General features: G+C 66.4%; 53 protein-coding genes. 22 read left to right on the top strand and 31 right to left on the bottom strand.

The genetic code is table 11. The features are described from left to right. Window positions 1-107: 107 nt before the first annotated feature. Window positions 108-656 (top strand): LabA-like NYN domain-containing protein, encoded by a 549-nt coding sequence (locus GO986_RS10570; protein WP_157459263.1) that lies wholly within the window; start codon window positions 108-110, stop codon window positions 654-656. 5 nt (window positions 657-661) lie between these two features. Then, window positions 662-1,717: a tRNA preQ1(34) S-adenosylmethionine ribosyltransferase-isomerase QueA gene (queA, locus tag GO986_RS10565; RefSeq protein WP_369409303.1), complete on the top strand. Its 1,056-nt coding sequence runs from the start codon at window positions 662-664 to the stop codon at window positions 1,715-1,717. 60 nt (window positions 1,718-1,777) lie between these two features. Here the strand turns inward: queA and GO986_RS10560 are convergent, their stop codons facing one another. Continuing rightward, the gene (locus tag GO986_RS10560; RefSeq protein ID WP_157459262.1) at window positions 1,778-2,740 is read right to left on the bottom strand and encodes an N-acetyltransferase; all 963 of its coding nucleotides are present in this window, start codon (window positions 2,738-2,740) and stop codon (window positions 1,778-1,780) included. A 324-nt stretch (window positions 2,741-3,064) separates the two neighbouring features. On the opposite strand from GO986_RS10560, the gene GO986_RS10555 reads away from it, so the two are divergent. The 3 genes from GO986_RS10555 to GO986_RS10545 all read left to right on the top strand — a co-directional run bounded on the left by GO986_RS10555 (window position 3,065) and on the right by GO986_RS10545 (window position 6,891). After that, window positions 3,065-5,128: a M3 family metallopeptidase gene (locus GO986_RS10555; protein ID WP_232337736.1), complete on the top strand. Its 2,064-nt coding sequence runs from the start codon at window positions 3,065-3,067 to the stop codon at window positions 5,126-5,128. Between the two features lie 107 nt (window positions 5,129-5,235). Further along, complete coding sequence (locus tag GO986_RS10550) at window positions 5,236-5,733, top strand: CAP domain-containing protein (protein ID WP_157459261.1); 498 nt, start codon at window positions 5,236-5,238, stop codon at window positions 5,731-5,733. 459 nt (window positions 5,734-6,192) lie between these two features. Continuing rightward, window positions 6,193-6,891 carry a CoA transferase subunit A gene (locus GO986_RS10545; protein ID WP_157459260.1) on the top strand — a complete coding sequence of 233 codons (699 nt, stop codon included), beginning with the start codon at window positions 6,193-6,195 and terminating at the stop codon, window positions 6,889-6,891. A 221-nt stretch (window positions 6,892-7,112) separates the two neighbouring features. Here GO986_RS10545 and GO986_RS10540 read toward each other — a convergent pair whose 3' ends face one another. From GO986_RS10540 to GO986_RS10510, 7 genes are all read right to left on the bottom strand, one after another. Further along, window positions 7,113-7,829, bottom strand: a complete 717-nt coding sequence (locus tag GO986_RS10540) for a hypothetical protein (RefSeq protein ID WP_157459259.1) — start codon at window positions 7,827-7,829, stop codon at window positions 7,113-7,115. Window positions 7,830-7,924: 95 nt separating this feature from the next. Further along, window positions 7,925-9,961 (bottom strand): peptidoglycan D,D-transpeptidase FtsI family protein, encoded by a 2,037-nt coding sequence (locus tag GO986_RS10535; protein ID WP_157459258.1) that lies wholly within the window; start codon window positions 9,959-9,961, stop codon window positions 7,925-7,927. Beyond that, the gene (locus GO986_RS10530; RefSeq protein WP_369409302.1) at window positions 9,958-10,500 is read right to left on the bottom strand and encodes a rod shape-determining protein MreD; all 543 of its coding nucleotides are present in this window, start codon (window positions 10,498-10,500) and stop codon (window positions 9,958-9,960) included. Before GO986_RS10530 ends, GO986_RS10535 begins: the two co-directional genes overlap by 4 nt. A gap of 10 nt (window positions 10,501-10,510) precedes the next feature. Then, entirely contained in the window at window positions 10,511-11,290 is a 780-nt protein-coding gene (locus tag GO986_RS10525; protein WP_157459257.1) for a rod shape-determining protein MreC, read from the bottom strand. Further along, on the bottom strand, window positions 11,287-11,940 hold the full coding sequence (locus tag GO986_RS10520; RefSeq protein ID WP_369409301.1) for a Maf family nucleotide pyrophosphatase: 654 nt from the start codon (window positions 11,938-11,940) through the stop codon (window positions 11,287-11,289). The genes GO986_RS10525 and GO986_RS10520 overlap by 4 nt, the downstream gene beginning before the upstream one ends. Before the next feature lies 1 nt (window position 11,941). Next, window positions 11,942-12,604, bottom strand: coding sequence for a deoxyribose-phosphate aldolase (gene deoC, locus GO986_RS10515; protein ID WP_369409300.1), 663 nt, complete (start codon window positions 12,602-12,604; stop codon window positions 11,942-11,944). 123 nt (window positions 12,605-12,727) lie between these two features. Next, window positions 12,728-13,282, bottom strand: a complete 555-nt coding sequence (locus GO986_RS10510) for a dihydrofolate reductase family protein (protein ID WP_157459254.1) — start codon at window positions 13,280-13,282, stop codon at window positions 12,728-12,730. A gap of 362 nt (window positions 13,283-13,644) precedes the next feature. Here GO986_RS10510 and prxQ point away from each other — a divergent pair, with 362 nt between their 5' ends. The 3 genes from prxQ to GO986_RS10495 are packed head-to-tail and all read left to right on the top strand — an operon-like array spanning window position 13,645 to window position 15,498. Further along, a complete protein-coding gene (gene prxQ / locus GO986_RS10505) occupies window positions 13,645-14,160 on the top strand; it encodes a thioredoxin-dependent peroxiredoxin PrxQ (RefSeq protein ID WP_157459253.1) in 516 nt (171 codons plus the stop codon). Then, window positions 14,157-14,849 (top strand): ribose 5-phosphate isomerase A, encoded by a 693-nt coding sequence (gene rpiA / locus GO986_RS10500; RefSeq protein ID WP_157459252.1) that lies wholly within the window; start codon window positions 14,157-14,159, stop codon window positions 14,847-14,849. Before prxQ ends, rpiA begins: the two co-directional genes overlap by 4 nt. Before the next feature lie 7 nt (window positions 14,850-14,856). Beyond that, on the top strand, window positions 14,857-15,498 hold the full coding sequence (locus tag GO986_RS10495) for a GNAT family N-acetyltransferase (RefSeq protein WP_369409299.1): 642 nt from the start codon (window positions 14,857-14,859) through the stop codon (window positions 15,496-15,498). Between the two features lie 138 nt (window positions 15,499-15,636). Here the strand turns inward: GO986_RS10495 and GO986_RS10490 are convergent, their stop codons facing one another. Continuing rightward, window positions 15,637-17,679 carry a thioredoxin domain-containing protein gene (locus GO986_RS10490; RefSeq protein ID WP_157459251.1) on the bottom strand — a complete coding sequence of 681 codons (2,043 nt, stop codon included), beginning with the start codon at window positions 17,677-17,679 and terminating at the stop codon, window positions 15,637-15,639. Window positions 17,680-17,778: 99 nt separating this feature from the next. Here GO986_RS10490 and GO986_RS10485 point away from each other — a divergent pair, with 99 nt between their 5' ends. Beyond that, window positions 17,779-18,693, top strand: coding sequence for a transglutaminase-like domain-containing protein (locus GO986_RS10485; protein ID WP_157459250.1), 915 nt, complete (start codon window positions 17,779-17,781; stop codon window positions 18,691-18,693). 236 nt (window positions 18,694-18,929) lie between these two features. Here GO986_RS10485 and GO986_RS10480 read toward each other — a convergent pair whose 3' ends face one another. Then, window positions 18,930-20,231: a hypothetical protein gene (locus GO986_RS10480; protein WP_157459249.1), complete on the bottom strand. Its 1,302-nt coding sequence runs from the start codon at window positions 20,229-20,231 to the stop codon at window positions 18,930-18,932. A 354-nt stretch (window positions 20,232-20,585) separates the two neighbouring features. Between GO986_RS10480 and GO986_RS10475 the strand changes: the two genes are divergently transcribed. After that, window positions 20,586-22,415: an arginine--tRNA ligase gene (locus tag GO986_RS10475; protein WP_157459248.1), complete on the top strand. Its 1,830-nt coding sequence runs from the start codon at window positions 20,586-20,588 to the stop codon at window positions 22,413-22,415. A 53-nt stretch (window positions 22,416-22,468) separates the two neighbouring features. Here the strand turns inward: GO986_RS10475 and GO986_RS10470 are convergent, their stop codons facing one another. The 6 genes from GO986_RS10470 to GO986_RS10445 all read right to left on the bottom strand — a co-directional run bounded on the left by GO986_RS10470 (window position 22,469) and on the right by GO986_RS10445 (window position 27,539). Further along, window positions 22,469-23,185: a polysaccharide deacetylase family protein gene (locus tag GO986_RS10470; RefSeq protein WP_157459247.1), complete on the bottom strand. Its 717-nt coding sequence runs from the start codon at window positions 23,183-23,185 to the stop codon at window positions 22,469-22,471. Next, entirely contained in the window at window positions 23,182-24,303 is a 1,122-nt protein-coding gene (locus GO986_RS10465; RefSeq protein WP_369409298.1) for an MGDG synthase family glycosyltransferase, read from the bottom strand. Before GO986_RS10465 ends, GO986_RS10470 begins: the two co-directional genes overlap by 4 nt. Further along, a complete protein-coding gene (locus GO986_RS10460) occupies window positions 24,300-25,445 on the bottom strand; it encodes an LptF/LptG family permease (RefSeq protein ID WP_157459246.1) in 1,146 nt (381 codons plus the stop codon). The genes GO986_RS10465 and GO986_RS10460 overlap by 4 nt, the downstream gene beginning before the upstream one ends. Window positions 25,446-25,583: 138 nt before the next feature. After that, window positions 25,584-26,012: a 3-hydroxyacyl-ACP dehydratase FabZ gene (fabZ, locus tag GO986_RS10455; protein WP_157459245.1), complete on the bottom strand. Its 429-nt coding sequence runs from the start codon at window positions 26,010-26,012 to the stop codon at window positions 25,584-25,586. A 103-nt stretch (window positions 26,013-26,115) separates the two neighbouring features. Continuing rightward, a complete protein-coding gene (locus GO986_RS10450) occupies window positions 26,116-27,156 on the bottom strand; it encodes a rod shape-determining protein (RefSeq protein WP_369409297.1) in 1,041 nt (346 codons plus the stop codon). Between the two features lie 116 nt (window positions 27,157-27,272). Beyond that, window positions 27,273-27,539, bottom strand: coding sequence for a hypothetical protein (locus GO986_RS10445; RefSeq protein WP_369409296.1), 267 nt, complete (start codon window positions 27,537-27,539; stop codon window positions 27,273-27,275). A gap of 102 nt (window positions 27,540-27,641) precedes the next feature. On the opposite strand from GO986_RS10445, the gene GO986_RS10440 reads away from it, so the two are divergent. Further along, on the top strand, window positions 27,642-27,896 hold the full coding sequence (locus GO986_RS10440) for a hypothetical protein (protein WP_369409295.1): 255 nt from the start codon (window positions 27,642-27,644) through the stop codon (window positions 27,894-27,896). Window positions 27,897-28,050: 154 nt separating this feature from the next. On the opposite strand, the gene GO986_RS10435 is transcribed toward GO986_RS10440, so the two are convergent. Beyond that, entirely contained in the window at window positions 28,051-28,884 is an 834-nt protein-coding gene (locus GO986_RS10435) for a hypothetical protein (RefSeq protein WP_157459243.1), read from the bottom strand. Window positions 28,885-28,993: 109 nt separating this feature from the next. Between GO986_RS10435 and GO986_RS10430 the strand changes: the two genes are divergently transcribed. The 3 genes from GO986_RS10430 (at window position 28,994) to GO986_RS10420 (ending at window position 31,723) form a co-directional block, all read left to right on the top strand. Next, the gene (locus GO986_RS10430; RefSeq protein ID WP_157459242.1) at window positions 28,994-30,166 is read left to right on the top strand and encodes an acyl-CoA dehydrogenase; all 1,173 of its coding nucleotides are present in this window, start codon (window positions 28,994-28,996) and stop codon (window positions 30,164-30,166) included. A 55-nt stretch (window positions 30,167-30,221) separates the two neighbouring features. Next, the gene (locus GO986_RS10425; RefSeq protein ID WP_157459241.1) at window positions 30,222-30,656 is read left to right on the top strand and encodes a DUF4174 domain-containing protein; all 435 of its coding nucleotides are present in this window, start codon (window positions 30,222-30,224) and stop codon (window positions 30,654-30,656) included. 62 nt (window positions 30,657-30,718) lie between these two features. Continuing rightward, complete coding sequence (locus GO986_RS10420) at window positions 30,719-31,723, top strand: potassium channel family protein (protein WP_232337735.1); 1,005 nt, start codon at window positions 30,719-30,721, stop codon at window positions 31,721-31,723. A gap of 257 nt (window positions 31,724-31,980) precedes the next feature. Here the strand turns inward: GO986_RS10420 and GO986_RS10415 are convergent, their stop codons facing one another. Next, on the bottom strand, window positions 31,981-33,165 hold the full coding sequence (locus tag GO986_RS10415) for a YkoP family protein (protein WP_157459239.1): 1,185 nt from the start codon (window positions 33,163-33,165) through the stop codon (window positions 31,981-31,983). Window positions 33,166-33,183: 18 nt separating this feature from the next. Then, window positions 33,184-34,641, bottom strand: a complete 1,458-nt coding sequence (locus GO986_RS10410; RefSeq protein ID WP_198170587.1) for a carboxylesterase/lipase family protein — start codon at window positions 34,639-34,641, stop codon at window positions 33,184-33,186. Window positions 34,642-34,731: 90 nt separating this feature from the next. On the opposite strand from GO986_RS10410, the gene GO986_RS10405 reads away from it, so the two are divergent. Beyond that, the gene (locus tag GO986_RS10405; protein ID WP_157459237.1) at window positions 34,732-35,268 is read left to right on the top strand and encodes a DinB family protein; all 537 of its coding nucleotides are present in this window, start codon (window positions 34,732-34,734) and stop codon (window positions 35,266-35,268) included. Between the two features lie 46 nt (window positions 35,269-35,314). Here the strand turns inward: GO986_RS10405 and ilvD are convergent, their stop codons facing one another. Then, entirely contained in the window at window positions 35,315-37,009 is a 1,695-nt protein-coding gene (ilvD, locus tag GO986_RS10400; protein ID WP_157459236.1) for a dihydroxy-acid dehydratase, read from the bottom strand. 65 nt (window positions 37,010-37,074) lie between these two features. Between ilvD and GO986_RS10395 the strand changes: the two genes are divergently transcribed. Then, window positions 37,075-37,401 carry a hypothetical protein gene (locus GO986_RS10395; protein WP_232337734.1) on the top strand — a complete coding sequence of 109 codons (327 nt, stop codon included), beginning with the start codon at window positions 37,075-37,077 and terminating at the stop codon, window positions 37,399-37,401. 50 nt (window positions 37,402-37,451) lie between these two features. On the opposite strand, the gene GO986_RS10390 is transcribed toward GO986_RS10395, so the two are convergent. Beyond that, window positions 37,452-38,297: an intradiol ring-cleavage dioxygenase gene (locus GO986_RS10390; RefSeq protein WP_157459235.1), complete on the bottom strand. Its 846-nt coding sequence runs from the start codon at window positions 38,295-38,297 to the stop codon at window positions 37,452-37,454. A 218-nt stretch (window positions 38,298-38,515) separates the two neighbouring features. Next, window positions 38,516-39,529, bottom strand: coding sequence for a peptidylprolyl isomerase (locus GO986_RS10385; protein ID WP_157459234.1), 1,014 nt, complete (start codon window positions 39,527-39,529; stop codon window positions 38,516-38,518). A gap of 83 nt (window positions 39,530-39,612) precedes the next feature. Here GO986_RS10385 and GO986_RS10380 point away from each other — a divergent pair, with 83 nt between their 5' ends. After that, window positions 39,613-40,677, top strand: coding sequence for a lipid II:glycine glycyltransferase FemX (locus GO986_RS10380; protein ID WP_369409311.1), 1,065 nt, complete (start codon window positions 39,613-39,615; stop codon window positions 40,675-40,677). 243 nt (window positions 40,678-40,920) lie between these two features. Here GO986_RS10380 and GO986_RS10375 read toward each other — a convergent pair whose 3' ends face one another. Next, window positions 40,921-42,336 carry an MDR family MFS transporter gene (locus tag GO986_RS10375; RefSeq protein ID WP_157459233.1) on the bottom strand — a complete coding sequence of 472 codons (1,416 nt, stop codon included), beginning with the start codon at window positions 42,334-42,336 and terminating at the stop codon, window positions 40,921-40,923. 39 nt (window positions 42,337-42,375) lie between these two features. Between GO986_RS10375 and GO986_RS10370 the strand changes: the two genes are divergently transcribed. The 3 genes from GO986_RS10370 (at window position 42,376) to GO986_RS10360 (ending at window position 45,356) form a co-directional block, all read left to right on the top strand. Beyond that, window positions 42,376-43,359 (top strand): aldo/keto reductase, encoded by a 984-nt coding sequence (locus tag GO986_RS10370; protein WP_232337733.1) that lies wholly within the window; start codon window positions 42,376-42,378, stop codon window positions 43,357-43,359. A gap of 211 nt (window positions 43,360-43,570) precedes the next feature. Next, window positions 43,571-44,434, top strand: a complete 864-nt coding sequence (locus GO986_RS10365) for an ABC transporter ATP-binding protein (RefSeq protein WP_157459232.1) — start codon at window positions 43,571-43,573, stop codon at window positions 44,432-44,434. 40 nt (window positions 44,435-44,474) lie between these two features. Then, window positions 44,475-45,356: an ABC transporter permease gene (locus GO986_RS10360; protein ID WP_198170585.1), complete on the top strand. Its 882-nt coding sequence runs from the start codon at window positions 44,475-44,477 to the stop codon at window positions 45,354-45,356. A 625-nt stretch (window positions 45,357-45,981) separates the two neighbouring features. On the opposite strand, the gene GO986_RS10355 is transcribed toward GO986_RS10360, so the two are convergent. The 4 genes from GO986_RS10355 to GO986_RS10340 all read right to left on the bottom strand — a co-directional run bounded on the left by GO986_RS10355 (window position 45,982) and on the right by GO986_RS10340 (window position 49,254). Beyond that, window positions 45,982-46,455: a MaoC family dehydratase gene (locus tag GO986_RS10355; RefSeq protein ID WP_157459231.1), complete on the bottom strand. Its 474-nt coding sequence runs from the start codon at window positions 46,453-46,455 to the stop codon at window positions 45,982-45,984. A gap of 68 nt (window positions 46,456-46,523) precedes the next feature. Next, window positions 46,524-47,414 (bottom strand): HpcH/HpaI aldolase/citrate lyase family protein, encoded by an 891-nt coding sequence (locus GO986_RS10350; RefSeq protein ID WP_157459230.1) that lies wholly within the window; start codon window positions 47,412-47,414, stop codon window positions 46,524-46,526. A 50-nt stretch (window positions 47,415-47,464) separates the two neighbouring features. Next, window positions 47,465-48,715, bottom strand: coding sequence for an MFS transporter (locus tag GO986_RS10345; RefSeq protein WP_157459229.1), 1,251 nt, complete (start codon window positions 48,713-48,715; stop codon window positions 47,465-47,467). Continuing rightward, complete coding sequence (locus GO986_RS10340) at window positions 48,703-49,254, bottom strand: TetR/AcrR family transcriptional regulator (RefSeq protein ID WP_157459228.1); 552 nt, start codon at window positions 49,252-49,254, stop codon at window positions 48,703-48,705. Before GO986_RS10340 ends, GO986_RS10345 begins: the two co-directional genes overlap by 13 nt. Before the next feature lie 223 nt (window positions 49,255-49,477). Here GO986_RS10340 and aspS point away from each other — a divergent pair, with 223 nt between their 5' ends. Both aspS and GO986_RS10330 read left to right on the top strand, forming a co-directional pair. Next, window positions 49,478-50,803, top strand: a complete 1,326-nt coding sequence (gene aspS, locus GO986_RS10335) for an aspartate--tRNA(Asn) ligase (RefSeq protein WP_157459227.1) — start codon at window positions 49,478-49,480, stop codon at window positions 50,801-50,803. Window positions 50,804-51,105: 302 nt separating this feature from the next. After that, on the top strand, window positions 51,106-51,846 hold the full coding sequence (locus tag GO986_RS10330) for an alpha/beta hydrolase family protein (RefSeq protein ID WP_157459226.1): 741 nt from the start codon (window positions 51,106-51,108) through the stop codon (window positions 51,844-51,846). Window positions 51,847-52,209: 363 nt separating this feature from the next. On the opposite strand, the gene GO986_RS10325 is transcribed toward GO986_RS10330, so the two are convergent. The 4 genes from GO986_RS10325 to GO986_RS10310 all read right to left on the bottom strand — a co-directional run bounded on the left by GO986_RS10325 (window position 52,210) and on the right by GO986_RS10310 (window position 54,881). Continuing rightward, window positions 52,210-52,569 carry a nuclear transport factor 2 family protein gene (locus tag GO986_RS10325; RefSeq protein WP_157459225.1) on the bottom strand — a complete coding sequence of 120 codons (360 nt, stop codon included), beginning with the start codon at window positions 52,567-52,569 and terminating at the stop codon, window positions 52,210-52,212. A 54-nt stretch (window positions 52,570-52,623) separates the two neighbouring features. Then, window positions 52,624-53,694: an EAL domain-containing protein gene (locus GO986_RS10320; protein WP_157459224.1), complete on the bottom strand. Its 1,071-nt coding sequence runs from the start codon at window positions 53,692-53,694 to the stop codon at window positions 52,624-52,626. A gap of 69 nt (window positions 53,695-53,763) precedes the next feature. Then, a complete protein-coding gene (locus GO986_RS10315) occupies window positions 53,764-54,282 on the bottom strand; it encodes a chromate transporter (protein ID WP_157459223.1) in 519 nt (172 codons plus the stop codon). After that, a complete protein-coding gene (locus GO986_RS10310; protein WP_157459222.1) occupies window positions 54,279-54,881 on the bottom strand; it encodes a chromate transporter in 603 nt (200 codons plus the stop codon). The genes GO986_RS10315 and GO986_RS10310 overlap by 4 nt, the downstream gene beginning before the upstream one ends. Window positions 54,882-55,286 lie beyond the last annotated feature (405 nt).

The following is a 55,286-nucleotide window of genomic DNA, read 5'->3' as shown; positions in this document are numbered from 1 at the left end:
CTCACCGGGTGTTACACTTCGGCGGGCCGCAGCGCCCTTTTTGGCTTTTGGCCCCTTTCACGTTGTCCCTTTTGCCCCTCCGCATCACCCCAACAGGAGACTGACCAATGCAGTACGTCGTTCACCGCCCCCGCGTGGGGGTCTTTATTGACACGCAAAACATCTACCACTCGGCGCGCGACCTGCTGGAGCGCACCGTCAATTTCGAGACCATCCTCAAATGCGCCACCGAAGGCCGCGAACTGGTCCACGCCATCAGCTACACCGTCGAGCGCGAGAATGAGGCCACCGCCCGGCCCTTTATCTACAAGCTCTCGGCGCTGGGTTACAAGGTGCGGCGCATGAACCTGACTCTGCACCACGTCACCGACGGCGGCAAGGCTATCTATGAGGGCAACTGGGACATGGGCATCGTGGCGGACATGGTGCGCCTGATGGACCACCTCGACATCATCGTGCTGGGCAGCGGCGACGGTGACTTTACCGACATCGTGGAGGTCCTTCAGGAGCGGGGCAAGCGCGTGGAGGTCATCGCCTTCCGCGAGCACACCGCGCAGAAGCTGGTGGACGCCGCCGACCGCTTTATCAACCTGCCGGACCTCGACGGCGCCCTGATGCCTGCCCGCGCCCCCAGAGGCGCCAAAGCCGAGGAGTAAGCCCGGTGTCTGCCGACGAGGTGCTCTCGCGCCTGCACTTTGAGTTGCCGGAAGACCGCATTGCCCAGACCGGCGCGCAGCCCCGCGACGCCAGCCGCCTGATGGTGGTTCGTGACGCCGTCACCCACCACGTCTTCCGCGACCTGCCCAGCCTGCTGCGGCCCGACGACCTGCTGGTCTTTAACGAGAGCCGCGTCATCCCCGCCCGCGTGATGGCTCGCAAGCCGGTGGACGCCGCCGGGTTTGGCGGCGGGCAGGTGGAGGTGCTGCTGCTGCGCGAGGAAGAGGCGAACCTCTGGAGCGCCTACCTGAAGCCTGCCCGCCGCGCCGGCCACGAACTGTGGCTGGGTGGCAGCGCCGCCGAAGGCGGGCACCGCGCCGAGGTGGTGGGCACGCTGGAGGACGGCGCGCGTCTGCTGCGCTTTGACCACGACATCAAACTCCACCTGGACGAGATTGGCCGCCTGCCACTGCCCCCGTACATTGCGGCTGGGGACAGTGACGACACCTGGCGCGAGCGCTACCAGACGGTGTACGCCCGCACACCGGGGAGTGTGGCAGCCCCGACTGCTGGGCTGCACTTCACGCCCGAGTTGCTGGCCCGCCTGGACGAGATGGGCGTGGAGCGCACCTTCGTGACGCTGCATGTGGGGGCTGGCACCTTCAAGCCCATTAGCGGGTCGGTGGCTGACCACGTCATGCACGCCGAACGCTACTCGGTCAGCCCAGAGGCAGCCCAGGCCATCAATGCGGCCCGCGCCCAGGGCCGGCGCGTGGTGGCGGTGGGCACCACCACCGTCCGCACCCTGGAAAGTGCCTGGAACGGTCAGGAGATGGCGGCGGGCGAGGGCGACACCCGCATCTTCATTACCCCAGGCACGCCCGTTTACGTCCCAGACCTGCTGCTGACCAATCTGCACCTCCCCGGCAGCACCCTGCTGCTGCTGGTGGCCGCCTTTGCCGGCGAGGACCGCATCCGCGCGGCTTACGGCGCAGCTCTAGAGCAGGGCTACCGCTTCTACTCGCTGGGGGACGCGATGCTGCTGGAGAAGAGGGTGTAGGAGGTAGGCTGTGGGTTGTAGAGACGCTCCGCTTTGGCCAGAACATTCTTTTCCTACTACCTACACCCCACTTCCCACGGCCCTTGTCAGCGTTACCACCGCCGCTTCCCGCACGCAGCCCAGCCGCTCATTAATCGCCAGCATGGGGCGGTTGACGGCGTGGTTGCCGGTGCGCGAGTGGGTAAAGCCGCGTGCCAGGGCCGCGCGGGCCGCCGCCAGTTTGAGGGCCAGCCCCAGGCCGCGCCCGCGCCAGGGGGCCAGCACGCCCGTCAGGCCGTTGTGCAGGGTGCCGGGGCGCGCCGGAATGGTCTGCGACAGCTGCGTCGTCCCGATCCACTGGCCGTCCGGGGCCAGAGCCACCATGAAGCCGCGCGGGTCGAGGTTGAGGGCCGCCATGCGCGTGCGCCACAGGTCATAGGGCCAGACCTGAATGGGCCGGGTGCTGGGCACCGCTGAGAGCAGCGCGTGAATCAGGGCGTAGTGGCGCTCTGGGTCGGCGTCCCAGCCCCCCAGGTCGCTCAGGGGCCGAATGGTCACGCCGCCCGACAGCGCGCGGGCTTCCTCGGCGGCGAAGGCCGCGAAGTCCAGCGTGCGCAGGTCTAGGGTGCTGAGCCACATGCGGTCAAATTCGGCCCAGCCGCTCGCCAGCAGAAACTCGCGCTCCCACCAGTCCTCCTGCACGCGGGTCACGGCGGTGTGGGCGCTGGCGTTAGCCACAGTAGAGAGGCCGTGTCTCAGCAGGGCGTCAGCCAGTGGCCCCTGGCCAGACGAGGTGGTCACGGTCACATCCAGCCAGCCGTCGTGATTGTCCAGCCGTGGCCGGCCGGTGGTCACGGCCCCTGCCAGAGTTCCATCTAAAAAGGCCCCCTCCTGCGTGTGGTGTTCACTGGACTCACGCCCGGCGGCCAGCCGCGCCAGGTCATCAGGCGTCACTGGGCTGTCGGGGTGCGCGGCGGTGCGGAAGGCGGCGTAGGCCTCGTCAGAGAGCGGCTGAAACTGCAGGGCGGCCAGATCATTCGCCATACAGGAGGAAAGCATGCTGGCCCGGTGGCCGTCACCTCGCCAAGTGGCGTAAGGCCACTCTGCAAAAAGCGCCTGATGAGACGGGAATCTGGTCCAGTCAGCTCTGCTGTGCCTGAGCCGGTCGCTTGTTCGAACCTACGACTTAAGGCCCCAGGAAAGTGTTTGCCCACGAGTCCCCTCGGCCAAATTTGGAGGGCCGGAGAGAAGGCCAAGACTGGACTCAGAGAGCAGCGCAGGCCAGCCCCTGTCGCCTCCGGCTCCTCTCCTGCGCTCCGCCATAAAGCCTACCGACTGGGCCGGACCCCCCGCCTATACTGGCCCCTGATGACACAAACCATGTCGGCTGCGACCGACGCGAGCAGCAATCCGCTGCTGAACGTCGGCTTCCGCATTCCCTTTGACCAGATTCGCCCCGACCATGCTGAGCCGGCCGTGGACGCCCTGTTGACCCAGGCGCGCGAGAAGCTGGACCACCTGGCCCGCGCGGGCGAGCGGGATTTTGCCGGTTTCATGGCGGACCTGGACACCCTGACCGAGCAACTGGACACCGCGCGCACCATCGTAGGTCACCTGGACGGCGTGGTCAGCAGCGACGAGTGGCACGCGGCCAAGATGGCGATTCTGCCCAAGGTCAGCGAGTTCTACACCAGCCTGACCCTCCATGAAGGGCTGTACGCAGCGCTGGCGGCCTTCGCCCAGACCGAGGCCGGCCGCACGCTGGACCCCGTGCGGGCCCGCCACCTAAAACTGACCCTTGAAGAGTTTCGCCGCGAGGGCGCCGAGTTGCAGGGCGAGGCCAGAGAGCGCCTGGGAGAGCTGAACACCCGCCTGGCCCAGGTGACCAGCGAGTACGGCAAGAACGTGCTGGACGCCACCGCCGCCTATGAGCTGTACGTGGGCCCCGAGCGCCTGAGTGGTCTGCCCCAGCGTGTTCTGGACGCCACCGCCCGCGACGCCGCCGAGAAGGGCAAAGAGGGCCAGCACCGCCTGACCCAACACGCGCCCACCCTGCTGCCGGTCCTGACCTACGCTGACGACCGCGAGCTGCGCCGCGAGCTGTGGCAGGCCAGCGGCACCCTGGGGGTGCAGTCGGGCCGCGACAACCGCCCGCTCATCCGCGAGATTCTGAAGCTGCGCCGGGAGAAAGCCCAGCTGCTGGGTTTCCGCGACTTTGCCGACTACGTGCTGCAAGACCGCATGGCCGGGACAGGCGAACGCGCCCTGGCCTTCGAGCGGGACCTGGAAGCCCGCACCCGCCCCTCCTTTGAGCAGGAGAAAGCAGACCTGAACGCCTTCTACCACGAGCAGATGGGTCAGGACGCCCCGGCCCTGGAAGCCTGGGACACCGCTTACTGGTCCGAAAAGGAGCAGCAGGCCAAATACAACTTTGACGAGGAGCAGCTGCGCCCTTATTTCCCCCTGGAGCAGGTGCTGTCGGGCCTCTTTGAAATTACCCGGCGCGTGTTTGGCGTGAGTGTCACGGAGGCCCAGGCGCCCGGCTGGCATCCCGAAGTGCGCTATTACGACATCCACGATGAGGCCGGGACCCATGTGGCCAGCTTCTACACCGACTGGTTCCCGCGCGACAGCAAGCGCGCGGGTGCCTGGATGAATGCCTTTGTCACGGGTGGCCCGCGTGAAGACGGCGTGGACCCCCACCTGGGACTGATGTGCGGCAACATGACGCCGCCCAGTGGTGACACCCCCGCCCTGCTGTCTATCCGCGAGGTCGAAACGGTGTTCCACGAGTTCGGTCACCTGCTGCACCACGCGCTCTCCCGTGTGGCGGTGAGGTCGCTGGCCGGCACGAAGGTGGCCTGGGATTTTGTGGAGCTGCCCAGCCAGATTATGGAAAACTGGGTGATGGAGCGCGAGGCCCTGGACCTGTTTGCCCGCCACTACGAAACGGGCGAGCCCATTCCAGAAGAGCTGTTTGGCCGGATGGTCGCCGCACGCAACTACCGCGCCGCCGCCGCCGCGATGCGTCAGTACTCGTTTGGTCTGACGGACCTGGCGCTGCACGTCGAGTTTGACCCGGACAGTGACGCCGACCCCGTGCCTTACGCCCGTGACATCATGGCGCGCTTCTCGCACGCGCCGCTGCCCGAGGACTACGCCATGATCGCTTCGTTTGGCCACCTGTTCAGCAGCCCGGTCGGCTACGGCGCCGGCTACTACTCGTACAAGTGGGCCGAGGTTCTAGACGCCGACGCCTTCAGCCGCTTCGCCAAAGAGGGCATCTTTAACCGCGAGACGGGCCGCGCTTTTGTAGACAGCGTGCTGAGCCGGGGCAACAGCGCCGACCCGGCCGAGCTGTACCGCGAGTTCATGGGCCGTGACCCAGACGCCGACGCCCTGCTGCGCCGCAGTGGCCTGCTGCCCGCGTAGGTCAGGCTTTAATTGGGGCCGCCAAGTGAATGCCTGGCGGCCCCGTTCTCATAGATGGGAAGTTTTTCTCATGCGAGCCCAGAATGCTGGGTTAAGATTCGTTCACAATGCCCAAACGCACCTCCCAGCGGACGCTGGGCGTTCTGGCGGCCCTCGTGTCGCTGGGACTGCCCGCTGCGGCCCAGTCCAGTGCCGAGAGCCAGCTTGTGGCGCGTCTCAATGACGTGCGGGGCCAGGGGGTCAGCTGTCCGGGCAGCGGCAAGCGGCCGGTGGCTGGTCGCCTGACCTACACGCCTGAACTGGCCGCCGCCGCCCGCGTGCAGGCCGGGTACATGAGCAGCACCGGGCGCATCAGCCACACCGGGGCCGGGGGGAGCACGCCGCGCGTCCGGGCCGCCAGCACCGGGGTCAATGCGGTCAGTGTGACCGAAATCATCTTCATGGGCGGCGGGGTCAACCCTGAAAGCGCGATTCGCTGGTGGCTCAATTCCGCCGTGCACTGCTTCTGGATGAACGAGGCGCGTTACACCAATGTCGGCGCGGCGGTGGTGCAGGGATCACGCGGCACCGCCTACGTGATGGTCCTGAGTAGCCAGCCCCGGTAATAAGGGACAGGCCCGAGGCAGAGGCGATTCAGCTCTCTGCCTCGGTGTGTTTGTATTTGAATTGGCGAGGCCTTACAGCGGGTACTGGAGATGACGGGAGAGCGCTCCCACCAAGGCCGCCCTCTCATCGCAGCCATTTGCTCTGCTTGCCTAGAGTTACCAAAGACTCAAGACCTCGGCAGTTCTGGATTCGACCTTCACGCGGCACTGCCCGGTGCGCAAGCTCAGGCATGTATAGAGACCTTGGGCCAGCACTGAAGTCTCTACGCAGACAGTCGTAGAGCCCTCTCAAACCTCCGAGGGAAAGTTGTCGTGCTCGTAGGCGACGCGCCAGACTTCGGAGAGTCGCCGCTGGCCTCTACCTCACAAGCCCTGAGAACAGTCCTCTTGAGGCTCGGTCCCTCCCACCTCTACCAACCAAACGTCCGTTAGGGTTTGTCGCTTACACTGGGGCCTAGCATGAACAAGGTCTATCCCGACGCCAGGGCGGCGCTTGCCGACCTCGTGACAGATGGTCAGACAGTCGCCGTGGGCGGCTTCGGTCTGTGTGGCATTCCTGAGCAGCTGATTCTGGCGCTGCGCGACAGCGGCGCGCGCGACCTGACGGCCGTCAGCAACAACGCGGGCGTAGACGGCTGGGGCCTGGGTCTGCTGCTTGAAACGCGCCAGATTCGCAAGATGATTTCCAGTTACGTGGGCGAGAACAAGGAATTCGAGCGGCAGTATCTGGCCGGCGAACTGGAGCTGGAATTTACGCCTCAGGGCACCCTGGCCGAGCGGATGCGCGCGGGCGGGGCCGGGATTCCCGGCTTCTACACCAAAACGGGTGTGGGTACGGTGGTGGCCGAGGGTAAAGAACACAAGGACTTTGACGGCCAGACTTACATTCTAGAACGCGGCATCGTGGCGGATGTCGCTCTGGTCAAGGCCTGGAAGGCTGACCGGGCGGGCAATCTCGTGTACCGCAAGACGGCGCGCAACTTTAATCCGGTGGCCGCCACCTGCGGCCGGGTGACGGTGGCCGAGGTCGAGGAACTGGTGGAGGTCGGCGCCCTGGACCCCGATGAAGTGGATACCCCCGGCATTTTTGTGCAGCGCGTGGTCCTGAACGCCACGCCCGAAAAACGTATTGAGCAGCGCACGGTGCGCGCCGGGTAGGGCAGAGATTGGGTGGGGCAGCGCGCTTTACGCAATCCAAAGGGGAAGAGGGAGAGGCTCTCAAGCTCTGAATGAAATGAGTGACCAGAACCGGCATAGGTTGCCGAGTGCCCTAAAGTAGAGAATGGCCTGCCAGTGTCAGGCGAGGCCGCCTTCTCTCTCAGACAAGGCTACTGACTCGTGATAAAGGCTTTCCTCTGCAGGGCTCCGAGGTCTGCCTGTCAATCCCGCAGAAAGCGCAGGCCACCCGCCATTGCCTGAATGTACACGCGCCGCGCCCCTGGGTAGGCCGACCAGCGTTCCTGGCGGGGCGCGTTCGTGTCGGCTGACCAACACCCTGTCATCACCTTCTGCTGGCCGGTCAGAAAGTTGACGCTGAGTGCGTCGTACAGGCCGCTGCTCCGGGCCTGGGTTGTGCGGTCATAACCTATGACCCGAAAACAACCGTCCTGAAAGCGCACCGTGAACTGCACCGAGCTTTCGGTCCATAAGCCTGCGCTAAACAACTCGGTCAGCCTCAGTGTAAAGCCTCCGGGTCGCAGGGTCAGTCCAGCCAGTGGGTCGTCCATCGTGGCGACTTCGCAGCGCGGAATCACACGACTTTGAAAGGCGAGGCGAGAGCCGCCGCCACGCTGCCCAAACGCGGCCATTAGCAGGCGTGGGTTATTGTTGAGCGGCCAGGCGCCCAGCGCAAAGTCTTGCGGCTCAGGCAGAACGTTTCGGGGGCTATTCATGTGCAGGACCAGCAAGGTATCGGGCAGCCGGTCGCCGTTGAATTCGGCGCTCAGACGCTGTTCGATGACCCAGCCGCTCGGCACCAACGCCGGCACGCTGCTCCCGGTGGCCGGCAGCCTGGGAGAGGTCACGGGCGGCACAGTGATGGCCCCTGCGCCTGTCAAAGTCAGCAAAACTGCCACAGCCAGAGAGGCACGCACCATGATGCCAGGCTGGAGCCAGCCAACAGTTCTGTTGTCTGAAGTCACCTGCTATCAGCAGCATCCAGCGTCAGATGGCTTTCATGTTTGACGCTGATTTACTGTTTCGCTGTTCTTGCCGCCCGAATCTTGTACACCTTGTGCATCTGCTCCAGATCGCCAGTGCAGGGTTGCTGGGCAGCCAGGGGGAGGGCGCTGCCCGCTTCATTCAGACTGACGCACCAGCGCTCGGCGAACATTTTCTTGACGGCTTTCAGCGCTGGCCCCGACCCCTCGCCACCGTTCTGGAAAAACGCCACGACTGCGAAATTGGGGTTGACCAGCGGGCCGTAGCCCTCGTACCAGGCGTGGGTGTAAGCCAGCCCATCGTGGAAGCTACGGCCGTTCTCAGCTGTGCCGGTCTTGCCCCCTGTCCTCACGGGAAAAAGAGTGGGGCCAATCTCGTGCTGGGCAGTGCCGTAGCGGGTGCCGGCGGTGGTGCCGCTCATGCCGTCTTGCACGAACTTGAAGACATCGGTGTTGCCCTGGCGCACCACGTTGACCGCAGGTTTGCGCGGCTGCGGCTGGCCGCCCACCGCTTTCAGAAGTGTCAGCGGCCGCTTTTGCCCATTGTTGATGATGGTGGACATCACCGATACCACTTGCGCGGGCGTGACCAGCACGTCCCCCTGCCCAATGCTCATGTTCAGGCCGAAGCCGGGGTACCACTTCGCTGGACTGATGTATTCATCGGCCGTCATCAGCAGTCCCGTCTTCTCGCCCACCAGTTCCAGACCCGTGGGGCCGTTGTACCCCAGTTCCGTCAGGCGGCTTTTTAGCTGCCGGGCGTAGGCTTCTGGGCCGACCTGCGCCGCCGAGTGGTAGTACCAGGGGTTACAGGAATAGGAGATGGCTAGGCGTCCATCCACCATGCCCAGGCTGTAGTGTGCCCAGTTGCGCTTGGCCGTGCGCCCATAGTAATAAACCGGGTTGCACGGCAGGGTAAAGTTGCCCCATTTCTCCACGTACATCAGGGTCGTGGCGATCTTGAAGACGCTGCCGGGGTTGTACGCCTGCACCACGCGGTTGCTGGTCACGGCGTCCAGTTCGGCCAGGGGGCGGTTGGGGTCAATCGCCCAGTTCTTGGCTTTGGGATCAGGGCTGGGCACGCGCGAGAACCAGTTGGGGTCGTAGGTGGGGCTGCTGGCCATCGCCAGGACCTCATTCGTGCGCGGGTCAATGGCGATGATGGCGCCGCGTGTGTACGGCTCGGCGGCTTTGCCTGCCCTGGCGCGGCCCGCATTCACATCCGCCAGGCCCTCACGCAGCGCCCGTTCGGCGGCGAGTTGCAGGCGCGAGTCAATGCTGAGTGTCACGTCTTTGCCCTTAGTGCCGGGGTCAATGACCCGCTCGGTCTGTGGCTTGCCGCTGGCCGTAACCTCGCGGCGGCGCAGGCCGTTCTTGCCCTGCAAGGTCGTTTGCAGGCTGTATTCCAGCCCAGAGCGGCCCACGAGGTCGCCGGGCGCGTAGCCGCCTTCGGCCACCTGCGCCTCGCTGGCTTCCTGCACGTAGCCCAGCAGGTGCCCGGCCATCTTGCCTTCGGGGTAGACCCGTTCCAGGCGCTCGCGCAGTTCCAGGCTGGGCACCAGCACGGTGTATTCGTACAGGGCCGCCAACTTGTCCTGCGGGATGTTGCGCGCCAGGACCGTTTCAGTCTCGCGCTCAAAGTTGGGTTCGCGGGGCTGGCCGCCCTTGAGCACGTCACCCTTGATGCCCGCCAGATACACGATCTTGTCCCAGGCGGGAATGGCCTGCTCAGGGTCCTTGGGGTTGCGGCGGCCGGTGTACACGAGGTCCACGGCAAGGCGGTTGGTGGCCAGCAGCACGCCGTCGCGCGTGCGAATCTCGCCGCGCAGGGCGCGCAGGGTCTCGTCGCGCTGGTAATTGCTGACCGACTGTACGGCGTACTGGTCATGCTGCACAACCTGCAACTGGTACAGCCGCGCCCCTAGCCCCAGCAGGCACAGGCTGAAGCCCAGGGTGATCCATCCGATGCGCGCCCCGCCCTGGCGCTCTCTGGCGCGCGCCCGCTTGCGGCTGGCCGCGCGGCGCCGCACGCGCGTGCGGCGGTCAATGAGGTCGCCCGCGCGGCTCATGCCAGGCCCTCTTCTGGGCCAGACCGTGGCCCAAAAGCCCAGACCACGGCCCGTTCCCACAGCGGAAACACCAGCAGTGTGCCCAGCAGCAGCGGGGGCAGGGTGGCGCGCAGCAGGTCTACGGTGACCAGATCGGTGCGCAGCCAGTAGGTCAGCAGCAAGAAGACCAGCCACTGCCCAGCCAGCGCCAGCAGCACGGTCAGCGGCGCCTGAAACGGCCCCGAGTCCGCCACGTAGCGCCGCACGCCCAGGGCCAGCAGCGCGCCGCCCATCACGCCCGCCGCGTGCAGGCCCAGCACGCCGCCGCCCAACACGTCCTGCCCCAGGCCCACTGCATAGGCGCCAGTTAACGCCCACACCGGGGGCAGACGCCACGCCAGCGCCGCGCCGGTCAGCAAAAACAGGTCGGGGGCCGGCACGCCCGCCGCGTCAGCCAGGCGCGACAGGGCACTCTGAACCAGCAGCAGCAGCGCGGTGTAGCCCAGGACCCGCGCCCAGCGGGCTGGCCCCCGCGCGGGGCGCAGGGCGTCGTACCTCACGGCGCCACCTTCATAACCCCTCCAGAATCGTCACGTCTTCCACCACGCCCACATCCACCGCCGGCTTGACAATCACGGTGCGGTTAATGTCATTGGCGCCCAGTGGCAGCACCTTTTCCACGGTGCCCACCGGAATCCCCACCGGAAAGACCCCCCCCAGGCTGTTCGTCACCAGCACGTCGCCAGGCTTGATGGGCACTGAGCGCGAAAACTCCGCGCGCAGGCGGTCTGGGGGCACGCCGCGCGCCACGCCGCGCCCGCCCCGGTTGCCCTGCAGGGTCACGCCGACGCTGCTTTCGGGGTCCACGAGGGCCAGCACCGTGGCGCGGGTCTCGCTGACCCCTGTAACCTGGCCGACCAGCCCGCGCGGCACCGTGACGGGCATGCGCAGCCGCACCCCGTCGCGCGACCCCTTGTTCACGTCCACGCGCGCCAGCAGCGGGCTGGGGTCCACGGCCACCACCTGCGCGATGCCCAGCGCGTTAGGAGCCTGGGTGGTCGTGATCTTGACGACCTGCCGCAGCCGCGAGACCTCGCGCGTCAGCAGTTCGTTGCGCTGGCGCAGCGCGTCATTCTGCTTTTGGAGCGCGGCCATCTGCCCGGCGCGCTGACGTTCCTGGGTCACGGTCAGCACGGCGCGGCGCAGATTATCGGCCGCCACCACCGACAGGCGGGTCAGCGGCGCGGTGCCGGCCCGCAGCGCTGTGGGGGCCACGACCTGAAAACGCGTGGTGACCATGCTCAGGCCCAGCAGCCCCAGCACGGTCAGCAGCGCGGCCCGCCCCTTCATGCGCCCCTCGCCCCCAGAAGACCGGTCGCCAGAGGGTCAGGCTCCAGCGCGCCCCACACCGGCACGCCGCAGGCCCGCAGCAGCCGGATGGTCACACCCAGCGGCAGGCCCACGACGTTGGTGTATTCGCCGTTCAGGCGCTCGATCAGCGCGGCCCCCACGCCCTGCACGCCGTACCCGCCGGCTTTATCCAGCCCTTCGCTCGTGGCAGCGTAATACTCGATTTCGGTGGCAGACAGGGAACGGAACGTGACCTCTGTGCGCGCCACCTCCACCTGCTCCTGGCCCGCGTATAGCACCGCCACCCCGGTCAGGACCTCATGGGTGCGCCCTGACAGCTGACGCAAAAAGGCGGCGTTCTCGGCAGCGTCGGCTGGCTTACCCAGCAGGGTGCCGCCCACCGCGACGACCGTATCGGCGGCCAGCACCACCGCGCTGGGATGATGTGCGGCCACCGCGCGCCCCTTGAGCCGCGCCAGCTCGGCGGCCAGCCGTGCCGGGTCGGTCTCGGGGCTGTCCTCAGGTTCGCCGCTGACCTGCACGGTAAAGGTGACGCCCAGCCCACCCAGCAGCTCGCGCCGCCGGGGGCTGCCAGACGCCAGCACCACCGCCGGCACGCCCTGGGCGGTGCCGGTTTGCTCTGGGGTCACTTCAATACCCCTCGCCCATGCGCTCGCCGGCCACCAGGGCCACGCCGCCCGAGGTGCCCAGGCGGGTGGCGCCCGCCTCAATCATGGCCTTGGCGTCATCTGCGGTGCGTACGCCGCCGGCCGCCTTAATCTGAGCTCGGCCCGCAATGACCTCGCGCATCAGGCGCACGTCGTCCAGGGTGGCGCCGCCGGTGCCAAAGCCGGTGCTGGTCTTCACGAAGTCGGCGCCGCCGCGTACCGAAGCTTCGGTGGCCGCGCGCTTTTGCTCGTCATTCAGGTAACAGGTTTCGATGATGACCTTCAGCACCGTGCCTTCCGTGGCCCCGCGCACCACACGCACATCGGCCTCTACCGCCGCCCAGTCGCCGTCCAGCGCCGCGCCGATGTGAATGACCATGTCCACTTCGTCAGCACCTGCCTGCACGCTGAGCCGGGCCTCGGCCGCTTTCTGCTCGGAGCTGACGGCCCCGAGGGGAAAGCCGCACACGGTGGCCACTTTGACGTCACTGCCGCTCAATTCCGCTTTGGCCAGGGGGATGTACACCGGATTGATGCAAATAGCGTAGAAAGCGTTCTGGCGGGCCTCGGCGCAGAGTTGGACGATCTCGGCACGGGTGGCGGTGGCTTTGAGGAGGGTGTGGTCAATGTACGGCGCAAGCTTCACGCCCCCCAGAATACCGGGCTTCCTTTAAGAAAGATTGAATCCAAAGGTGGAGACGGGGGAGGACGGCGCTGAGATGCCGGGTGGCTCGCCGCTCATCCATCCATTCCCGCCCTCTGCCGAAGGTCACCTCTCAACGGAGAAGTAGAGGTCGGTTCGCTGCCCAGTTTCGATCAGTCGCGTCTTCCTGAGCGTGATGGACAGCTCAGCCAAGTGTTCAAACAACTGCTGCCCGCTGCCCAGCAGCTGCGGCATCACACCGATTTGCAACTCGTCCACCAAGCCCGCCCGCAAGAGGTGCTGGCCGACACTGGGGCCGCCCACTACGACAACGTCCTGCTCTCCGGCCACCGCTTTGGCCTGCCGGACCGCCTCCTCTGGGGTCCCGACAAACGTAATGCGCAGGCGGTCATTCTCCTTCGGCTTGGTTTCGGGTGGTCGCCGAGTGACCACGAAAATGGGCACCTGAAATTCATAGTCCTCGGCGTAACTGTCGGGATCACCCGGCGCGTCAAAGGTCCGGCGCCCCATCACCACCGCGCCGGTGGTGCGCAGCGCCTCTTGCATAACCTGACTTTGCCCCAGTGACCTCAGGTCCGGGTAAAGCAGGCCCACCTTTCCGTGGGCGTCGTTGATAAAACCGTCCAGTGACATCGTCATGCCAAACACCACTTTCGCCATGTTGTCCCCCAGAGTAGAGGTGCAGCATACCTGGCCACCTCGGCTCTGTTCTGCCTGGGTAGGTCGCAAGGTCAACTGGCGCGGTGGCCGCTCAATTGATACTCCTTTGGCTTCAAGCCTCAGTGTGAGCAGCTGGGCAGGGCTAAGCCGCAGCACAAGTGGCGGTCCAGGCGCCTGTTCGGTCTGCTGGATGACGCGCCTCTGTCTACTCTCAAGGCGGAGGGGCTCCGCTATGGGCGACACCACGGGCCCAACGCTATCTCAGCTGAAGGATGCGGGACGATGCGGTCCTCTGCCCCCTGGCACTGCCTCAGCTTCTTTCTGCCGGACGCGCCTGATCTTCCTCGCGCTACCCTGGCCGCATGACCGATCTGTCACCTACCGACACCCAGACCAGTGTCCTGCAACCTGGCCAGCCGTTCCCAGACTTCGCCCTGCCTGACGCGCAGGGTCAGGTACACCGCCTGGCGGACTACAGCGGGCGCTACGTGGTGCTGTATGTGTACCCCAAGGACGACACCCCAGGGTGCACCAAAGAAGCCTGCGATTTCCGTGACAATGCCCTGCTGAAGGGGCACGGGGCGGCCATCCTGGGCCTCAGCGCCGACGACGCTGCGAGCCACAGTCAATTTGCCGAGAAATACAGCCTGCCCTTCCCCCTCCTCAGTGATGACGGCGCGGCCTTCCTGCGCCAAATTGGCTCGTATGGCACGAAAAATATGTATGGCAAAGTCACCGAAGGCATCAAGCGCCAGACCTTCCTGATTGGCCCGGATGGCCGACTGGTCAAGAGTTGGCTGGCCGTCAAGGTGGACGGGCACGCCGACCATGTGGCCGCTGCCATTGAGAAAGACCGGGCGGCCCAGGGGCAAGCATGAGCGACCTGGAAGCCCTGAAAAAGGAAGCCGCCCTACGCGCAGTGGCCTTGGTCGAGAGCGGGATGCGCGTGGGACTGGGCACCGGCAGCACCGCCAAATACGCCATTGAGGAGCTGGGCCGCAAGCTCAGCAGCGGCGAACTGAGCGGCATCGTCGGCGTGGCCACCAGCGAAGCCAGCGACGCTCTGGCGCGGCAGGTGGGCATTCCCGTCGAGCCGCTGGACCCCCGCCCGCTGGACATCGCTATTGACGGCGCCGACGAGATTGCCCCAAACCTCGACCTGATCAAGGGCCTGGGCGGTGCCCTCCTGCGCGAGAAATTGACCGAAGTGCAGGCGCGGCGCTTTGTCGTGATTGCCGACCACACCAAGTTGGTCGAGCGGATAGGAGAGAAGTCGGCGCTGCCCATCGAGATTGCGCGTTTTGGCTTTCTGAGCACCATTGAGCGCTTGCGAGAAGTGCTCCCGGCAGGTCGCTTGCGCCAGAACGGCGCGCAGCCGTATGTCACCGACAACGGCAATTACATCTTTGATGCGCAGATTCCGGCGGGGCAGGACAGTGACGCGCTGGAGCGCACCCTGAAAGGGACGCTGGGCGTGGTAGACACCGGCCTCTTCCTGGGTATGGCCGAGCGCGCGTTTGTAGCGGCGCCTGACGGCGTAACCGAACTGACCCCCCAGGGCCGCTGAGCCGCCCGTGACGTCTGGTCCTGCTGTGGTCCTGCGTCCGGTCAGGCCCAGTGACGAGGCGGCGGTGGGGCGGGTGGCCTACCAGACCGGCTTTTTTGGGGACAGCGCCGCGCGGTATTTTCCCGACGCGGCGCTGTTTGCGGCGCTGTGGGTGGGGCCGTACTTCTGGGGCGGCGGCTTTGGCGGCTTCGTGGCGCAGCAGGGGCCAGAGGTGGTGGGCTATGTGCTGGGCTCGCCGTCGCCGCTGCTGTACCGCCGCGCGGTGCTACGGGTCGTGGCGCAGGAAGCGCGACAGATGCGGGCCTTACGGACAGGTTGGCCCTATCTGTGGCGAGCCGCCCGCTGGCCAGGGCCTCACGCCGACTCCATGCGGTTTCCGGCCCACCTCCACCTCAATTTGTTGCCGCAGGCGCGGGGCCAGGGGGCCGGAGAGGGCTTGCTGCGCGCCCACCTGCGGGTGCTGGCCGGCGCCGGAGTGCCCGGCGTGCAACTGGCCACCACCACTGAAAATGCCGCCGCCCTGCGGCTGTATGGCCGGCTGGGCTTTACAGAAGCGGCCCGGCAGGTCACGCCGCTGTGGATCCCTTGGCTGGGCCATCCCGCCGAGCACTTGTGCCTGACCAAGGCCCTGAATCCACCTGAGCCCTGACCGCACGTCTCTACCTGCCAGCTGGTGGGCAGAAGGTCGAGGCTTGTGCACAGAGGGCATTGAGATGTGGGCTGCTGCGTCGCCTCACCTGAACTCCCCCAGAGGCCTTAAGAGTCTTTCGCTCGGAGCCTCTAGGTCCTATCGACTCTCTCCCAGCGCTCCCAGCTGCCTTTCCAACGTGGCTGCGTCATGCGTGGGGAGGTCGCAGGCGTGGTTCACGCATAGGTAGGCGGTGCCGCCGCCCGGCCGCTCCTGAACCAGGGGCAGTGTTCCGCCTGCCTCACTGAAGGCCAGCGCGGTGAAAGGCAGGCTGAAACGGGCGGCCACCTGTTCCAGCGCTTCGCGTTCCTCTGAGGTGCCCAGGATGGCCAGTTCGGTGTGCGGGGCGTGCCAGAAAGTGGCGGCCTGCCACAAGCCCCCGAAGCCTCCGGCAGCGGCCAGTATATCGGCGCGGAAGGCGGCCAGCACGCGCCCAGCCTTCGCGGCGTCGGCGTCATCGCCAAAGTAGCGGTGCATCCACAGGCCCAGCAGCGCTCCAGCGGCGTTGTCTGACAGCACTGCGCTGTCAAAGCCGGGGGCGGGGCGGGTCAGTAGGGCTTCGGCTTGGCCGCCAGACGCCAGGAAGACCCCAGCATCTTCCTGCCAGAAGTCGCGCACGCACACCTGCCATAGATCTCGCGCCCAGATCAGCCAGCGCTCGTCGCCGCCCGCCTGAAACAGCGCCACTAGCCCCAGGCCCACCAGCGCGTGATCTTCCATCAGGCCCTGGACGCGCGCCTGCCCGCCGGCCCAGACGTGATACAGCCCACCTGCCTCACTGCGCATCCGATCGTGGAGAAACTGCGCCGTGCGCTGTGCGGTCTCTAAATACGCCTTTGCGCCCAGAATCCGCGCGGCGTCGGCCCAGGCCGCCAGCGCCAGCCCATTCCACGAGGTCAGCACCTTGTCGTCGGTGCCCGGCTGAGGCCGCGCCTGACGCAGGAGGTGGAGGCGCGCTTTCAAGTTGTTGAGGTGGGTCTGCACGGCTTCCTCAGATTCCTGCCGCTGGGCTGCCAGCTCAGCCACGCTCACAGCCACGAACGGCACGCTGCGGCGCCCGGCGTCGGGGCGGTGGGGGTCATGAAAATTGCCGGGGTCTTCAATGCCCAGGTGGCGGCAAACCAGGGCGGCGTCCTCTGCACTGCCCAGGGCGGTTTCGATCTCGGCAGGAGTCCACGTGAAGGTCAGCCCCTCAACGCCTTCAGTATCGGCGTCCTGGGCGCTGTAAAAGCCGCCATCCGGCGCGTGCATCTCGCGGGCCAGGTACGCCAGCGTGCTGCGCGCGGCGTCGGCAAAGGCCGGGTCACCACTCACCTGGTATGCCCGCAGCAAGGTGCGGGTCAGCTGCGCGTTGTCGTACAGCATCTTTTCAAAGTGCGGTACGCGCCACTGCCCGTCTACGCTGTAGCGGTGAAAACCGCCGCCCAACTGATCGTGGATGCCGCCTGCCAGCATACGCCGTAGCGTGTGAAGCGCCATCAGGCGGCCGTCGGGGCGGGTTAGCAGAAAGTCCAACGTGGTGGGCGCGGGAAACTTGGGCGCGCTGCCAAAGCCGCCGTTGGTGTCATCAAAGACGCGGCGCAGGTTGCTCACAGCGCGTTCTATGTCGTCCGGGGTCACTTCGGTCTCACCCGCCTGGGGGCGCGTCGCCTCGCGGATGTGGTCGGTCAGGGCCTGGGCGTTGCCCAGCAATTTAGTACGGTCATTGTTCCAGGCGTGGGCCACGCTGGCCATCACCCGGCCAAAGCTCGGCATGCCGTGGCCGTCGCGCGGCGGAAAGTAGGTGCCGGCGTAAAACGGCTCGCCCACTGGCGTCAGGAAGACCGTCATGGGCCAGCCGCCCTGCCCGGTCATGGCCTGGGTGGCCGCCATATACACCGCGTCCACATCAGGCCGCTCCTCGCGGTCCACTTTCACGTTGACGAAGTGCCCATTCATATATTCGGCCGTCGCCTCATCCTCGAAACTCTCGTGGGCCATGACGTGGCACCAGTGGCAGGTGGCGTAGCCCACCGACAGCAGTACCGGAACGTCGCGCCGCCGTGCCTCGGCAAAGGCGTCTTCGCTCCACGGCCACCAGGCCACTGGGTTGTCCGCGTGCTGACGGAGGTAAGGACTGCTTTCTTGCGACAGGCGGTTCATGGTGTCAGCCTAGCCCGGCCGCCTACGGGGCCAACATGAACGCTGTCCCGGCTAGTCTTCACACCCATCTCAGGCACGCGGCACCGCAGACTGAGGCGTATGGCCGCGCCCGACCAGCTTTCTCCCGATCAGTCCCAGACCGCTGATTTTTCAAACCCCGTCCGAGTGCGCGCGGGGTTTTCGCTCACGTTTGAAGTGCCCTACCCCACGCCCATGCTGTTTGTGGTGCAGCCCGTCGACCGCCTGGAACCCACCGGCACCCGCCAGCGCATCGTTGCCGAGCGGCCCCTGGGCGCCGCCGAGGGCATCCACACCTATACCGATACGCACGGCAACCGCGTCTGGCGTCTGCTGGCCCAGCCTGGCACCCTGACCATCGGTCACGACCTGATTGCTGAAACGACCCGTCTCCCCGATCCGGTCTTGCCCCATCTGCCCAAGACCCTTGTAGAGGCGTTGCCGGACCACACCATTACTTACCTGCTGCCCAGCCGGTATGTGGACAGTGACCTGATCAGTGCCGAGGCCTGGGAGCGCTTCGGCCACATTCAGGGCGGCTGGGCTCAGGTGCAGGCCATCAGCGATCATCTGTTTGACGAATGCGTGTACGGCTACGGCTCGACCAGCGCGACTACCGCCCGGCAGGCACTGGACAGCAAGCGCGCCGTGTGCCGTGATTTCGCCCATATGGGCGTGGCGTTCTGCCGTGCGCTGAACATCCCCGCCCGCTACGTCTGCGGCTACATGCCCGACATTGACATCACGCCGGACCCCGTGCCGATGGACTTTCACGCTTGGTTTGAGGCCTTTCTGGACGGTCAGTGGCGGACCTTTGATGCCCGCCACAACAAGCCCCGCGCCGGGCGCATCCTGATCGCGCAGGGGCGGGACGCCAGCGACGTGGCCTTCACAACCACTTTTGGCAGCGCCAAGCTGACCCATATGAAGGTCTGGGCCGATGAGACGAGTTTCGACATGACGCTGGATACGCCGCCGAATCCACGAGTCTTTTAGAACTGGAGCAGGTGAATCCAGATTCGTGGAGGGGGTGTGTCACCACTGTCTTGCCCAGGTTCCAGGTGGTTGGAGAAGGCAGGACACTGAGGGCAGCCAGATGCCGCCCAGTCCTCTCGTGCAGGGAGAGTTGCTGTCACAGGTTGATCAGAGTCAGCATGCCGAATCAGCAGGGCCATGTCCCCACGGGCCTCCAGCGCCGCCCTAGCGCGCTGCTGGGTGTCCGCCTTACTCCCTCAATTCATGATCTTGAGTGTGAATGTCAGGCTGGCCTTTCCTCTGGCCGGAACGTCCACTTGCCGGCTGAAGCTGACCTGCCCGTTCTGAGGCGCCTGTCCATTCACCCACACACTGCGCCCATACACCTGCTCCCGCACACTGACCCGCGTGGCGCTGGCCTTCGTGCTCATAAACGCGTACGTCACTTGGTAGGTGTTGCTGGTCACCCGACCCTGCACGTCCTTCTGCTGCCCCGTGCGTTTAACCGTCTTTGCGTACCGCAATTCTGGGTCCACACCCAGGTCGAGGTCCACCAGGGTGCCTGCCTGCACGGCTGGCAGTTGCACGCTTCCCACCAGCAGACCGTTCTCCCGCACGTCCACCAGTCCCGTCGGGAGCGAGAGCGAGCTGGTGAACTTGTAGCGGCGGCTAGTCTGCCCAGAGCGGTTCTGGGGCTCAAAGTACGATTGAACGCCGGCATACCGCGTGAAGCCACCAACTTGGGGCTTCAAGAAGGGCAGCGTGCGACTCTCGCCCCGTCCGATTGTCAGGCCTCCGGGAAGGGCGTAGCGTTGCAGACCCCTCACCTCACCCACCACGTTGATCTGACCCGCTCCTGCGGTGTCAGAGACAGACACGGCGGCCGTGGTGGTGCCCGTCCTGGCAGCCATTTGCTGTTCGTTGGCGACCCCCGGCGTCACGGGTAAGGGGTAGGCCTGATTCTGCTGCAGGACACTGCCCCCAAAGAGGTCCACTTTCTGGGCGCCAAACACCTGATCACTAAAATTGCTGATCTGCGCCAGGGCGGCCAGACTCGCCGCCGCGCCGTTCAGATTGAGTTCATACCGGGGTCGCCAGACCAGCGCCTGCGTCCGGTACACGAGGCTGGCGTTGTTTGCCGCACTGGTTCCATTCAGCCGGAGAGTCACGCTGCCCTGCAGGGGCGGCAGGGTGCGGAAGGCCAGCTCGCTGCGCTGCGCGTGAACGTACTCGCCAGACGCCAGTTTCAGCAGCAGATCCTCTGCGCGCTCAAGGATTGCCGGCACGGGGGCCTGGCCGGGGCTGGTCCAGGTCACGCGCTCGCCCTCCTGGGTGCGCAGCCAGTCGAGTTCAGCCGGCTGTAACACGAACGCCACAGGCGCCGCCCCAATGACCGCAAAACTGGCTGGTTGAATCCAGCGCCACTGAGCGAACGGAAAGGTCAGTTCTCTCGCTGGGATCGGCACCTGAACCTCCGTGAACTGCGGGTAGATGCGCAGGTCGGTGGCGAAGGCCGTGGAGGAGAGAAGAGCGAGCAGCAGAGCAGTAATCCGGTTCATAGGCACCTCGTAGATATGAGCTGCACCATGCTGGCACGTCAGCCTGATCGTGTCCTGCGGAGATGAGGATGCTCCGCGAAAACTGTCCTAACCATTGATCCAGGCATAGGCCGCGAAATTACCGATCTGATTTCCAACGATTGTCTGGCCTACCGGCCCTGTAGCGAAAGCACCGAACAGAAACAAGGTGATAGTTAGTCACAGGGCTAATTTCACACCCGGAAAGAGCCGAGTGATTGCCAACCCGAGCCAGTAATTGATGGGAGTAGCCACAGGACGTTGAGCCGGGAGCACATCAGTCGCGGCGCCCACTCTAAGTCCTGCGTCCCTTCTGCGCTGCTACACTTCTTTGTTATGGACTTGAAGGTACACCTCAAAGCCGCTGTCGAGGCCGCCGCCGCCCAGATGGGCGCGCCACTCGACGCGGCCATTCAGGAAACCCCGGCGAATAAGCCGGGCGATTACGGTACGCCAGCCGCCTTTCAGATGGCCAAAGCCCTGGGTCGGAACCCGGTGCAGGTCGCGCAAACCCTGGCCCAGACGGTGCAACTGCCGCAGGGCATCAGCCGCGTGGAAGCTGCCGGCCCCTTCCTGAATTTCTTCGTCGACACCGCCGCCTTCGTGCGCGACGTGGTGGACACGCCTTTTGCCATGCCTGCGCAGGGCGGCAAAGTGGTCATTGAGCACACCAGCGTCAACCCCAACAAGGAGCTGCATGTGGGCCACTTGCGCAACGTGGTCCTGGGCGACTCTATGGCGCGCATCTTCCGTGCAGCGGGCTTTACCGTTGAAGTCCAGAACTATATTGACGACACGGGCCGGCAGGCGGCCGAGAGCCTGTTTGCCATGACCCACTACGGCCGCGAATGGAACGGCGCGCAGAAATACGACCACTGGCTGGGCGAGGGGTATGTGCAGCTGAACGCCGACCCCGCCAAGGAAGGGCTGGAGGCCGGCATCCGCGACGTCATGCACAAGCTGGAAGAGGGCGCGCTGCGGCCCGAGGTCGAGCAGACCGTTAAGGCCCAGCTGGAAACCTGTTTCCGCATCGGCGCGCAGTACGACCTGCTGGTCTGGGAGTCGGATGTGGTGGGCAGCGGCTTTCTGGCGCAGGCCATGAACATTCTGGAAGGCAGCCGCTACACCTCGCACCCCACCGAGGGCAAATTTGCCGGCGCCTTCGTGATGAACGTGCAGGAATTTATGCCGGGCCTGGAGGAATCGAACGTGGTGCTGCGCCGCAGCGACGGCACCGCCATGTACGTGGCCAAGGACATTGGTTACCAGTTCTGGAAGTTTGGCTTGTTTGAAGGCATGAAGTTTAAGCCCTTCATGACTGACCCCGCCGGGCACGCCATCTGGACGAGTGCCCCAGATGGTCAGCCTGATGCACAGAGGCGCTTCGGGCATTCGGACGAGGTCATCAACGTCATTGACTCTCGCCAGAAGCATCCGCAGATGCTGGTGAAAAGCAGCCTGGGCGTGGCCGGTGAGACGGACAAAGAAGCCCGCTCGGTGCATCTGAGCTACGAGTTCGTGAACTTAAATGGTCAGACCATCAGCGGGCGCAAGGGCATTACGCTGGCGGTGGACACGGCGCTGGAAGAAGCGAGCAAGCGCGGCTTTGCCGAACTGAGCGAGAAAAATCCTGAGCTGGCAGGCCGCGACGACGCCCAGGAAATCGCCCGGCGCATTGGCGTGGGTGCGCTGCGTTTTGCTATGCTGCGCAATGAGCCCAGCCGCTCTTTTGACTTTGATCTTGAGAAGGCCAGCAGCCTCAGCGGCGACACTGCGCCCTACATCCAGTACGCGGCGGTGCGCGCGGCCAGCATTCTGAGGAAGGCGCAGGCAGCAGGTTATTCCGTTGACGGCACAGGCGCTAACTGGGATGCGGTGCCCGAAGTTGACTTGATCTTAGCTAAGCAAGTAGCCAAATTGCCCGAAATTGTGTCCCAAGCGGTGCGCCTGCATTCACCTCACGGGGTCGCTCAGTATGCTCTCGATTTAGCGACCACATTCAACGCTTGGTTCAATGCTAAGGATAAGCAGGGCAAGCCTGCTACCAACGTTCTGCAAAGCCCGGAAGGCCTGCGGGAAGCGCGCTTGGCGCTGGTCGCGCGCCTACGCGCCGCCTTCGAAGACACGTTAGGCCTGATTGGGATTGAGATTCCAGCCGCGATGTAAAAGCGTCTGCAGAAAGGAGCGGAGCGATTGATCTTCGCCCCGCTCCTTTCTTTTTACAGTTCGGCCGAGTTTCTTGGAGCAGAACTCCCGTCTTGCCATTCCCGGAGTGACACTGACCTCAGCCCTTGCACCTGCATTGCCTTCAGCAAGGCGGGCAGCATCGGCACCGTTACTTTCGCGCCTGGTCCAGCGTCATGCAGGACCACTACCGCGCCAGGGGAAAGTCGAGGCAGGAGGGCCGCCAGCGTCGTTTCCGGCGTGGCTCCCGTCCGCCAGTCGCCGCCTTCCACACTCCAATGGGCGCCGCGCAAGTTCGCCAGCCGCTGCCCCATAATCGTCGCCAGGGTGTAGGCGCCGTGGGGCGGACGGTGCAGGTGGACTGGCTGCCTCGTCACCGCTGCAATCCGCCGCGCCGCCCGTCCGGGCTCAAGGACAGCCGACCAGGGTGAACGCATCCAGGCGTGAACGTGCCTTACCGCATGGGCCTGCACCTCATGCCCTTCGGCCAGAGCGCGCCGAATTAGATCCGGGTGAGCCTCAGCTAGAGGGGCCAACACGAAGAAGGTGGCGTGCATGTCGGCGGCCTTGAGGGCGTCTAGAACGGCGGGCGTGGTCTGTGGGTCGGGGCCGTCATCAAAGGTCAGGGCCAGGGTGTTGCCCTGCGGCGGCCCCTCGTGCAGCAGCCCCAGGTTCAGGCGCTGCACCAGCAGATAGGGAAGACCGATATAGCCGAGTAGCGCTATCAGGCCCCAGCCCAGCCCTCTCCTCATGTCCGGCCCAGGCGGCGCAGCAGCACGTCGGCCACCCGGTCGGCGGCGTCGGGCACGCTCAGGGCACGGGCCCTTGCGGACAGCCGCGCGTGTTCGTCCCCGTCCAGGGCGCGCAGGATAGCCGGGCGCAGGTCGCTCAGCGCCCGTGCCCACAGCGCTGCGCCGCCGCGTTCCAGGTGGAGGGCGTTGTATTCCTCCTGGCCGGGAATGGGGGCGTGGACAATCATAGGCACACCCAGCGTGGTCGCTTCGGCCACCGTCAGGCCGCCAGCTTTGCCCACCACGAGGTCGGCGGCGGCCAGCAGCTCGGGGAAGGAGGTCGTAAAACCCAGGCGATGCAGTGTGGCGCCGCCCAGTTGCGCCACGCCGTGCCCGTCGGCGCCGGCCAGCACCAGCACCTGAACCCGCACGCCCAGATTGGCCAGTTCAGCCAGCACCCGCCCCTGCGCGCGGTAACTGCCCGTGCCGCCGGCCGAGAGCAGAATAAGAGGCAAGTCCGGGTCCAGCCCGTGCTTTTGCCGCAGCGCAGCGCGGTCAGCACCGATCAGGTCGCGGTAGATGCGGGCGATAGGAATGCCGGTCACTTCTACCCGCTCCGGGGGAATGCGGGCGCGAATCATCTGCTCGCGCGCCTCCTCGCTGGGCACCATCAGCAGGTCGGCCTCGGCGCGGGCCCAATGTTGATGAACGCGGTAGTCGGTCACGACTAGACCATTGAGGAACTCGGCCCCTGTGCGCCGCCGCACATTGTCGGCCAGGGCGACTGGCGTGGGGTAGGAACTCACGACAGCCTCGGGCCGCAGCTCCTGCACGTCGCGGCGCATGGCGCGGTAGCCCAGCCAGCCAAATGCCTGCGCGGTGGGGGCGTGGTCATTGTCGGTCCACTCGTAAAAGCGGCGGTACACGCCCGGCATGTGCCGCACCCAGAGGTCGTAGGTGCCGGCCGTAATGATTCGCTCGGGCGGGCTCATGTATTTCAGGAGGTCGGCGTGCCGGGCGTCCAGGGTCACGCCCCGGCCCCGCAGCGCCGCGTCCAGTGCGCCATTGGCCTGGTGGTGGCCGCTGCCGAACGACGCCGAGACGATCAGGGCGCGCAGGGGGTCATGGGCCGCCGTCACGCGCGCCTCAGCAGGGTCAGGCCCAGCGCCAGGAAGACGACGTTCGCCAGCCACACGCCCACTTCGGGGAAGGCTGGCAGCGTCCCGGCCACCGTCAGGCCCACCAGAAACAGCACGTAGTACGCCACGGCCAGCCCCAACGCCACGCCCAGGCTGACGCCCAGTGTCCGGCCGTACCGCAGAGCAAACGGCAGCGCGGCCAGTGCCAGCACCAGATTGGCGAAGGGCAGTGCCAGCTTGCGGTTCAGGCTGATGCGCGCGTTCTGGCGGTCAGCTGGCTTGGCCTTCGGGTCCTTTAAAGTGGCTGTCAATTCAGCCCAGCCCTGGGCATCGGCGCCGATAGCGTCGGCATACTTGGCGAGGGTCTGCTGGCGGCTCAGGCCAGTGTCCACGGTCAGGCGGTCTGTCGCTTTCTCGGGCACGACGACACTCGGAAACATGGCTTGCACCGCTGCCCGGAAGGCTGCTGGGTCGTTCTCCGGCACCTGCGTCAGTGCCTTGGCCGCCGCGTAATCCACGATGAAGGTCGAGTAGCCCTGCAAGCGCAGCCGTTGCCCTTCATAGGTGCCGCGTTCGGCCAGAATGAGGGTGCCGCGCTGGTAATTGTCGGCCTGCCACTTTTCCACCCTCACCCCGCGCAGTTCGCGTGTGGCTGGGTCATAGCTGCTCAGGTACAGCGTCAGTCCCCTTCCCAGATCTACTGTTTTCCCCGCCAGCGTGGTCAGCCCGGCTCCGGTCAGGGTGTCCCAGTACAACCCGCGCGTCTCCACATTGGCGCGGGGTGCGATCCACAGGCTCAGCCAGATGCTCAGCGCGGTGACCAGCAGGGCCACCATACCCGCTGGCCGCGCCAGTCGGCCCAGACTCACGCCGCCCGACTGCACCGCCACCAGTTCACGTTCGGTGTTCATGCGCCCAAACGCCACGACGGTCATCAGGACGACCGCCATCGGCAGCACCTTGACCAAGGTGTCCGGCACCTGATACGCAATCCATCGTCCCACCAGCCCCAGCGGGACGCCCTGAAGCCACTGACTGGAGACAAAGAAATACCCGAAGCACAGAATGGCCGTAAACAGCAGGGTTCCGGCCAGCAGCGGCGGCCACAGTTCGGCGGTGACGAGGCGGGTCAGGCGGGTCATGGGGCGCCTTCGGCGCCGGAAGTGGGTCGTGGGTCGTGGGCAGTGGGGAAAAGCAGAAGACCTGTTTCTCTACCTCGCTCGGCCTGAAACAATGTGTTCGTCCTGTCCTTTTTCCACTTCCCACTCACCACTGACCACTTACCCTTTGGCAACGGCAAACAGAATCGTCGCTTCGGCCGCCAGTTCGCCGTCCACCTCGGCGCGGCAGGTGGTTTTGCCCAGGCCACGGCGCAAAAATTCCAGTTTGGCGTGCAGGTGCAGCTGGTCGCCGGGAATCACCTTGCGCCGGAAACGGGCGCCTTCCACGCCGGCCAGGTAACCCACCGTGCCGGGTTCCAGCTGCCCGTGCAGACAGAACATGCTGGCCTGCGCCAGAGCCTCGACGATCAGCACACCGGGCATCACCGGCTCCTGGGGAAAGTGGCCGGGGAAGAAGGGTTCGTTGACGCTGACATTCTTCAGCGCGTGGACAACGCCATCTTCAGCCGACAGCACCCGGTCCACCATGACAAACGGGAAGCGGTGGGGGAGGGTCTGCAAAACCTCTTGAATCAGAATGGGGGACATAGGGCACTCCTTTGGGGCGGGGCGTGAAAAGGGAGGCGGAGCGCTGTCTGTGCAGGCCCCGCCCCCTGGTGTCTTGCCCTGGCCCCTTTGACGCTTTGGCTGTTTATCGCCGCAGGTAGTTGTCGCTGCTGACCAGGCTGTCGCCCAGCACCGGAATCATTTCCAGCGCCATGCCGGTGCCTACGGCCACCGCTTCCACCGCGTTCTCGGCCACGGCCACCGGAATGCCAGTCGTCTGGCGAAGCAATTCATCGAAGTTCCGCAGCAGGCTGCCGCCCCCGGTCATCACGATGCCCCGGTCAATGATGTCGCTGACCAGTTCGGGTGGGGTGATTTCCAGCACTCGCTTGACGCCTTCCACGATCTTGGTGACCGGCTCGGACAGGGCCTCCACGACATCGGTGCTGTCCAGGCTGATGGTCTTGGGCAGACCGTTGACCAGGTCGCGCCCACGCACCTCGGCCGTCAGGTTCTCGGCGTCGTCCAGCAGCATGGCCGCGCCCACCTTCACCTTGATTTCCTCGGCCGTGCGCTCGCCGATCAGGACGTTGTGCTTGCGCCGCACGTAGCGGATGATGCTTTCGTCAAACTCGTTGCCCGCCACGCGCATGGACTCGCTGACCACGATGCCGCCCAGCGAGATCACGGCCACGTCGGTGCTGCCGCCGCCGATGTCCACGACCATGCTGCCGACCGGCTCGGCAATCTTCAGCCCGGCGCCAATGGCTGCGGCCAGCGGCTCTTCGATCAGAAAGGCGCGCTTGGCGTTGCTGTTCAGGGCGGCGCGCAGAACCGCACGTTTTTCTACGTCGCTGACGTTGCTGGGTACGCCCACCATCAGCTGCGGCTTGAAGCCGAACAGGCGCCCGGCGCTGCCCTGCACCTTTTGCAGGAACATGGTGATCATTTTTTCGGTCAGGCCCTCGTCGGCAATCACGCCGTCCTTGATGGGCCGCACCGCCACAATGCCGCCCGGCGTGCGGCCGATCATGCGGTAGGCTTCCTCGCCCACGGCCTTGACCTGCTTGCTGTCGCGCGCCATGGCGATCACGCTGGGTTCTTGCAGCACCAGGCCGCGGCTCTTGCTGTAAATCAGGAACGTGGCGGTTCCCAAGTCGATTCCAATGTCTTCAGACAGCCTCACACTTGCCTCCGGTACAAACCATGCAATCGTACCACGCCCTCTGAGAGGCGCCTGAACCCGCTTTCATGGAAGAAGCGCCCATTTTCTGGAACCCGGTAAGCCTGCTTCACCGGGGCCTAGCCCCGAGGTTTGACATAGGCCGCCAGCCCCATCAGCAGACTGGTCAGGCCGATCAGGGCCAGCGCCTGCACCACGCCGCTCCAGTGACTGGCCCCCAGCAGGTCGGCCAGTGGCCCGGTCAGCGCCCCCAGTGAGCGCAGCCACAGCGGCCCGGTGCCCGACAACGAGGCCAGCAGGCCCAGCGCCAGGGCGCCCAGGCCAGTCGCCCCCACAACAAGCGTGATGCACAGCACCCAGCCCAGGATTCGCAGCGCCAGCTTCACTGGCTTGCCTTCTGTTGTTCGCCCCAACGCCTGCTCATTCGGGGCATTGTAGTCGTGGTCTGGCCGGGACGTGCGCCCTGGCGGGAGGCTAGACTGGCTCGCGTGAGTCTGCCCGCCCGCGTCCGCGTCACCCGGCCCCCTCTTCCTCTGTCGCCTGCCCTGCGCGCCGCTGCCCTGCGCCTGTGTCCAGCCGCGCCGGTCGGGGCCCTCCAGGCGGCGGCGCTGGCGATTGCGGGCGGCACGGTTATCGGTGCCCACCTGCGCTGGGAGGGGGACGAGGCAGCGACGGTCGAGACAGGCTGGCGTGGCCGGGGCATTGAAGAGGCGCTGGCGGAAGCCCTGAGCCGTGGGCTGTGAGGACCGCCCTGCCCTGAGTTTGTTTGCCGCAGGGCGTTGACATCAGGTACAGCTGAAGAACAGTTGCGTCCGGCAGAGGCCCTGACTGCTGTGAGTGGTTCAAGTTGCAGGAAGAATGCGCGGGCCATACAAAACATCAGAGAAGTGACGGTTCTCAGGGGGCGCCACCCACAGGTCCATCCAGCCGCAGGGTTGCGGGCAGAGCCCCAGCCAGAAGCTGCTGGACGGCGCCCACCATCACCAGATCTGGCACTTCATGCTCGGCCAGCCAGTTCAGGATGGCGCTGGCAGCCTCCCGATTCCCCCCATAGCCGGGGCAGAACTGCGCCAGGGGCACGGGGCCAGCCCACTGCTCGGCCCGGCGGTCCACGGCGTAGGGGTCGCGCGGATGGCCCGCTTCCCGCCGCAGGGCCTGCAGAGTCAGGACACGGTCCACGGCGTACACCTGAATAAAACGCAGGGCCGTCAGCCGCTCGCCCCTCAGCTCGCGCAGCAGCCCCACATACAGGTTGGTCAGGGCTTCGCCGAGGTGATAGTCCGGCTGGTTATAGCCCCCCCCTGCGGGCACCTGCGAGGTCTGGTGGGTCACCCAGCTCTGGGAGGGGTCTCTGGACCAGAGGACCCGCATGGACGGCTCGGCCACCGCCGCCCATTCCTGACGGGTAAAGACGGCGTATTCGGCAAATACGCCATCCTGAAACAGCACCTTGCGCCCGTGTGGGCTGTTCTGGAAGTCGTAGGCCGTGGGCGCCGCTGCCCGCAACCAGTCAATGTCACCCAGAAACTGCGCCTGGGCCTCCGTCTCCACGATGACAAAAAAGTCCAGGTCAGAGAACTCGTCCAGGCGCGCGCTGTGAAGGCCGCAGGAGCCGACGCCCAGCAGCGCCAGGGCGCCCGGCCGCGCCTGCAAAGACGCCGCAATCTCGGTCAGGCGCTGGGTGAGCCGGGCTGCCCACTCGCTGCTTCGGGAAGAATGGGCTTGGGTCATGAGCCAGAGTTTGCGCTCAGAGGGGTCCGGAGTCGAGTGGGTGCGCCCGAATCGCCAGCATCCCTTTGCCGCTTACCCTGACCTAACGCCCGTTTGGTAGCCTGACACCATGACCGTCACCGACGCCCCGACAGGCATGACATTTGCCCTCAGCGACGACCAGCGCCTGATTGTGCAGCATGTCCGCGAATACGCCCGCGCCGAACTGGCGCCCAAAGCGGCGGCGTATGACCGCAGCGGCGAGTACCCGCGTGAGCAGCTGCGCGGCCTGGCCGACCTGGGCCTGCTGGGGGCCACGGTCCCCGAGCGCTGGGGCGGGGCGGGGCTGGACAGCGTGACCTACGCGCTGTGCCTGGAAGAGATCGCTGCCGCCGACGCCAGCGTGGCGGTCATCGTTTCGGTGCAAAACGGCCTGCCCGAGCAGATGATTCTGCGCTACGGCACCGATGAGCAGCGCGGGCAGTACCTGAAGCCCCTGGCCGAGGGCCGCCACATCGGCGCCTTCTGCCTCACAGAAAGTGGCGCGGGCAGTGACGCCGCCAGCCTGACCCTGCAGGCCCGGCAGGGTGGCGACGGCTGGGTCCTGAACGGCACCAAAGCCTGGATTACCAGCGGCGGGCAGGCCGACACCTATCTGGTCATGGCGCGCACGGGTGGCGCGGGCGCGCGCGGGGTGTCCTGCTTTATCGTCGAGAACGGAACGCCGGGCCTGTCCTTCGGCAAGCCTGAAGAGAAGATGGGCCTGCACGCCGCCCACACCACCACCGTGACCTTTGAGGACGTGCAGGTACCCCAGGCCAACATGGTGGGCGAGGAAGGCCAGGGCCTCATCATTGCGCTGGCCAGTCTGGACGCCGGGCGCATTGGCATTGCCATGCAGGCCATCGGGATTGCCCGCGCGGCGCTGGACCACGCGGCCAGATACGCCAGCGAGCGCGAGCAGTTTGGCAAGAAGCTGCGCGAGTTTGAAGGCGTGTCGTTCAAGATCGCCCGTATGGCCGCCCGCATCGAAAGTGCGCGCCTGGTCGCCCTGAAAGCCGCGTGGCTGAAAGACGCCGGCCAGCCCTACGGTAAGGAAGCCAGCATGGCCAAGCTGCTGGCCAGCGAGGCGGCGGTGGACGTGACCCGCGACGCCATTCAGATTTTTGGGGGCAACGGCTACAGCCGCGAATACCCCGTCGAGCGGCTTTACCGTGACGCCAAGGTCACTGAAATTTACGAGGGCACCAGCGAGATTCAGCAGCTGGTTATCAGCCGCGCTGTCTTTAACGAGCTGACCTGAAGCGGGCTTGAGCAGGAACAGGGGGCCGTCCCATCTGGCCGCCGCAGACTGGGTCATGACCCTGCGCGCCCTGTCTCTGGCGGCCCTGATGTCTGGTGGAGCCGCCGCCTTTACCCTGCCTACCGTCAGCGGCGTGCCGTGGTCCCTGGCGCAGGCCCTGGGGCGGGAGCGGGTCCTGATTCTGGTCAATCCGCCGGCCGCCTCGCTGGCGGCTCTGCGCGCCCAGGACACGGCCCTTCAGGTGTACGACCTGCGCGTGGTGGCCCTGTTGCCCCCCGGCGACCCCCGACTGCACGGCGGCACTCAGATGCTGACACTGCTGGCTGATAAGGGCGGCGTGGTTGGGCGGCAGTATGCGCCTGCCGCCCTCATCGGCAAGGACACAGGCGTGAAGGCCCGCTACCGCGCCCTGCCCACCCTCAAGACCGTGCTGGCCCTGATTGACACCATGCCCATGCGTCAGCAGGAGCGCCAAGAGCGCGGGCAGTAGGGGCCACAAGATAAAGAGAGCGCCCCTCGCGCCTTCCCAGGCCAGACGGCACAATGCGCCCCATGCGGCAACTGTTGTGGGTTCCGGGCACGGTCATGGTGCTGGCGGTGCTGGTTGACCTGCTCGTGACCTGCATCCAGTCAGGTGAGGGCCGCCTGAGCCGCGCCGTTCACCGCCAGCTGTACGCGGCGCTGCGCCTGGCCGCGCGCGTGTTCCGGCGCCGGGGCCTCCTGGCCTGGAGTACCCCGGTGCTGATTATGGGGACGCTGACCGTCTGGACAGGGCTGCTGTGGCTGGGCTGGACCCTGATTTTCTGGTCACAGCCCGGCGCACTGGTGGGGGCAGAAAATGGACAACCTGCCACCTTTCTGGCCTCCTTTTACTTTGTGGGCTATACCCTGAGTACCCTGGGTCTGGGCGAGATCATCGCCACGAAACCGCTGTGGCGCATCCTGACGGACATCGCGTCTATCAGCGGGTTTTTTCTGCTGACGTTTGCCATCACCTTTATCGTGCCGGTGGCGCAGGCGCGGGCCGACCGCCGCGAACTGGCCTTGTGGCTCCACCGCGCTGGGCCGGGCGCGCAGGCGCTGATTATTAATGCCCACACCGACCATGACCAGGGCCTGCGCAGCCTGACCACCAGCCTCCACAGTGTCCTGAACCGTATTGACGCCGCGCACCTGAATACGCCGTACCTGCACCGGTTTCATGACCATGACCAGCAGGACGCGCTGGACCTCCACCTGCCTGCGCTGGGCGAGGCCCTGCTGATCCTGGAAGGTGCCCTGAGGGGTGACTGCCCGCAGGGCCTGCGCCGCGCCCTGGCCAGCGTGACCAGTGTGGCCCGGACCTTTCACCTGACCCACGGCGGCGCCCTGCCGCCCGTTCCGCCGCCGCCCGACTTGACGCCGCTGCGAGGGGCCGGCTTTGATCTAAAGTCGGACGCCGAGTTTCACCTGTTTCTGGCGAACCACACCCAGCTGCGCCGCCGCCTGTACGCCATGACCCATATGGGCCTGTGGTCGTGGGAAGAGGTGGCCGGGACCCACGGTGAGTCTTCTTGATGAATTGCAAGGCCTTTCAAGTGGCAGCTGGGCGGGACGGGGGATGTGGAGCGTTTTGCTGCTATCGCAATTGGTTTAGGTTGATATCTCGTGTTTCAAGTTCCCTCGAACTGAATCGTTTGTGTCAACGAGTCAAGTCGCGTTTGCACAAGCACAAGGTGGCCTTGGCTGCTGCTCGCTTCGGTTCGTCTCTCCGGGGCTGCGGAGCCGACTGTCAGGTGGCAGCCAGACTTGTTCAGGGGCTCTGCTGACTCCCTCTATTGGCCCCGGCGGGTGCCGTAGCGGCGCAGCAGTTCTGTCCGGGCGATCACCGCCAGACGCGGCGTGTGGGCCTTTTCGGGGTCAGAGACGCCGTAGGCGCGGCGCAGGGTGCGTGACCACCAGGTCAGGCGGCGGCGGTGGGCGGGGGGCAGGTCCACCACCGTAAAACCGTAGATGCCCAGCACGTCTGCAAAAATGCTGATGCTAAAGACGGCGTCCAGGGTCTGCCAGTCGGGGTCGTCGCGCAGCGCCGCCGCCAGATCATGAATCGAGTGGGTGACGACCCGGCGCCCCGCCACTGGCCGCTCGGCGAGTTCGACCAGGCGGGCGCTGTCCAGATGGAACTCGGCTACGTGCTGCCCCCGGCGAAGGGTCAGCCCCGCCGGCTGGTCGGGCGCGGGCAGGGTGATATCGGCCAGGGGATAGGGAGCCGTGCCCACGCGAAAGAGGCTGCTGGCGTGACCCCCAATGCGGCGGATACGGCCAAGGCGGTCATAGATCACGTCCACGAGTTGCAGCGCGGTGGCGGGAATGTCGCGCAGGGTATCCGGGCGCAGGTAGCGCAGCCCGGAGAGGGCCCGGACCTCATACCCGCGCGCTTGCAGGTCCGTCAGGTGGGCAGGCAGAGCGCGGGCCACCTGGAGGTCTGTGCCGCTGAGATGAAGCAGGGCGCCGGGACGCCGACCCTGGGCGAGGTTGCCCTGGCCGGCGAGAGGGCGCAGGCCGGTTTGCCCTGCCATCAGGGCCACCCAGAGGGCCGGCACCCCTGCCGCCGCACGGAAGGACCCAGGTGGTTGGCTGGTCAGGGCCGCCAGCTCGGCCTGCGCCTGACGCAGTCGCCGGGCCAGAGTCCAGGGCGGGGTCAGGGGCCCGCCGGTTACGAAAGGCCGCAGGTCATGGCCTTCAGCGGCGGCCTGCTGCGCCAGGGCGGGCGCGCGGGCAATAGCCCCGGCCTCAAAGCAGAAGGTGGCCTGGGCCCCAGCGGCCTTCAGGGCGGCCAGCAGGGCGGGCGTGGTCTGCGGGTCCGGGCCTCCCTCAAAGACCAGGCCCAGACCCGGCTGGGCACTGCGGGCCCGGCGCAGCGTGCCCACACCAGTCCAGCGCCACAGCCGCCCGGCGCCCCACAGCAGCGCCCCCAGGCCCAGCGCCCACCTTCCTAACTTCCGCGCCACTCGCCCCATTCCGGCCACTGTAGCCCGTCAGGGCATGGGCACAAACGAACCGGTCCAGAGCCGGCGCCGCTCGTGCTCGCCTCCTACGGTGAGGGTCACGCCGCTCAGGTCCAGTCGGGCCACCTGAGGGTCCCCTTCGGTGTACGCCGGCCAGGCGCGGCCAGGGTGCCCGTCCCGCACAAAGGATGCCCAGGCCGCCTGCATCTGATGGGCCAGCGCGGCGCGGCGCCTGGCGTCCCCGCCGCGCATTAGGGCCGAGGCCGCGCCCATCGGCCGGGGCCACAGGAACAGCAGTTCCATGCCGTGCGTGGCGCCCAGGCCAAACAGGCGCGTGCCCCAGTCAAAACGGTAGCGGTAGGCGGGCGCCGCGTGACCGCGTAGCAGGGCGTCGTTGCCACTGTGAAAAAACAGGTCTGTGCCCAGTGCCACCAGCCCGCCTTGGGTGTCCGGGTAGGCTGCCAGCACCGCCCCCAGCTGCCCTGGGGCGAGGTAAGGCACCATCACCCGCGTCAGCAGCGTGCGGTCGGTGCGCGGAAAGATGCGGTTGGGCAAGCGGACAAACAGGGAATATTCATCGCGGTTGGCCCCCAGCAGCAGCGGCACCGGCGCCGCCGGGGTGGCCAGCAGCGCCGCAAAGTCCCTGGGCAGCACCTGCCCATCCAGAAAGGGGCGGGAATTCAGGCGGCGGGCACGGACAGCCTCCAAACGGTGCAGTGCCCCCACAAACGCGGCGGGTGGGCGGCCCCACAGGTCATGGACATTGGTCCGCCCGATCCCCAGCGCGTCTGCATACGCCTGCGCGATTTCCAGGCTGTTGTCCCAGCTGCTTACCTGATTGAGCGTGCCGCTTTGCAGGATGGCGCCGCGAATCAGTGGGGCGGCGCCGGGGTCCCGCAGCATCAGGGCCGCTGCCACGGCGCCCGCCGATTCGCCCGCCACCGTGATGCGCGCCGGGTCGCCCCCAAAGCCTGCAATGTTGGCTGTCACCCAGCGCAGCGCGGCCACCTGATCCTGATAGCCCGCGTTGGGGGCGAAGCGGTCATCCTGAAACAGTCCGCCAAAGTTGGCGTAGCCCAGCGGCCCCAGCCGTGAATTGACCGTCACCACGACCAGGCCGTGCCTGGCCGCAAACTCGCGGCCATCGTAGAGGCGGCCACTGCCGGCCCGGAAGGCGCCGCCATGAAACCAGAGCAGCACCGGGTGCCCCTGGCCCTCCGCAGGCGCCCAGATGTTCAGGGCCAAGCTGCCCTCGGCCGAGGGCGCCAGCGTGACCGAAGGGTCCAGCGGTTGCAGCGTGTCCGGGGCATAGGTCTGGGCGCGGCGCGTGCCAGTCCAGCCCGGATGCGGGGCCGGCGGGGCAAAGCGCAGCGGTCCACGGGCCGGCGCGGCGTAGGGCAGGCCCAGCCAGGCGTGGGCCCGCAGGGGGCCAGCCGCCACCAGCCGCCCCTGCACCTGACCAGCCGCCGTTTTAACAACAAGAGACACGGTGTAAGGTAACAGGCTGCGCTGGAAAGACGTCCACCCTTCGTCCTATTCCCGTCACTGTTTGACCGAAATAGCCTCTAGGCTCGGGTGATGACCGCCGAAGCCTTCTACCGCTACCTGATGTCTGCTCGCCGCGCCCTGTGTGCCACCCTGCGCGCCCTGCCTGAAGATCAGCTGTCTGCGGCCGTCATTCCCACCGAGGGCGCCCGCTGCATTAAAGACCTCCTGATGCACATGGCGGTGGTTGAAGACGGCTGGTTTCGCGGCGACCTGCTGGGGCAACCAACAGTGCTGGAGACGTTGGGCGTGGGCGCCCCCGGCTCGGCGGCCGAATACTGGCACCACGACCACCGCCCGCTGGACTGGCTGCTGAGCTACTGGGAGGCGGTCGAGCAGGCCACCCTGGCCAGCTGGCCGGCGCTGCTGGAGCAGGCGGCCCAGCACCGCCGGATTCCGGTGGACGAGAGCCGCCCCGAGACTCTGTCGGCCGATGAGGTGCTGTGGCACGTCATGCAGCATGAGGTCAGGCACAGCGCCCAGGTGGTGCAGATGATTCGCCTGCTGGGGCACCGGCCGCCCGCGCTGGACCTCGTCTTTCATGTGGCCAGGGGGCCAGAAGAGGCCTGAAAACAGGCCGCCCTCATCTGATGGGCGGCCCCGTTCTCTGCCTTCCTCAGTCGGTGTACGCCCCCACCGCCGCGCTGCTGACCAGCTTGGCGTACTTGGCTAGCACGCCGCGCTTGTACCGGGGTTCCGGGGCCACCCACGCGGCGCGGCGCCGCTCCAGCTCGGCCTCTTCGACGTGCAGATTCAGGACCAGGGTTTCGGCGTTCAGCTCGATGGTGTCGCCCTCCTGCACCAGCGCAATCGGTCCGCCCACGTACGCCTCGGGGGCCACATGGCCCACCACCAGGCCGTAGGTGCCCCCCGAAAACCGGCCGTCGGTAATCAGACCCACGCTGTCGCCCAGGCCCTTGCCGATGATGGCGCTGGTCGGCGAGAGCATCTCCCGCATGCCGGGGCCACCTTTTGGCCCTTCGTAACGAATGACCAGCACGTCGCCGGCCCGAATCTGGTCGGCCATGATGGCGTGCATGGCGTCCGGCTCCGAATCGAAGACCCGCGCCGGACCCGTGATCTTGATGCTTTTCAGGCCGCTGATTTTGGCCACTGAACCCTCAGGGGCCAGGTTGCCGCGCAGGATGGCGAGGTGCCCTTCAGTGTAAATCGGCTGGTCAAAGGGCCGAATCACGTCCTGGCCGGCGTCGGGCGTGTCCAGTTCATCTGCCAGATTCTCGGCAACGGTCTTGCCGGTCACCGTCAGGCAGTCGCCGTGCAGCAGCCCAGCCGACAGCAGCATCTTCATGACGCGCGGAATGCCGCCGGCTACATGCAGGTCGGTGGCCACATACTGCCCGCTGGGCTTGAGGTCGCAGAACACGGGCGTGCGCTCACGGATGCGCTCAAAGTCGGCTAGGCTCAGGTCCACGCCAGCCGCGTGCGCGACGGCCATCAGGTGCAGCACGGCGTTCGTGGAGCCGCCGACCGCCATGATGACGGTAATGGCGTTCTCGAAGGCTTTTTTCGTCAGAATGTCCAGCGGGCGAATATCCTGCTCGATCAGGGTCAGCAGAGCGCGGGCGCTGTCGGCGCTGCTGACGGCCTTTTCGGCGTCCACTGCGCTCATGGTGCTGGAATAAGGCAGGCTCATGCCCATCGCCTCGAAAGAGCTGCTCATCGTGTTGGCGGTGTACATGCCGCCGCAACTGCCGTTGCCTGGACAGGCGCGTTTTTCAATTTCGGTGAAGTCCTCGCGGCTGATTTTACCCGCCCCGAAGGCCCCCACCGCCTCAAAAACACTGACGATCGTCAGGTCCTTGCCGTCGTAGTGGCCCGGCTTGATGGTGCCGCCGTACACGAAAATGGCCGGAATATTCAGCCGGGCAATCCCAATCATGGCGCCGGGCATGTTCTTGTCGCAGCCGCCCACCACAATCACCCCGTCGTGCGATTGCCCCCGGCTGACGGTTTCAATAGAGTCGGCAATCACCTCGCGGCTGACCAGGCTGCACTTCATGCCCTCGGTGCCCATGGAAATCCCGTCGCTGACCGTAATCGTGCCGTAGACCTGGGGCATGCCGCCGCCCTCGGAGATGGCCCCGGTGATGTGCCCGGCCAGTTCGCCCAGGCCATTGTTGCAGGGTGTGATGTTGCTCTGGGCGTGTGCCACACCGATGATCGGCTTCTCGAAATCCCCGTCCCCAAAGCCGACGGCGCGCAGCATGGCGCGGTTGGGGGCGCGCTCGTCGCCCTGCGTAACCTGATGGCTGTTCCAGTTCAGCTTTCGTTTCTGGGCGGTGTCCGTCATGCCTCAAGGTAGCGGCCTCGTGCCTGGGCAGCGGCGGAAAGCACAGACAGGGGGAGGGTGGGCCCATGACCCGGCCTCACCTCGCCTTTGTGGACAACGCCGACAGTGGTGTTCTGAACGACCTAAAAGACCTGTGGCACAAGATGCGTTCGCCGCAGACCTACGACTGCCAGTGGTGTGCCGTGACTTACGGGCCGCTGGGCATGCGGCGCGAGCGGCGGGCCTTCTGGCAGCGCCTGGAGGCCGATATCACGTTTTTGCACCGGGACGAGGTGCAGGCGCGCCACGGCGTTGGCAGCCTAGTCCTGCCGGCGGTGTTCGAGGAGCGGGACGCGGCCGCCTTCAGCCCTGGCTGCCAGCCGAACAGCTGCGGGCGGCGCCCAGTCTGGTGATGAATCTGGTGGAGCGCCGCCTGGCTGGCTAGGAGCCTCTCTTGTTCGCCCTACCCGATGTTCAGGCCCACATCGAAGGTGGCCCTGTACCCCTTAACTGGATCGCCCGTCACCTTCAGCAGCAGCTGTGAGCCGCCGTTGCGGTAGATGCCGTCCTGGGCGTTGGGGGTGTCGGCTTTGCCCTTCTGGCTGTAGGGGGCGCGGGTCAACACGGCCGCATTCACAGTTTCGGGGAAAAACAGCTGCGAGGTGAATTCGCCTGTGGCCTTGCCGCTGGCGTTCAGGGGCCGCAACTTGAAATGAATGTGAATAGCGCGGCCCTGATACCACCCTGGATAGATGGTGGTAAAGCTGGCCTTGCCCTGGGCGTTTGTGACCTGAGACCCACGCAGAAAGTCGCCGGCGCTGCCCGATACACCCGAGTAGTTGCCCAGGGCGTCGCAGTGCCACACGTCGATCAGGACGCCCGCGCGGGGTGTGCAGCCGCCCACCGCCACCCGTGAAGTCACGAAGTCCAGCGTCAGGGGCACGCCGCTGACCACCTTGCCTGTTTTGCTGTCCTTGCGAAGGTCGCTGCGGCGCGGCTCGCCCTCCACAAAGTAAGGCCCTTCGGTCATGGCAGGCCGCACCACACAGCCGGGCAGGCCCGTGGCGCCGCTGGTGCCGGCGCTGGTTCCCCCTGCGCCGCCCATGCCCTCTGCTCCTCCGGGTGGTGGGGGCGGCCCGCCGCGCTGGGCCAGAACACCGCCCGCTGTCAGGGCGGCCGCACCACCGCCCAGTCCCAGCAGCCGCAGCGCCGAGCGCCGGCTGAGCAGGCGGCCCACCATCTCGTCGTCGTTGTCTTCTTCGGGCAGTTCGGGCGTCAGGGGCAGGCGGGGATCGTGTGGGTCGTTCATAGGGGCACCTCTGAGGGGGACGGAGACGGACTGTGCTTCTGGAAGGGGAGAGCGGCGGTTATGTCCGGTTCACGCCCAACACCCGCTGTATTCCTGCTCACTTCACCCGAAAAGAGTCCGTCTGAAGTGCAACTATCCTGCGCCCCAACGGTTAAAGGAGGGTTGATAGAAAACACTGGCCCTGGCAGAGATGCCAGGGCCAGTGCAGGGCAGGACTTTTACTTGCTGGTCACGCGGTCGGGGAACGACTCGGTGGTCAGGCGGGCCACCTGGGTGTCCAGATACTTCTGGGCGGCGTCGCGGGCCAGCTGCTCACGAATCAGGGGCGCGGCTTCGGTCAGGGGAACCAGGCCGGCGGCATTGCGCTTGGTCACCGTCAGCACGTGCCAGCCAAACTGGGACTGCACCGTCTGCACCTGGCCCACCGGCCCAGTAAAGCTGGCCTTGTCGAAGGTTTCGACCATCTCGCCCTGGCCAAAGCAGCCCAGGTCGCCGCCCTGCGCCGCGCTGCCGGGGTCCTGGCTCTTGTCGCTGGCGATTTTGGCAAAGTCGGCGCCGCCCGCGAGGTCCTTGACGATGGTCTGGGCCTCGGCCTGGGTGGGCACCAGAATGTGTTTCACGCAGGCTTCGGCCTCGCGGGTAAAGCGGGCCCGGTTGATGCTGTAGTAGCTGCCCACCACCGCGTCCCCAAAGGTAAAGCGCTTCTGGATGCCTTCCAGGTACGTGCCCACGACGCCCTGCCTCTCCAGCTCGGCGCGCAGGGCGTCGGCGCTGGCGTATCCGGTGGCGGCCAGCGCCTCGGTGAACTCGGCCTCGGATTCAAAGTCGGCGCGGGCCTCTTGCAACTGTTCGTCCAGGCGGGCGGCCTCGACCTTGTTGCCAGCGGTGCGGGCCAGCTGGTACACGGCGCGGTCCCGCACGTACTGTTTCAGGAATTCAGGCCGGGCGTTCGCAAACTCCGTCAGGTAGCTGTCTTCAAAGGGAATGCCCTGCGCATTGACCACGCGGGCCGCTGCCAGGCGAAAGGCGCGGTCAAATTCGCCCAGCGTGATGGTTTCGCTGCCCACACGGGCGACCACGGTGGCGGGGTCAGCGGCCGGGGTGGTCGTGGCGGGGGCCGGCGTGGTGGCTGGGGTCGTGGTGGCCGGGGCGGCTGGTGCCGGCGTGGCGGGCGTCGTCTGGGCCAGGGCAGCGCCAGACAGCAGCGCCAGGGTCAGCAGGATTTGTTTCATCCCTGCACTTTAGCGTCCTCTTTGCGCCCTTCTATGATGGCCGCGTGATGACGCTTTGGGGCAGCGGCGCTACAATCCCCCGCGTGCGCCTGACCCTGCAAGAAACCACCGACCCGCGCGTGTACGACGACGCCGTGCGGTCTTTGCCCATCACCAGTGCCCTTCAGGGCTGGGGCTACGGGGAAGCGCGGCGCGTGCTGGGCCAGACCCCGGTGCGTTACCTGATTCAAGGCGGCGGCCGCACAGTGGGCGCCCTGCAACTGATTCGCAAGCGGCTGGTGCCCGGCTTTTCGACGCTGTACGCCCCGCGCGGCCCGGCCCTGGAGAGCCTGGACCTGCTGCCCGCCGTGGCCGACGCCGTCAAAAAGATTGCCCGGCCAGGTGACGCCCTGCTGAAAATCGAGCCGCCCGTGCCGTTTCTGGCTGACGACTCGGTGGTGCTGCCCGAAGGGTACGGCCCCTTTCGCCGCGCCGAGAGCGAGCAGCCTGAACACACGATTGTGGCCGACCTGACCCGCAATGAGGACGAACTGTTCTCGGGCCTGCATTCGATGGCCCGGCGCAACGTCCGCACCGCCCAGAAGATGGGCGTGGTGGCGGGCCGCGACGACGACTTTGACGCTTTCTGGGAGATTTTCACCGCCACCAACGAACGGGCCAAGCTGGGCGCCTTTCCCCGCGCCTACTACGAAACCATGCTGCGGGAGGGCGGCGCCCACGGCGGCGAGGCGTATATCGTGCTGTCACGCCACGAGGGCCGCGCCCTGGCCGGCGGTTTTTTCCTGGCGATGGGCAAGGGGACGTACTACCTGTTTGGTGGCAGCGTGCGCGACGAGCGGACCCAGCCCGATGGCAGTCCGGTCAAGGACGCCAAAGCGCCCGACGCTTTCTACTGGAACGCCATGCTGGACGCCCAGCGCCGGGGCTATGAACTCTTCGACTTCTGGGGGATTCCGCGCCAGCTGGATGAGGAGAAGCACTCGTTTGGGGTCTTCAAAATGAAACTCAAGTTCAGCGAGCAGCGCGTGTGGTATCCCGCCTACGACCTGAACCTGAACCCGGCGGCTCCCGCCATCGTCAAGGCCCTGCGCTGGCGCAAGACCCAGAACAATCTCCGCAAACGCGGCAGTGCCGACGACGTGCTGTAAGGGGCGGGAAGCAGGGAGTGGGTTGTGGGAAGTAGGAAAAGAGGAGAAGCGGTTGGCGGGGTGCGGGACAAAGACAGTGGCTGGACGGGTGGCCTGGCTTTCTGGGTCTTATACAGATTCCGCTGAATTGCAGCGCAGCCGAAAAGGCACCGTCTGCGCTTCCATATCGTGGAATCCGTATCTGTTCCTGCTCGCTCTCCTGCGGAGCTTTTCAAGCCTGCTGCGCCGCTTTCCGAGTCTGTCTTAATCTGCTGGTTGGGCTTCCTGAGCTTTTTTGACCACCACGCCCCGGAGGCCCAGGCTCAGGGCAAAGGCCACGGCCACCAGGCCCAGGGCCAGCCAGTAGGCGCGGCGCAGGCCCTCGGCCAGCTCAAAGCCGCCGGCCTCAATCGCCGCCGGGCCAATCAGCAGCGCCATCAGGGCCACGCCCAGCGCGCCGCCCATCTGGCGGGCAAACAGCACGCCGCTGGTCACGGCGCCCAGTTCGCTGCGTGCCGCCGACTCCTGCGCGGCCAGCAGCAGGCTCAGCATGGCAAAGCCCATGCCCATGCCCACCGCAAAGCCCAGCGCACTGGTCACCCACAGCGGCGCGTGAACCGCAAACAGCAGCGCCGTGAACATGACCGTCAGCACGGCAAATCCTGCCTGGGCAATCCGGGTCAGCGGCACGGTTTTCACAAGGCGCGCCGTGACGATGGCCGTTAGCGTCCAGCCCACCAGCATGGGCGTCAGGATGGCCCCGCCAGCGGTGGCGCCACTGCCCGTGACCCCCTGGGCGTACAGCGGCAGATAGGCAATTACGCCAAAGTAGGCCGCGCCGCCCAGCAGGTTTCCGGCAAAGGCCACGCGCGGCAATTTTTCGCGCAGCGCGCGCATGGGCAGCAGCGGTTCGGGGTGGCGGCGTTCTAGCCAGACGGCGCCGGCCAGTGTCACGGCGCCCAGCCCCACCAGCAGCCACTGCCGCTGTTCCAGTCCCCAGACCACCAGGCCGCTGCCCAGCGTGAACAGCGCGGCCCCGGCCCAGTCCAGGCGGGCAGGGCGAGGCTGGCCCGTTTCGGGCAGAAAGCGCAGCGCCAGCAGCAGAGCCGCGATCCCAAACGGCAGGCTGGCATAGAAGGTCCAGCGCCACGACGCCTGCTCGGTCAGCCAGCCGCCCAGCAGTGGCCCCAGCAGGCCCGACACGCCCCACACCCCCGAGATGAGGGCCTGTACCCGGCCGCGCTCCTGCAAGGCGTACAACTCGCTGATCATGGTGAGGGTCAGGGGCAGCAGTGCGCCGGCCCCAATGCCCTGCGCGACGCGGGCCGCGATCAGGGTGCCCATGTCCTGACTGAGCCCACACAGCGCCGAGCCCAGCAGAAAAATGACCACCCCCCACAGGTACAGCCGCCGCCGTCCCAGCAGGTCGCTGGCGCGGCCCCACAGCGGGCTAGAAACCGTACTGGCCAGCAGATACACCGCAAACGGCAGGGCGTACAGGCGCTCGCCGCCCAGGTCGCGGATGACGCTGGGCATAGCGGTGGCGACCACGCTGGCTTCCAGGGCCGCCAGAAACACGCCCACAATCAGGCCGGCGGTGGCCAGCTGGCGCACGCAGGGGGACAAGGCAGGAAGACTCACCTGCGCAGGGTACGCCTGCGGGGCAGATAAAGAGTGCATGACTGGCTTCACCCGCCCTGAATCGTTACAGTCGGCCCTATGGAACACAGCATGCATAGGCGCCCACTGGGCCGCACTGGCCTGAACGTCACAGAAATCGGGTACGGAGCCTGGGGCATCGGCGCCGATATGTGGAAGGGCGCCCAGGACGACGAGAGCCTGGCCGCTCTGCGCCGCTACATCGAACTGGGCGGCAACTTTATCGACACCGCAATGGGCTACGGCGACGGGCACAGCGAGAGGCTGGTAGGCCAGGTGGCCCGCGAACACCCCGGGACGCTGGTCGCCACCAAGGTCAGCCCCCAGAACATGCAGTGGCCCGCTGCTCCGGGGACTGCCGCCGGCCAAGCCTTTCCCGGCGAGTACCTGCGCCGCATGACCGAGGCCAGCCTGGAACGCCTGGGCCTGCCCCGAATTGACGTGCAGCAGCTGCATGTCTGGAACGACTCGTGGCTGGGGGAGGGCGACTGGCATGAGGCCGTGGCCGACCTGAAACGCGAAGGCAAGATTGCCGCTTTTGGCATTTCCATTAACGACCATCAACCGGACAATGCGGTTAAGGCTGTCGAGGCCGGCGCCGTGGACACCGTCCAGGTGATCTACAACGTGTTTGACCAGGCCCCGCAAGACCGGCTGCTGGATGCCTGCCGCGCGCATGGCGTGGGCGTGATTGTGCGCGTGGCGCTGGACGAGGGGAGTCTGACCGGCCACATCACCCCCGAGACGACCTTCCCAGAAGGCGACTGGCGCAACCGCTACTTCGGCGGGGACCGCAAAGAGCAGCTGCAACCGCGCCTGCGCGCCATTGAGCGTGATCTGGGGATTGCCACAGACGGGCTGGCCGAGACCAGCCTGCGCTTCGTGCTGTCGCATCCGGCGGTGTCCACTGTCATCGTGGGTATGAGGAGTATGCGCAATGTAGAGCGCAATACTGCGCTGGCCGACGGCCGGGGTCTGGACGCCGAAGCGATTCATAAGCTGTATGCCCACCGATGGGATCGCAACTGGTACAACCCCGCCTAAACCTCTCTGTCTAGCCGCCGCGCCGGGCTCCTGGCGCGGCTTTTTGCTGTAGGCCATGACGCCTATCGCATCCCCGCAGCCGCCCGACTACGCTGAACCTCCATGAACGACGACCGCATCCAGCGCTAAGGCCGCTGGCCCACGCACCTGCCGCGCCGACCTATCGTGCGCGGCCCCTGGCATCGTCTCTCACAACTTCGGAGGTTCTCCCATGACCCTGACCGCCCCCCCGCAGGCGACCAGCGCCCCCGCTGCGCCCCCACGCGACCTGAGTGGCCGCGACGTCGCCATTGACGTGCAGCACCTCGTCAAAGCCTTTCGCAAGCGCCAGGGGGGTACGCTGCTGCGCCCTCAGTTTTCCGAAAGCCGCGCGGTGGATGATGTGACCTTTCAGGTGCGCCGGGGCGAGATTTACGGCGTCCTGGGCCCCAACGGCAGTGGCAAAAGCACCCTGATTCGCGCCATGAGCACCCTGCTGATTCCCGACGCCGGCACCGTGGGCATCTTTGGCCTGGATGTCGTCAGGGACGAGGCGCAGGTGCGCCGGCTGCTGAACCGGGTGTCGGTGGACGCCGCCTTCTACAAAAAGCTCAGCCCGCGCGAGAACCTGCTGTATTCGGCGCAGCTGTACGGCCTAGACCGCCACGTGGCCGAGGAACGCGCCCAGGTGACCCTCAAGCGCCTGGGCCTCAAGGAAAAGGCCTTCTTCGAGCCGCTGGAGGAAATGAGCCGGGGCATGCAACAAAAAGTCGCCATTGCCCGCGCCTTCCTCACCAGCCCCGTCATCGTGCTGCTGGACGAGCCCACCACCGGCCTGGACCCTAAATCGAGGCGTGACGTGCAGGAATTTGTGCTGGAACTGCGTGACGTGCATGACGCCACCATCATCCTGACGACCCACGACATGCCCGAAGCCGAGCGCCTGTGCGACCGCATCGCCTTTATCAGCGGCGGCAAGTTTGTCGCCGAAGGCACGGCCGAGGAGCTGCGTGGGCTGGTGGGCGAGGGCAAGACCCTTGAAGACGCCTTTATCGAGCTGACCGGCGAAGGGCTGGCCGAGGAGGAGGGCGAATGATTCCCGACCGTTTTCGTTCTCTGCCCTCTAAGGAGTGTCTATGACCATTCAAGCTGGCCCACCATCCCCAGTGCCCGACCCCGCGCGCACCACGCCCGGCACCCTGGCCCACCAGCTGCGCGCCGCTTTTGCCTTCGTCTTCCGCGACTTTCACCTGACCCGGCGCTACTGGTCGTGGGTGCTGGTCTTTACCTTCTACGACATGGTGTCAGCCGCCAGCATCATGCTGATTGGCGTGGCGGCCGGCGACCCGCGCCTGACATTGACGCTGCTGCTGGGGGCCGTGATGTGGTCGTTCCTGGGGCGCCTGTTCGGCGAAATTGCCAACTCTATTTCCTACGAGCGCTGGGAAGGGACCATTGAGTACACCTTTATGGCGCCGGTCAGCCGCCTGACGCACCTGGTCGGGGTCAGCCTGTTCGCGGGGGCCTACGCCCTGCTGCGCGGCGTGCTGGTCTTCCTGTTTATGGGCATGTTCGTGGACATTGGCGCCAGCTTTGGGCAGGTGCTGCAGTGCCTGGTCGTCTTTATGGTCGCCAGCCTGGGCTTTATGGGCATTGGGCTGATGGCCGCTGTGCTGCCCGTCATGAGCACCGAAAACGGAGCGCAGGCCACCAACATCATCCAGGCGGTGTTTCTGCTGATCTCGGGGGTGTACTACCCGGTCAGCGTGCTGCCCGCGTGGCTTCAGCCGATCAGCGCGCTGTCGCCCGCCACCTACGCGCTGGAGGCCTGCCGCAAGATTCTGGGTGTCAACGGCACAGGGAAGACCATTGAGGCCGGGATAGGGCTGGGCGGGGTGCTCCCCGAACTGGGGATTCTGCTGCTGTTTGGGCTGGTGACGATTCCGCTGGGGCTGGTGGTGTTTGGGCGGGCGGAGACGTGGGCGAAGAAGACGGGGAAATTGAAACGGGCGGGGTAGGTGGGGTGCCCCACCCCCCAGCCCCCTTCCCCAGAGGGGAGACGTCTTCGCCGCGCAGGGCGGCCTGCGCGTTGCCGCTGGTTCGACTGACGCGCCTGGAACCTGGTGACAGGGGGAGCAGACGTTGGCACTGGGCAAGAGTTTTGACTGGCGTTGGCGAGGCCGCACATTTCGCCTACGGGTCTGGCCTCGACGCCATCCTCCGCCCCACCGGAAGGGCCTGCGCGCTGCGCGCACAATGGCCTCGCCTGGACCTGGGCGGGAACGGGGCAGGAAGGCTTGGTGCGGCCTAGAGGTTCGACTTTTGAAAAGCAGCTCTGGCTTCAGCATCTTTCAAAAGTCGAACCTCGTGCTTTGAGCGTTCCACCCGGCACCATCACAAGACCAGCAACGGAAGCCGTCGTGCGCGCAGCGCGCGGGCGTGAGGCGATGGGCGGAGCCTGACCACGGCGTCCACAGCGTACAAAGTTCTGGCCTCTCCGCCGCGCCAGTCAACCCCTGCCCAGTGCCAACGTTGCTCCCCCTGCCCCGCCGGGGGAGGGGGCTGGGGGGTGGGGAAAACGAGGCAACCGTTCTCATCCACCTGCATGCAACCAAGCATCGCAGCCGGCGTAAGCTCTAAGCCTCAGGCGGGCCGTTTCTGCATCAGTGCCGTGCGCTTACACTTCGCCACCACCTCACCGCGCTGGTTCAGCGCCCGGTGCTCCACAATCACAATGCCAGCGTCCGGTCGGCTGCGGCTCTCGCGGACCTCCAGCACCTCCGATTCGGCGCGAATGGTGTCGCCGTGAAAGACAGGCTTCGGGAAAACCACGTCCGTCAGCCCCAGGTTGGCGACCAGTGTGCCCAGCGTCAATTCATGCACGCTCAGACCCACCAAGAGCGACAGGGTCAGGAGACTGTTCACCAGGGGCTGCCCGAATTCAGTCTGTGCCGCGTAGTCGTGGTCCAGGTGCAGTGGCTGCGGGTTCATGGTCAGCGTCGTGAAAAACACGTTGTCGGCTTCGGTCACGGTGCGCGTTACGCGGTGGCGAATCACCGTGCCGGGCGTCAGTTCTTCCAGGTAGCGCCCCTGGGGGCGGTTCAGGTCTTCATTCATAGGACACCTCAGAGGGTGGACAGTGGGGCGTGGTCAGGGGAGAAGCGGCAAAAGGCCCTGGCTTGGGCTCAGGCTGTCCTACTGGCCGCTGTCTCCTCCCCACTGCCTGCGCCCGCAACAATGGCGCGGGCGGCGGCCAGCATCGGCTCGTCCACCATCTGCCCTTCAAAGGCGAAGGCGCCGTGGCCACTGAGGCTGGCGTCATGGGCGGCGGCCAGCAGCGCGCGGGCGCGACTCAGCTCGGCCGCCGTGGCGCCAAAAATATCGTGGGCCAGGGTGACCTGCGCGGGGTGGATACACAGCTTGCCGGCGTACCCCAGCGCGCGGCCCTGCGCGGCGTCCTCGCGGAAGGCGGCTTCGTCGTTCAGGCGCGTCACCACGATGTCCAGCACCGGTACACCGGCCAGGCGCGCGGCCAGCGCCACCTGAGAGCGGGCATACAGCACCTCCAGATTGCCTGGGGTGCGCTGACCACCCAGATCGGTGGTGTAGTCTTCGGCACCAAAGTAAGCCCACGCCACCGCGTCTTCGCGAAGGATGTCAAAGGCGTGCCACACCCCCGCCCCGGTTTCCAGGCCCGCCAGCAGGGGGAGGTTCAGGCCCCTTGCGGCCAGCGCCCCTGCCACCAGCCGCACATCGGCCGCTGATTCCAGCTTGGGCACCACCACCCCGGCCAGTTCGGGGGTCAGCACCGCCAGGTCACCTTCAAAGTAAGGCGAGTGCGGCGCATTCAAGCGCAGAAACACTGGCAGGTGAGGATGGGCCGCGATCAGGTCCCGCGCCGCGTCGCGGGCAATGGGCCGGGCCGCCGCCTTCGCCTCGGCGTTGGCCGGAATGGCGTCCTCCAGATCAATCACCACCGCGTCGGGGGCGCTGCGGGGCAGCTTGGCGATCAGTTCGGCGCGGTTGCCTGGGGCAAACAGCAGGCTGCGGGGGCGCAGGGACACGCCGGGCGTCATCCTCTACCTCCAGAACGAACGTTTGTTCTCATAGCGGCCAGGATAACGGCTCAGGGCTGGGGGCTTTCCGGGCGCTGCAGCCGCAGCAGGGCCGGGGAGAAAAAGCCCAGCACGCAGACCAGGGTGCTCAGGACGCCGCCCACCATAAACACGCCGCGCACGCCAATCCATTCGCCCAGCGGCGCGGCCAGGGCCAGCCCCACGGGTCCAGCCAGGCCCATCACCGTGCCCAGTAGGGACAGCACCCGGCCTTGCAGGTGGTTGGGCACGGTGGTTTGCAGCAGGGCCGTCAGCGGCGCGTTGCCAAAAGCGAAGGCGGCACCGCTGACCACCCACCACACCACCGCCAGCCAAAACCCGTTTGCCGGGGCCAGGGCGGTCAGGGCCACCGTCAGGCACGAAGCTGCTAGGGCCAGCAGCACGGTCACGATGGGCCGTTTCGGATTCAGGGCCGCCACCAGCAGGCCACCCGCAATCATGCCCACGCCGGAGAGGCCTTCCATCAGGGCCACCTGCCCGGCCCCGCCGCCAAAGTGCGTTTTGACCAGCAGCGGGGTCAGGGTAAAGGTCGGCATGATGGTCAGGACCACCACGCCCAGCAGGCCGTACAGCCGCCGCAGACCAGGGCTGCGCCAGACCACATTCAGGCCCTCGCGGAATTCGGCCCAGACGCCCCGGCGGTCTCCGGGCATCACCTGGGGCTGCGGAATGCGGTACAGCAGCAGCGGCACCACGCCCAGCAGCGCTGTCACCACGTCAATGCCCAGCGCCGCGCCCAGCGGCAGCACCCCAATCGCCAGCGCCCCCAGCGGCGCGGCGGCCACCGTCATGACGCCCTGGAGGGTCTGATTGAGGCCAGCGGCGCGCGGCAGAAAATCGGGCGGCACCAGCATGGCGGTGCTGGCGGCGGCGGCTGGCCCCTGAAACGCCTGCATGGCGCTGCGGACAAACATCATGGTGTAGACGTGCCACAGCTGCACGTTCCCGCTGGCAAACAGCCAGATCAGCACGCCCATGCACGCGGCGCTCACGGTATCGGCCCCAATCATCAGGGCGCGGCGGCTGTAACGGTCGGCAAAGGTGCCGCCCAGTGGACCCAGCAGCGCCTGCGGCAGCAGTGCGGCCATGCCCGCCACCCCCAGCGCGGCGGCGCTGCCGGTGGTGTCGGTAATCCACCACAGCAACACGAACTGTGTCAGGGCCGACCCGATCAGCGACAGGGCCTGGCCACCAAAAATGGCCCAGTAGCGCGCGGCCCAGCCGGGACCAGGATGAGGAACGTTGGCGGTCAGCGGGTCCATGCGGTCAGGGCCTCCCGGAGGTGCTGGGCCTGAACGGCGCTCAGGCGGGGCTGGTCGCTGCGTTCGGCCAGCCAGTAGCCGTCGCAGGCCAGGCGAACGGCGTGGGCCACTCCCGGAGACAGGCCGTCGGCTTCGGCCTGGTCCAGCAAAAAGGTCTGGGCGTCAGTCAGGGCCTGCATCAGCGTGGGCTGTTCGGTCAGGGGCGCCAGGGCGCGGTGCAGCGCCATGTCCTTCTCGCTGTCCTCGAACGTCAGGGTGATGTAGGCGCGTAGCCACGCGCCGGGCCGCTGGCCATGGTCGGCACATTCGCGGGCATAAGCCGCGTCCAGTTCTTCCCGGAACTGCTCCACCAGCGCCAGGGCCAGCGCCTGAAGCAGCATGTCCTTGCTGGGAAAGTGGTGCAGCAGCCCTCCCTTGCTGACGCCAGCCGCGCGGGCCACCGCGTCCAGCGAGAGGGCCGCGCCCTGGTCCTGAACGACCTGCCGGGCCGCCTGGAGCAGAGCCGTGCGGGTGAGATCGGGCTGACGGGATCTGGGCATGTAGATAACATACCGTCTGGACGGTCGGTAAAACTACCCCCACTGGCCTGCCTAGTTCCACGATTGACCCCCGCCCGCCCCGCCCGGTACAGTTGGCCCCATGTTCGCGGCACACAACAACGTGAATGATGATCCCTGTTAGGGGACGTCTCGCCGCATACCGCGCCCCCGACCCCAGCACACGGAGTCGGGGGTTTTCCTTGAGCCCGCAGGAGGCACCCTCATGACCCAGACCGAATCTCAGCCCACCCACCTTCCCCGCACCCTGACCCGTGACCTGGCCGCGCACGACGGCCAGCAGGTGCGCCTGCAAGGCTTTGTTCATGCCCGGCGCGACCTGGGCGGCGTGCAGTTCGTGGTGCTGCGCGACGTCTCGGGGCTGACCCAGTGCGTGGGCAGTGGCCTGACCCTGCCGCTGGCCGAGAGCAGCGTGGAGGTCGTGGGCACCGTCAAGGCCCATCCCAAGGCGCCGGGCGGGTTCGAGGTGCAGATTCAGAACTTCCGCGTCATCAGCGCGGCGGTGGAGCCTGCCCCCGTCGAGATTCCCAAGATGGAATGGAACGTGAACCCCGAGACCATGCTGGACTACCGCGTGGTGACGGTGCGGGGCCTTAAAGAGCGCGCGGCGCTGAAGGTGCAGGCCGAACTGGTGGCGGCCTTCCGGGACCACCTGGCCGAGGAAGGCTTTACCGAGATCAGCACGCCCAAGATTGTCTCGGCGGGGGCCGAGGGCGGCGCGAACCTCTTTCCCATCGACTACTTTGGGCATCCGGCCTACCTGGCCCAGAGCCCGCAGCTGTACAAGCAAATTATGGTGGGCGTCTTCGAGCGGGTCTTTGAGGTTGCGCCTGTCTACCGCGCCGAGGAACACGCCACCAGCCGCCACCTGAACGAGTACCTGTCTCTGGACGTGGAGATGGGCTTTATTGAGGACGAGGACGATGTCATGGCGCTGGAAAACCGCCTGCTGGCGGCCATCATGGAGCGCCTGAAAGCGCGGTGCGCGCCTGAGTTCGCGCTGCTGGGAGCCACCCTTCCCGAGGTGCCGGCCCACATTCCCCGGATCACCCTGCTCGACGCCCGCGCGCTGGTGACCGAGAAGTATGGTCACGCGGTCGGCGGCAAAGACCTGGACCCCGAAGCCGAGCGCCTGCTGTGCCAGCACTACGCCGAGACCGAGGGCAGCGACTTCGTGTTCGTGACCAAATACCCCCGCGCGGCCCGGCCCTTTTACGCCCATCCCGACGCCAATGCGGACGGCACGCCCAGCCAGGAGCTCACGCGCGGCTTTGACCTGCTGTTCCGGGGCATCGAAATCACCTCGGGCGGGCAGCGTATCCATGACCACGCGATGCTGATGGACTCGATTGCGGCTTACAAACTCAACCCCGAGTCGCTGGCCGGCTACACCGAAGTCTTCAAGTACGGCATGCCTCCCCACGGCGGCTTTGCCATCGGTGCCGAGCGCCTGACCGCCAAGCTGCTGGGCATTGCCAACGTGCGGTATGCCCGCGCCTTCCCCCGCGACCGGCACCGGCTGACGCCCTGAGCTGGTCGGCGCTGACTGTGATGGTCCCGCGCTTCGGGAGGCCTGAGGGCGGAATTCAGAGTGGTTGAGGGGTATGATCCTCAACCACTCTGAGGCGAACAGAGTGAGTGTCAAGAGACAGCGGCGAAAGTGGAGTGGAGGGGCGTGGTTGGCCCCTCAAGGGAACTGGTAGCCGCTATGGGGGCACGCCTCAAGAGCACGGACTCCCGCCGCAAGAGAATTAAAAAAGTCGAGGAGTCTAAGGAGACGGGATGCCGACTGCCTTAGCCTCTTTGCTATTCAGCCCCTTAGACTCCCTGCCTATGGAAGAATTCGCGCAGTTCAGTGTGGACGGTCAGCGGCTGTACGGCATGATGCACCGCCCAGAAGGCACCCCACCCGCACACGGCTGGCCCAGCGTGGTCATCCTGCACGGCTTTACAGGGAACCGGGGCGGAGACCACCGCCTGCTGCCGCTGCTGTCGCGTGTCCTGGCAGCGCGGGGGGTGGCGAGCCTGCGGTTTGATTTCCGGGGCAGCGGCGAGTCGCAGGGGGACTTTAGCGAGATGACTGTCTCGCGCGAAGTTCAGGACACCGAAGCCGCCTTTGAGTATGCGCGCCGTCAAGCGGGACTGGACCCCGAACGGGTCATGTTGCTGGGCTTCTCGATGGGCGGCCTCGTGGCGGCCCTGAGTGCCCCGCGCGTGCGCCCGCACCGGCTGGCGCTGTGGGCGCCGGCTCTGCCCGAACTGTGGCTGCCTTTCCTGCGCGGCGGGTTTCTGCCTGCCACGGTCACGGATTACAACGGCTGGCCGCTGGGCCGCGAATTCTTGCAGGAGATGACCCGCCTGAAGCCGCTGGACGCCGCGCAGGCCTGGGGGGGCGAGGCCCGCGTGTTTCACGGCGACGCCGACCAGACCTGCCCCCCCGAGTTTGGCGTGCGCTACGCCCGCGCCCTGGGCTGCGACGCGGTGGCCATTCCGGGCGCAGGCCACACCTTCGATTCGCTGGACGCCGTGGACATGCTCCACCGCGAGACCGCCCGCTTTCTGGCAGGCGGCTAAGAGATTGGTTGAGTGGGAGATCCTGCCTTTCTCAACCCGATTTGAAATCGCAGCAGGCCCATCTCGGGGAACAGAGGGCCTGAGAAAGGCTGTCTGGAACGAGCCTCTGGTGCCTTGGGGGAGAGTCACTCTCGATTGCACCGGGGGTCACCATCTGGCTATAGAGCCTCGCGGTGATGTGCAGTTTGACCGAGGCCACTCTCCCAGTGCCTTAGAGGGCGTTTCACTCAGAGGCACTGGGCGTTGCTTCAAAGTCCTCCGTCCCAGACATCTGGAAGCAGCTCTGGACAGCGTCTGATAAAGAGGGCACTCCCTGTCACCTCATCAGGAGGTTCGATAGGCTTAGTGATCCTGTGGAGGTGCCTAGCTCTGCGGGTCGCTCTCGACCACATAAGCGTGGAGCTGGGCCAGTTTGCCGTCACGGAAGCGCCAGACGTCGCAGTAGGCGTGATGGGTCGCCTGGCCATCTTCGCCGGTCAATGTGATGTCGCCGGTGACAGCCAGAAAATCGCCTTCGGCAATCATGTGGTGAACGTTGAACCTGGGCGGTTCGCGGTACGCAGTGGCCATCCACTGCCGAACAGCGGCCTTGCCCTTCAGCGTTCTGTCGCCCACGAAGGTCCAGTCGGTGTCCTCTGTGCAGAACGCCAGGAAGCCCTCATGGTCCCCGGCCGAGATGGCCGCGTTGGCCTGTTCCAGCAGCTGTTTGTGGTGCTCTGACATAAAGCCTCCTCTGAGCGATCTGCTGACTGTACCTCCTGGCCGGGAAGCCCCCCTTTACGTGCTGGCCCACAGCACAGCCGCCTCGGCGCGCAGCGGCAGCGGTTCCGGGGCCGGGCGGCCCAGCACATAGCCCTGGGCATAGTCGGCGCCCAGCGCTGTCACCAGTTTCAGAACATCCACGGTTTCGATGCCCTCGGCCACCACCTCAATCTCTAATTCGTGGGCGTAGCGAATCAGGGCGGCCACGAGGTCCACCCGGGGGTCGTTGCCGTGCAGGTTGGCACTCAGGTCGCGGTCCAGTTTCACGATGTCGGGTCTCAGGGCGGCCAGATAGGTCAGGCTGGTGTGGCCGGCCCCCAGGTCATCCAGCGCCACGCGCGCCCCCTCGGTGCGGTAGCGGGTCAGAATGCGGCGCAGCATGTCCAGATCGGGAAACTGCTCGCTTTCCGTGACCTCAAACACCAGGCGGCCAAAATCGGCCCCGGCTTCGCGGCAAGCGGCAAAGGTTGTTTGCAGACAGACATCCGGGTTGTATACGACGCCCGGCGCAAAGTTGATAAACAGCTGCTGGTCCTGCGTCAGTTGCGGCGTGGCCTGACGTATGGCCTCGCGCCGGGCGAGCGCGTCGAAGGCGCGCAGGTGACCGTGGCTCTCGGCGGCCCGCAGGAGTTCGCTGGCGCTCAGGCGCTGACCTCTGTGTGGAGCCCGCACCAGCGCCTCGTAGCCGGTGACCGCGCCGGTGCTCAGGGCCACGATAGGCTGCAGGTCAAACGTCAGTGTCTTCAGCGCGTCGGCGTACCAGGGGGTTTCCAGACGGTTCAGCCACACGGCCAGGGGACGCACCGCCCAGGGGTCAGGCTGGCCCGAGGGCAACGCCGGGGTCGCCAGCAGTTCGGCCTGGGCCGAGGGACCGGCCAGGTCCACCAGTGCCCGCAACTCGCTGTGCGCCGAGGCTGGGAAATGCCGCGCGTCGCCCCCTCCCTGCTGCGGACCAGGGGCCACGCGGTTGAGGACGCGCTGCGCGTGCGCGGTGCTTCCCCAAACCCACAGGCCCCCCGACTCATTCCAGGCCGGCGGAGAGGTCGCCAGGCAGTCGCAGGGCAAAGGGGAGATCGGGGCTGGCATATAGCTCCTAGCGTGCCATATCTGGTCTGTAGGAATCCTTGCAGCAGCTGACCGGCCGCCCTGGTGAAGTTACAGCCCCAGCAGCGCCCCCAGTACCGCTGCGCCGACCACCACCAGGGCGGCATTCACCCTCGTGCGCCACAGCAACGCAAAAGCACTCACGGCGATCATGGCCTCGGCCCAGCCGTGCAGGGTGCCGCGCGCCAGGACCAACGCGCCTGCCAGCAGCACCCCGGCGCCAAACGGCAGCAGGGCCGCGCGCAGGGCGGGCAGCCAGCGCCAGCGGCTCAGGCGCTGCCAGGCCAGCATGGCGGCGGCGCTGAGCAGGGCGGTGGGGCCGTAAAACCCGGCGGTGGCGGCCAGGGCGCCCCACCAGCCGCCCGCCGCGAAGCCGTAGTGCGTCATGGCCAGCATGTTGGGGCCGGGCATGATCTGGCCCAGCGCAAAGCCGTTGGCCAGCAGTTCGGGGGTCAGCCAGCCCTTCTGCTCCACCAGCACCCGCTCGATTTCGGGCAGGTTGGCACCGCCAAAACTGACCAGCCCCAGCCGCACGAAGGTTAGCAGCACGTCCCAGGGATCGGCGGTCATTCGCCGCTCCGGGGGCGGTTGACGGTCAGACCGGCGGCCACCACCACTGCCAGCACCGGCAGCAATTCCAGCCGCAGCAGGGCCAGCGCGGCGAAGGTGGCCAGGGTCAGCGTCAGCCCGCCGCGCACCCCCAGGGCCACCTTCAACACCGGCACCGTGGCGGTCAACATGACCCCCAGCGCCGCGCAGGCCGCGCCCCGCAGGGCACTTTGCACGGCCGGCGGCAGCCCGCCGGGCAGACCCAGCGTAACCACCGTGACCGTCAGCATGGCGACCAGCCCCGGCGCCAGCAGACCCAGCACCGACAGCGCCGCCCCGCGCGGGCCGCACAGCTGCGCGCCAATCATGGCGGCCAAGTTGACGGCGTTGGGGCCGGGCGTCAGCTGTGCCAGGGTAAACGCCTCGGCAAAGGCGGCGTCGGTCAGCCAGGCCCGCGCTGCCAGGGCGCGGCGGGTGTGCGCGGGCAGCCCCCCGCCAACGCCCGACAGCGCCACCCCCAGGAACAGGCGCAGCAGTCCCGCCGGGGTGGGGGGCGTGGTCGGCGGCACCGGAGACTGCTCCGGCTCTGGCACCGCTGGGACAGAGGCTGGGGCGCTCATGCCGTCCAGCCTAGAGCCGCGCGGGTCGTGGCTGGGCGTGACTGCACCAGGAACATGGGCGAACGGAATGCACGAAATAGAGGAAAAAGAGGGTGCTGCCTTAGCTGGTGAGGGGTGGCAGGTCCAGCTGCGCCAGGCAAAGAGGCCTCTGTCGAAACCATGCCTGAGTGACGCTGAGAGTGCTGTTTCTCAAGGATAGGCCAATTTGGGCCGTCAGCAACATGCCGGGCTGCACGGCTCGCCCGGATGACCCTACGCCGCCAGCCTCTGCCAGCAGGATGTGTGCGCCGATACGGTGCCCAGGTCCAAGCCGGAAAACGCCTGTAGGCCTGAGCGCCAGGATAAGAAACGCCCAGTTCATCTGCCCAGCAGAGAGAAAGCCCCCAGCAGGCCACAGCTCTATTA

This window comes from Deinococcus arboris (assembly GCF_009755355.1).
Lineage (GTDB): Bacteria > Deinococcota > Deinococci > Deinococcales > Deinococcaceae > Deinococcus > Deinococcus betulae.
Note: the sequence above shows the minus strand (reverse complement) of the source record. Positions and strands in the feature narration are given on the sequence as shown.

Excerpts from the sequence above, each read along its gene's own strand:
- GO986_RS10395 (WP_232337734.1), top strand. The coding sequence starts at position 37,075 with ATGACCCGGCCTCACCTCGCCTTTGTGGACAACGCCGACAGTGGTGTT.
- GO986_RS10420 (WP_232337735.1), top strand. The coding sequence starts at position 30,719 with ATGCGGCAACTGTTGTGGGTTCCGGGCACGGTCATGGTGCTGGCGGTG.
- GO986_RS10315 (WP_157459223.1), bottom strand. The coding sequence starts at position 54,282 with ATGACCGCCGATCCCTGGGACGTGCTGCTAACCTTCGTGCGGCTGGGG.
- GO986_RS10350 (WP_157459230.1), bottom strand. The coding sequence starts at position 47,414 with ATGACGCCCGGCGTGTCCCTGCGCCCCCGCAGCCTGCTGTTTGCCCCA.
- GO986_RS10360 (WP_198170585.1), top strand. The coding sequence starts at position 44,475 with ATGACCATTCAAGCTGGCCCACCATCCCCAGTGCCCGACCCCGCGCGC.
- GO986_RS10325 (WP_157459225.1), bottom strand. The coding sequence starts at position 52,569 with ATGTCAGAGCACCACAAACAGCTGCTGGAACAGGCCAACGCGGCCATC.
- GO986_RS10550 (WP_157459261.1), top strand. The coding sequence starts at position 5,236 with ATGCCCAAACGCACCTCCCAGCGGACGCTGGGCGTTCTGGCGGCCCTC.
- rpiA (WP_157459252.1), top strand. The coding sequence starts at position 14,157 with ATGAGCGACCTGGAAGCCCTGAAAAAGGAAGCCGCCCTACGCGCAGTG.
- GO986_RS10365 (WP_157459232.1), top strand. The coding sequence starts at position 43,571 with ATGACCCTGACCGCCCCCCCGCAGGCGACCAGCGCCCCCGCTGCGCCC.
- GO986_RS10480 (WP_157459249.1), bottom strand. The coding sequence starts at position 20,231 with ATGAACCGGATTACTGCTCTGCTGCTCGCTCTTCTCTCCTCCACGGCC.
- GO986_RS10355 (WP_157459231.1), bottom strand. The coding sequence starts at position 46,455 with ATGAATGAAGACCTGAACCGCCCCCAGGGGCGCTACCTGGAAGAACTG.
- GO986_RS10405 (WP_157459237.1), top strand. The coding sequence starts at position 34,732 with ATGACCGCCGAAGCCTTCTACCGCTACCTGATGTCTGCTCGCCGCGCC.
- GO986_RS10470 (WP_157459247.1), bottom strand. The coding sequence starts at position 23,185 with ATGAGGAGAGGGCTGGGCTGGGGCCTGATAGCGCTACTCGGCTATATC.
- GO986_RS10490 (WP_157459251.1), bottom strand. The coding sequence starts at position 17,679 with ATGAACCGCCTGTCGCAAGAAAGCAGTCCTTACCTCCGTCAGCACGCG.
- GO986_RS10545 (WP_157459260.1), top strand. The coding sequence starts at position 6,193 with ATGAACAAGGTCTATCCCGACGCCAGGGCGGCGCTTGCCGACCTCGTG.
- aspS (WP_157459227.1), top strand. The coding sequence starts at position 49,478 with ATGACCCAGACCGAATCTCAGCCCACCCACCTTCCCCGCACCCTGACC.
- GO986_RS10415 (WP_157459239.1), bottom strand. The coding sequence starts at position 33,165 with ATGGGGCGAGTGGCGCGGAAGTTAGGAAGGTGGGCGCTGGGCCTGGGG.
- GO986_RS10375 (WP_157459233.1), bottom strand. The coding sequence starts at position 42,336 with ATGCACTCTTTATCTGCCCCGCAGGCGTACCCTGCGCAGGTGAGTCTT.
- GO986_RS10390 (WP_157459235.1), bottom strand. The coding sequence starts at position 38,297 with ATGAACGACCCACACGATCCCCGCCTGCCCCTGACGCCCGAACTGCCC.
- GO986_RS10570 (WP_157459263.1), top strand. The coding sequence starts at position 108 with ATGCAGTACGTCGTTCACCGCCCCCGCGTGGGGGTCTTTATTGACACG.
- GO986_RS10555 (WP_232337736.1), top strand. The coding sequence starts at position 3,065 with ATGACACAAACCATGTCGGCTGCGACCGACGCGAGCAGCAATCCGCTG.
- GO986_RS10385 (WP_157459234.1), bottom strand. The coding sequence starts at position 39,529 with ATGAAACAAATCCTGCTGACCCTGGCGCTGCTGTCTGGCGCTGCCCTG.
- GO986_RS10345 (WP_157459229.1), bottom strand. The coding sequence starts at position 48,715 with ATGGACCCGCTGACCGCCAACGTTCCTCATCCTGGTCCCGGCTGGGCC.
- GO986_RS10430 (WP_157459242.1), top strand. The coding sequence starts at position 28,994 with ATGACCGTCACCGACGCCCCGACAGGCATGACATTTGCCCTCAGCGAC.
- GO986_RS10320 (WP_157459224.1), bottom strand. The coding sequence starts at position 53,694 with ATGCCAGCCCCGATCTCCCCTTTGCCCTGCGACTGCCTGGCGACCTCT.
- GO986_RS10560 (WP_157459262.1), bottom strand. The coding sequence starts at position 2,740 with ATGGCGAATGATCTGGCCGCCCTGCAGTTTCAGCCGCTCTCTGACGAG.
- GO986_RS10425 (WP_157459241.1), top strand. The coding sequence starts at position 30,222 with ATGACCCTGCGCGCCCTGTCTCTGGCGGCCCTGATGTCTGGTGGAGCC.
- GO986_RS10540 (WP_157459259.1), bottom strand. The coding sequence starts at position 7,829 with ATGGTGCGTGCCTCTCTGGCTGTGGCAGTTTTGCTGACTTTGACAGGC.
- GO986_RS10370 (WP_232337733.1), top strand. The coding sequence starts at position 42,376 with ATGGAACACAGCATGCATAGGCGCCCACTGGGCCGCACTGGCCTGAAC.
- GO986_RS10525 (WP_157459257.1), bottom strand. The coding sequence starts at position 11,290 with ATGAAGGGGCGGGCCGCGCTGCTGACCGTGCTGGGGCTGCTGGGCCTG.
- GO986_RS10510 (WP_157459254.1), bottom strand. The coding sequence starts at position 13,282 with ATGGCGAAAGTGGTGTTTGGCATGACGATGTCACTGGACGGTTTTATC.
- prxQ (WP_157459253.1), top strand. The coding sequence starts at position 13,645 with ATGACCGATCTGTCACCTACCGACACCCAGACCAGTGTCCTGCAACCT.
- ilvD (WP_157459236.1), bottom strand. The coding sequence starts at position 37,009 with ATGACGGACACCGCCCAGAAACGAAAGCTGAACTGGAACAGCCATCAG.
- GO986_RS10460 (WP_157459246.1), bottom strand. The coding sequence starts at position 25,445 with ATGACCCGCCTGACCCGCCTCGTCACCGCCGAACTGTGGCCGCCGCTG.
- GO986_RS10475 (WP_157459248.1), top strand. The coding sequence starts at position 20,586 with ATGGACTTGAAGGTACACCTCAAAGCCGCTGTCGAGGCCGCCGCCGCC.
- GO986_RS10340 (WP_157459228.1), bottom strand. The coding sequence starts at position 49,254 with ATGCCCAGATCCCGTCAGCCCGATCTCACCCGCACGGCTCTGCTCCAG.
- GO986_RS10535 (WP_157459258.1), bottom strand. The coding sequence starts at position 9,961 with ATGAGCCGCGCGGGCGACCTCATTGACCGCCGCACGCGCGTGCGGCGC.
- GO986_RS10435 (WP_157459243.1), bottom strand. The coding sequence starts at position 28,884 with ATGACCCAAGCCCATTCTTCCCGAAGCAGCGAGTGGGCAGCCCGGCTC.
- GO986_RS10310 (WP_157459222.1), bottom strand. The coding sequence starts at position 54,881 with ATGAGCGCCCCAGCCTCTGTCCCAGCGGTGCCAGAGCCGGAGCAGTCT.
- GO986_RS10485 (WP_157459250.1), top strand. The coding sequence starts at position 17,779 with ATGGCCGCGCCCGACCAGCTTTCTCCCGATCAGTCCCAGACCGCTGAT.
- GO986_RS10330 (WP_157459226.1), top strand. The coding sequence starts at position 51,106 with ATGGAAGAATTCGCGCAGTTCAGTGTGGACGGTCAGCGGCTGTACGGC.
- fabZ (WP_157459245.1), bottom strand. The coding sequence starts at position 26,012 with ATGTCCCCCATTCTGATTCAAGAGGTTTTGCAGACCCTCCCCCACCGC.